Annotated in this window: 42 protein-coding genes and 1 pseudogene (2 of these 43 cut by a window edge); 23 read left to right on the top strand and 20 right to left on the bottom strand. The window is 71.1% G+C overall.

Translation table 11 applies throughout. From position 1 onward, the window contains the following. Positions 1 to 3,002, top strand: the 3' portion of a protein-coding gene (locus WMF27_RS21000) for a chemotaxis protein CheB (RefSeq protein ID WP_437767105.1). The gene continues 1,000 nt to the left of window position 1, outside the view; only the last 3,002 of its 4,002 coding nucleotides appear in the window; its start codon lies off the left edge, out of view; its stop codon occupies positions 3,000 to 3,002. A gap of 145 nt (positions 3,003 to 3,147) precedes the next feature. Here the strand turns inward: WMF27_RS21000 and WMF27_RS20995 are convergent, their stop codons facing one another. Both WMF27_RS20995 and WMF27_RS20990 read right to left on the bottom strand, forming a co-directional pair. Then, the gene (locus tag WMF27_RS20995) at positions 3,148 to 3,678 is read right to left on the bottom strand and encodes a hypothetical protein (protein WP_437944450.1); all 531 of its coding nucleotides are present in this window, start codon (positions 3,676 to 3,678) and stop codon (positions 3,148 to 3,150) included. 276 nt (positions 3,679 to 3,954) lie between these two features. Beyond that, positions 3,955 to 4,134: pseudogene (locus tag WMF27_RS20990) on the bottom strand (beta-propeller fold lactonase family protein); the annotation flags it as partial. 202 nt (positions 4,135 to 4,336) lie between these two features. On the opposite strand from WMF27_RS20990, the gene WMF27_RS20985 reads away from it, so the two are divergent. Next, complete coding sequence (locus WMF27_RS20985; protein ID WP_437767107.1) at positions 4,337 to 4,897, top strand: hypothetical protein; 561 nt, start codon at positions 4,337 to 4,339, stop codon at positions 4,895 to 4,897. Between the two features lie 181 nt (positions 4,898 to 5,078). On the opposite strand, the gene WMF27_RS20980 is transcribed toward WMF27_RS20985, so the two are convergent. Together WMF27_RS20980 and WMF27_RS20975 are read right to left on the bottom strand one after the other, a co-directional pair. After that, on the bottom strand, positions 5,079 to 5,843 hold the full coding sequence (locus tag WMF27_RS20980) for a CAP domain-containing protein (protein ID WP_437767108.1): 765 nt from the start codon (positions 5,841 to 5,843) through the stop codon (positions 5,079 to 5,081). Positions 5,844 to 6,516: 673 nt separating this feature from the next. Further along, positions 6,517 to 7,803 carry an extracellular catalytic domain type 1 short-chain-length polyhydroxyalkanoate depolymerase gene (locus WMF27_RS20975; protein WP_437767109.1) on the bottom strand — a complete coding sequence of 429 codons (1,287 nt, stop codon included), beginning with the start codon at positions 7,801 to 7,803 and terminating at the stop codon, positions 6,517 to 6,519. Positions 7,804 to 8,185: 382 nt separating this feature from the next. Here WMF27_RS20975 and WMF27_RS20970 point away from each other — a divergent pair, with 382 nt between their 5' ends. The 7 genes from WMF27_RS20970 (at position 8,186) to WMF27_RS20940 (ending at position 14,783) form a co-directional block, all read left to right on the top strand. Then, entirely contained in the window at positions 8,186 to 9,646 is a 1,461-nt protein-coding gene (locus tag WMF27_RS20970) for a protein kinase domain-containing protein (protein ID WP_437767110.1), read from the top strand. A gap of 971 nt (positions 9,647 to 10,617) precedes the next feature. Continuing rightward, positions 10,618 to 11,250, top strand: coding sequence for a hypothetical protein (locus WMF27_RS20965; protein ID WP_437767111.1), 633 nt, complete (start codon positions 10,618 to 10,620; stop codon positions 11,248 to 11,250). Further along, positions 11,232 to 11,855 carry an RNA polymerase sigma factor gene (locus WMF27_RS20960; RefSeq protein ID WP_437767112.1) on the top strand — a complete coding sequence of 208 codons (624 nt, stop codon included), beginning with the start codon at positions 11,232 to 11,234 and terminating at the stop codon, positions 11,853 to 11,855. Before WMF27_RS20965 ends, WMF27_RS20960 begins: the two co-directional genes overlap by 19 nt. Positions 11,856 to 11,887: 32 nt before the next feature. Continuing rightward, the gene (locus WMF27_RS20955; protein ID WP_437767113.1) at positions 11,888 to 12,154 is read left to right on the top strand and encodes a hypothetical protein; all 267 of its coding nucleotides are present in this window, start codon (positions 11,888 to 11,890) and stop codon (positions 12,152 to 12,154) included. Between the two features lie 77 nt (positions 12,155 to 12,231). Continuing rightward, positions 12,232 to 12,822: a Uma2 family endonuclease gene (locus tag WMF27_RS20950; RefSeq protein WP_437767114.1), complete on the top strand. Its 591-nt coding sequence runs from the start codon at positions 12,232 to 12,234 to the stop codon at positions 12,820 to 12,822. A 213-nt stretch (positions 12,823 to 13,035) separates the two neighbouring features. Then, on the top strand, positions 13,036 to 14,001 hold the full coding sequence (locus tag WMF27_RS20945; protein WP_437767115.1) for a hypothetical protein: 966 nt from the start codon (positions 13,036 to 13,038) through the stop codon (positions 13,999 to 14,001). Next, positions 14,001 to 14,783, top strand: coding sequence for a hypothetical protein (locus WMF27_RS20940; RefSeq protein ID WP_437767116.1), 783 nt, complete (start codon positions 14,001 to 14,003; stop codon positions 14,781 to 14,783). Before WMF27_RS20945 ends, WMF27_RS20940 begins: the two co-directional genes overlap by 1 nt. A 155-nt stretch (positions 14,784 to 14,938) precedes the next feature. On the opposite strand, the gene WMF27_RS20935 is transcribed toward WMF27_RS20940, so the two are convergent. The 6 genes from WMF27_RS20935 to WMF27_RS20910 form a co-directional block, all read right to left on the bottom strand. Beyond that, positions 14,939 to 15,589, bottom strand: coding sequence for a hypothetical protein (locus WMF27_RS20935; RefSeq protein WP_437767117.1), 651 nt, complete (start codon positions 15,587 to 15,589; stop codon positions 14,939 to 14,941). Between the two features lie 268 nt (positions 15,590 to 15,857). Then, positions 15,858 to 16,913: an alpha/beta hydrolase gene (locus tag WMF27_RS20930; protein ID WP_437767118.1), complete on the bottom strand. Its 1,056-nt coding sequence runs from the start codon at positions 16,911 to 16,913 to the stop codon at positions 15,858 to 15,860. A 609-nt stretch (positions 16,914 to 17,522) separates the two neighbouring features. After that, positions 17,523 to 20,135, bottom strand: a complete 2,613-nt coding sequence (rph, locus tag WMF27_RS20925) for a rifamycin-inactivating phosphotransferase (protein ID WP_437944449.1) — start codon at positions 20,133 to 20,135, stop codon at positions 17,523 to 17,525. Between the two features lie 439 nt (positions 20,136 to 20,574). After that, a complete protein-coding gene (locus WMF27_RS20920; RefSeq protein WP_437944448.1) occupies positions 20,575 to 21,240 on the bottom strand; it encodes a dihydrofolate reductase family protein in 666 nt (221 codons plus the stop codon). A 353-nt stretch (positions 21,241 to 21,593) separates the two neighbouring features. Continuing rightward, complete coding sequence (locus tag WMF27_RS20915) at positions 21,594 to 22,295, bottom strand: superoxide dismutase family protein (protein WP_437767121.1); 702 nt, start codon at positions 22,293 to 22,295, stop codon at positions 21,594 to 21,596. 307 nt (positions 22,296 to 22,602) lie between these two features. Further along, positions 22,603 to 23,034, bottom strand: coding sequence for a transposase (locus WMF27_RS20910; RefSeq protein ID WP_437944447.1), 432 nt, complete (start codon positions 23,032 to 23,034; stop codon positions 22,603 to 22,605). Positions 23,035 to 23,156: 122 nt separating this feature from the next. On the opposite strand from WMF27_RS20910, the gene WMF27_RS20905 reads away from it, so the two are divergent. From WMF27_RS20905 to WMF27_RS20895, 3 genes are all read left to right on the top strand, one after another. Next, complete coding sequence (locus WMF27_RS20905) at positions 23,157 to 24,461, top strand: hypothetical protein (RefSeq protein ID WP_437944446.1); 1,305 nt, start codon at positions 23,157 to 23,159, stop codon at positions 24,459 to 24,461. Positions 24,462 to 24,623: 162 nt separating this feature from the next. Further along, positions 24,624 to 24,989 (top strand): ArsR/SmtB family transcription factor, encoded by a 366-nt coding sequence (locus WMF27_RS20900; RefSeq protein WP_437944445.1) that lies wholly within the window; start codon positions 24,624 to 24,626, stop codon positions 24,987 to 24,989. Next, a complete protein-coding gene (locus WMF27_RS20895) occupies positions 24,986 to 25,483 on the top strand; it encodes an SRPBCC family protein (protein WP_437944444.1) in 498 nt (165 codons plus the stop codon). Before WMF27_RS20900 ends, WMF27_RS20895 begins: the two co-directional genes overlap by 4 nt. Before the next feature lie 34 nt (positions 25,484 to 25,517). Here the strand turns inward: WMF27_RS20895 and WMF27_RS20890 are convergent, their stop codons facing one another. The 3 genes from WMF27_RS20890 to WMF27_RS20880 all read right to left on the bottom strand — a co-directional run bounded on the left by WMF27_RS20890 (position 25,518) and on the right by WMF27_RS20880 (position 28,795). Further along, complete coding sequence (locus WMF27_RS20890) at positions 25,518 to 26,330, bottom strand: phytanoyl-CoA dioxygenase family protein (RefSeq protein ID WP_437944443.1); 813 nt, start codon at positions 26,328 to 26,330, stop codon at positions 25,518 to 25,520. Positions 26,331 to 26,601: 271 nt separating this feature from the next. Then, on the bottom strand, positions 26,602 to 27,180 hold the full coding sequence (locus WMF27_RS20885) for a superoxide dismutase (RefSeq protein ID WP_437944442.1): 579 nt from the start codon (positions 27,178 to 27,180) through the stop codon (positions 26,602 to 26,604). Between the two features lie 361 nt (positions 27,181 to 27,541). Further along, the gene (locus WMF27_RS20880) at positions 27,542 to 28,795 is read right to left on the bottom strand and encodes an acyl-CoA dehydrogenase family protein (RefSeq protein ID WP_437944441.1); all 1,254 of its coding nucleotides are present in this window, start codon (positions 28,793 to 28,795) and stop codon (positions 27,542 to 27,544) included. A gap of 204 nt (positions 28,796 to 28,999) precedes the next feature. Here WMF27_RS20880 and WMF27_RS20875 point away from each other — a divergent pair, with 204 nt between their 5' ends. Continuing rightward, positions 29,000 to 30,406, top strand: a complete 1,407-nt coding sequence (locus WMF27_RS20875) for an MBL fold metallo-hydrolase RNA specificity domain-containing protein (RefSeq protein WP_437767128.1) — start codon at positions 29,000 to 29,002, stop codon at positions 30,404 to 30,406. A gap of 415 nt (positions 30,407 to 30,821) precedes the next feature. Further along, positions 30,822 to 31,718 (top strand): LysR family transcriptional regulator, encoded by an 897-nt coding sequence (locus WMF27_RS20870; protein ID WP_437767129.1) that lies wholly within the window; start codon positions 30,822 to 30,824, stop codon positions 31,716 to 31,718. Between the two features lie 99 nt (positions 31,719 to 31,817). Here WMF27_RS20870 and WMF27_RS20865 read toward each other — a convergent pair whose 3' ends face one another. After that, positions 31,818 to 33,050: a GNAT family N-acetyltransferase gene (locus tag WMF27_RS20865; RefSeq protein WP_437944440.1), complete on the bottom strand. Its 1,233-nt coding sequence runs from the start codon at positions 33,048 to 33,050 to the stop codon at positions 31,818 to 31,820. A gap of 292 nt (positions 33,051 to 33,342) precedes the next feature. On the opposite strand from WMF27_RS20865, the gene WMF27_RS20860 reads away from it, so the two are divergent. The 5 genes from WMF27_RS20860 to WMF27_RS20840 all read left to right on the top strand — a co-directional run bounded on the left by WMF27_RS20860 (position 33,343) and on the right by WMF27_RS20840 (position 42,743). Then, positions 33,343 to 37,770 carry a protein kinase domain-containing protein gene (locus tag WMF27_RS20860; protein ID WP_437944439.1) on the top strand — a complete coding sequence of 1,476 codons (4,428 nt, stop codon included), beginning with the start codon at positions 33,343 to 33,345 and terminating at the stop codon, positions 37,768 to 37,770. Positions 37,771 to 37,937: 167 nt separating this feature from the next. After that, positions 37,938 to 39,188: a hypothetical protein gene (locus WMF27_RS20855; protein WP_437944438.1), complete on the top strand. Its 1,251-nt coding sequence runs from the start codon at positions 37,938 to 37,940 to the stop codon at positions 39,186 to 39,188. A 242-nt stretch (positions 39,189 to 39,430) separates the two neighbouring features. Then, complete coding sequence (locus WMF27_RS20850) at positions 39,431 to 40,159, top strand: PAN domain-containing protein (RefSeq protein ID WP_437767133.1); 729 nt, start codon at positions 39,431 to 39,433, stop codon at positions 40,157 to 40,159. A gap of 225 nt (positions 40,160 to 40,384) precedes the next feature. After that, a complete protein-coding gene (locus WMF27_RS20845; protein ID WP_437767134.1) occupies positions 40,385 to 41,761 on the top strand; it encodes a serine/threonine-protein kinase in 1,377 nt (458 codons plus the stop codon). Positions 41,762 to 42,179: 418 nt separating this feature from the next. Further along, complete coding sequence (locus tag WMF27_RS20840) at positions 42,180 to 42,743, top strand: hypothetical protein (protein ID WP_437767135.1); 564 nt, start codon at positions 42,180 to 42,182, stop codon at positions 42,741 to 42,743. Between the two features lie 150 nt (positions 42,744 to 42,893). Here WMF27_RS20840 and WMF27_RS20835 read toward each other — a convergent pair whose 3' ends face one another. Both WMF27_RS20835 and WMF27_RS20830 read right to left on the bottom strand, forming a co-directional pair. Further along, on the bottom strand, positions 42,894 to 44,264 hold the full coding sequence (locus tag WMF27_RS20835) for a sigma 54-interacting transcriptional regulator (protein ID WP_437767136.1): 1,371 nt from the start codon (positions 44,262 to 44,264) through the stop codon (positions 42,894 to 42,896). 103 nt (positions 44,265 to 44,367) lie between these two features. Next, positions 44,368 to 46,155, bottom strand: coding sequence for a hypothetical protein (locus WMF27_RS20830; protein WP_437767137.1), 1,788 nt, complete (start codon positions 46,153 to 46,155; stop codon positions 44,368 to 44,370). 948 nt (positions 46,156 to 47,103) lie between these two features. On the opposite strand from WMF27_RS20830, the gene WMF27_RS20825 reads away from it, so the two are divergent. Both WMF27_RS20825 and WMF27_RS20820 read left to right on the top strand, forming a co-directional pair. Continuing rightward, on the top strand, positions 47,104 to 48,804 hold the full coding sequence (locus WMF27_RS20825) for a DUF1592 domain-containing protein (RefSeq protein WP_437767138.1): 1,701 nt from the start codon (positions 47,104 to 47,106) through the stop codon (positions 48,802 to 48,804). Then, positions 48,801 to 50,177 carry a DUF1552 domain-containing protein gene (locus WMF27_RS20820; protein ID WP_437767139.1) on the top strand — a complete coding sequence of 459 codons (1,377 nt, stop codon included), beginning with the start codon at positions 48,801 to 48,803 and terminating at the stop codon, positions 50,175 to 50,177. The genes WMF27_RS20825 and WMF27_RS20820 overlap by 4 nt, the downstream gene beginning before the upstream one ends. Positions 50,178 to 50,215: 38 nt before the next feature. Here WMF27_RS20820 and WMF27_RS20815 read toward each other — a convergent pair whose 3' ends face one another. Next, on the bottom strand, positions 50,216 to 51,382 hold the full coding sequence (locus tag WMF27_RS20815; RefSeq protein ID WP_437767140.1) for a S1C family serine protease: 1,167 nt from the start codon (positions 51,380 to 51,382) through the stop codon (positions 50,216 to 50,218). A 217-nt stretch (positions 51,383 to 51,599) separates the two neighbouring features. Between WMF27_RS20815 and serA the strand changes: the two genes are divergently transcribed. Then, on the top strand, positions 51,600 to 52,859 hold the full coding sequence (gene serA / locus WMF27_RS20810) for a phosphoglycerate dehydrogenase (RefSeq protein WP_437767141.1): 1,260 nt from the start codon (positions 51,600 to 51,602) through the stop codon (positions 52,857 to 52,859). Between the two features lie 66 nt (positions 52,860 to 52,925). Then, positions 52,926 to 53,951 carry a LacI family DNA-binding transcriptional regulator gene (locus tag WMF27_RS20805; RefSeq protein WP_437767142.1) on the top strand — a complete coding sequence of 342 codons (1,026 nt, stop codon included), beginning with the start codon at positions 52,926 to 52,928 and terminating at the stop codon, positions 53,949 to 53,951. 111 nt (positions 53,952 to 54,062) lie between these two features. Here the strand turns inward: WMF27_RS20805 and WMF27_RS20800 are convergent, their stop codons facing one another. The 3 genes from WMF27_RS20800 to WMF27_RS20790 form a co-directional block, all read right to left on the bottom strand. Continuing rightward, on the bottom strand, positions 54,063 to 55,298 hold the full coding sequence (locus WMF27_RS20800) for an MFS transporter (RefSeq protein WP_437767143.1): 1,236 nt from the start codon (positions 55,296 to 55,298) through the stop codon (positions 54,063 to 54,065). A 117-nt stretch (positions 55,299 to 55,415) separates the two neighbouring features. After that, entirely contained in the window at positions 55,416 to 56,288 is an 873-nt protein-coding gene (locus WMF27_RS20795; protein WP_437767144.1) for an alpha/beta fold hydrolase, read from the bottom strand. 131 nt (positions 56,289 to 56,419) lie between these two features. After that, on the bottom strand, positions 56,420 to 57,671 hold the 3' portion of the coding sequence (locus WMF27_RS20790; protein WP_437767145.1) for an FAD-binding oxidoreductase. It continues 155 nt past the right edge of the window; only the last 1,252 of its 1,407 coding nucleotides appear in the window; its start codon lies off the right edge, out of view; the stop codon is at positions 56,420 to 56,422.

Raw genomic sequence — 57,671 nt, 5'->3', positions numbered from 1 at the left:
CGACCGACGTGCACCATGGATCGCTCGAGGTCGCGACGCGCGGGCTCTACGAGGAAGAGGCGGTGGTGAACGTCTCGCCCGAGCGGCTCGAGCGGTATTTCATCCGGCGCGGACGCAGCTACCAGGTTGTCCCGGATCTCCGCCAGGCGGTGGTCTTCGCGCACCACAACGTGATCAAGGACGCGCCGTTCACGCGCGTCGACTTCATCAGCTGCCGCAACATGCTCATCTACCTTCAGCCGGCCGTGCAGCAGAAGGTCCTGAGCCTCTTTCACTTCGCGCTCAACCGCGGGGGCGTGGTTCTCCTCGGGCCCAGCGAGACGCCGGGGCACCTCGCGCACGACTTCGAGATCGTCGACAAGCAATGGCGGATCTACCGGAAGTACAGCGACCGGCGGATGCAGGTCGAGCCCCGCTTTCAGCCGGCATCGCCGAAGGCCCGGAGCGCCTCGCGCTCGGGGATCACCGCGCCCGTCGCGCGCCACCCGGCGTCGCACCTGCTCGGGACCTACGACGCGCTGCTCGACGAGTTCATGCCTCCGAGCCTCCTCGTCAACGAGACCGGGGAGCTCGTCCACGCGTTCGGCGGCGCGAGCCGGTTCCTCAAGGTCAAGGATGGCAGACAGGGGCTCGACGCCTTCGAGATGCTGGACTGCGAGCTCAAGACGGTGCTGACGGGGGGCCTCCGGCGCGTCGTCAAGGAGCGCACGGCGATCGTGTTCAAGGGGGTGCAAGCGGAGGGCGGCACCTACAAGATCACGATGCGCCGGGTCGAGAGCCGGCGCGGCACCTTACCCCACGTCCTCATCACGTTCGACGCGATCGACGCGATCGACGGGGCGCCGCGGCGGGCGGCGATGCCGGAGATCGAGATCGACCTCGACGACGTATCGCGCGAGCAGCTCGGCGCGCTCGAGGCGGAGCTCGGGCACACGAAGCAGACCTTGGAGGCGATGACCGAGCAGCTCGAGGCGAGCAACGAAGAGCTGCAGGCGGCGAACGAGGAGCTGCTCGCCTCCAACGAGGAGCTCCAGAGCACGAACGAGGAGCTCCAGAGCGTCAACGAGGAGCTCTACTCGGTGAACGCGGAGTACCAGCGGAAGATCGCCGATCTCACCGAGCTCGGAAACGACATGGAGAACCTCCTGTCGAGCACGGACATTGGCACGATCTTCCTCGACAGGGAGCTCAAGATCAGGAAATTCACGCCGCAGATCGCGGAGAGCTTCAACCTGCTCTTGCAGGACGTCGGCAGGCCGATCGAGACGTTCACGTACGCGGTCGACCACCCGGAGCTCAACGCCGATCTCAAGCGCGTGCTCGCGACGGGGGAGCGCGTGGAGCGCGAGCTGCGCGACCGGCATGCTCGCTCGTTCTTTCTTCGCATCCTCCCCTACCGTGCCAAGGGCACCATCGCCGGGGTCGTGCTCACGCTCATCGACGTGAGCGGCCTGAAGGCGGCGGAGGACGCGCTCTTCCACGAGCGCTATCTCCTGAATAGCCTGCTCCGCAGCGTGCCCGACGCGATTTACTTCAAGGACGCGCGCGGCCGGTTCATTCGCACGAACAACGCCATGGCGGAGCGCCTCGGCCTCTCCGATCCAGGCGAAGCAGCGGGCAAGACCGGCTTCGAGCTGCCTGGGTACGAGGCGGCGCTCGCCGTTCACCAGCAGGACGAGGTGGTGCTGCGGACCGGCGAGGCGCAGCATTACAAGCTCGAGAAGCGCGTGCGGCACGATGGCGTCGTGGAGTGGGACCTCGTCACGCGGCTCCCGCTCATCGATGCGGCGCGCCACATCGTGGGTATCATCGGGATCTTCCGGAGCGTCACCGCGCAAAAGCGATCGGAGGAGCAGATCAAGGACGCCGTGCGCAGGCGCGACGAGTTCCTCGCCATGCTGTCGCACGAGCTCCGCAACCCCCTTGGCGCGATCGTCCACGCCACGGCGCTGCTCAAGGAAGACTGCGCCGCGTCGGACGGCGCGTCCGGGATCGACGAGAAGGTCGTCCAGATCCTCGAGCGCCAGTCCGCGCAGATGGCGCGCCTGCTCGACGATCTGCTGGAGGCGAGCCGCGTCACGCAGAACAAGATCGAGCTTCGAAGGCGCGTGCTCGACCTCGGCACGGTGGTGAAGGACGCCGCCGACGCGGTCAAGAACCTCATGGACACGCGCGGCGTCGATTTCTCGGTCGTCGTCGATCCCGAGCCGATCTGGGTCGAGGGCGACCCCGCGCGGCTCCAGCAGGTTCACGTGAACCTGCTCAACAACGCTGCGAAGTACACCTCGCGAGGGGGTCATGTCACCCTGGAGGCCAAGCGCGTGGACGGACACGCGGTGGTCCGCGTGAAGGACGACGGCGTCGGGATCCCGAAGGAGATGCTCGACACGGTGTTCGAGCTCTTCGTGCAATCGAGCCGCACCCTGGACCGATCGGCGGGAGGGCTCGGCGTCGGGCTCACCCTCGTCCGAGGCCTCGTTGAAAAGCACGGCGGCACCGTGAGCGCGCGGAGCGACGGGGAGGGCAAGGGGTGCGAGTTCGAGGTGCGGCTGCCGATCTCCGAGCCGTCATCCGAGCAGGAGGCGGCGCGCGGCTCGCTCCTCGCGAACATCCCCAGGAGATCGCGGGTCGTGGTCGTGGAGGACAACGACGACGGCCGCGAGGCGCTCTGCGCGCTCCTGGCGCGCGCCGGGTTCGAGTGTCATTCGGCGTCTCACGGGATCTCGGGGATCGCGCTCATGGACCAGGTGCTCCCGCACGTGGCCATCGTGGACATCGGGCTGCCGGGGATCGACGGCCTCGAGTTCGCGCGCCGCGTCCGAGAGAAACCCCAGCACAAGAACGTCTATCTGATCGCGCTCACCGGCTACGGGCAGCAGGGCGACCGCGAGAGGGCGCGTGAAGCCGGGTTCGACGAGCACCTCGTGAAGCCCGTCGATCTCGCCACGCTCAGGCGGCTGCTCGCCGAAGGCGAGCCGGTGACGGGCGAGAGCAGCGCCTGAAGGGCTCGCCCGGCCGGCCCTTCCTGAGCGCCGTGCCTCCTCGCCCAGCGAACCAGCTCGCTTCGCCTGCGCGCTTCGGTCTGCGCTGGGGATCAGGCGCCGCCGGCGCGGCTCGACGGTCGCGCTGGCCGGCGCCGGCGGGCCGTCAGAGGCACTCGACGAGGCCGTCGTAGAGCGATCGGTCCGTTCCGGGGAGCTCCGCGTCGATCGCCCGACCTGCCGGCGCCGAGAGCGCCTCGACGAGGTCGGTCACGGCCGTGTCCGGCGCGACGGGCATCTCGCAGAGGAAGATCCTCGCGTCGACCTCGACGTCGCCCGTGGAAGCCACGATCTCCTCGTTGCTCGCGGCGAGCACCCACACACAGCGGCCTATCGTCCCGGCGTGCTCCTCGACGGAGCAACGGAATCGAAGCGGCTCGTAGTTGCTGAAATCGCCTTCGCAGAACGTGTCGCCGCACACGATATCGAAGTCGTCGTTCAGCTCGCGGAGCATCTCGTACCAGGCGTCGATCTCGGCCGAGCTCGTGAAGTACGACGCGGCGTCGACGAAGCTCTTCGCGCCCGTCGAGCCGGCCGTAGCCGCTGCGCCGTCGTGCTGCGGTGGGGTGCTCTCCGGCGGCTCCGGGGCGGCGCCTTGCGCGGCGGAGCAGGCGAGCGCGAGGACAGGGAGAAGCATGGACATGGCATGATGAACCGACATGGGTGCCTCCATCCGAGCGCGGCGCGTGACGCCGGCTCGGGCCAACACGCCGCTTCCGGGCCTCGCGCCGTCCCGCAACGGCGGGGACCAGCGCGAGGTCGGATCTCGCGGCGTTTCAATGGGCGCTTATTGCGAACGGTATGCCGCGGCCTTTTTGCGGGACTTTTGGCTTTCTCCGCGCTCCGGGACCTGGCGGCCGCCACCCGCGCCGCCAGTTTCGCCAGCTCGGGGCCGTCGCGCGCGGCGCTCGGATCAGGGGAAGGTCAGGATCTCCACCCAGTGGGGACCTCGGCCCACCGGGTACGACGTCGAGGAGGTGAGCCGGCCGCTTGCGCGGTCGATCGCGTGCACGCGCGCCGCATGCGAGAGCTGCCCGGCGGCGACGAGCCAGCGGCCGCCGGGGTCGATCTGGAAGCCGCGCGGCTGCCGTTCCGTGGCCGCGTGTCGGGGCCGCGGCGACGCGCGCCGTCGGGCAGGCCCCCGACCTCACAGCGGAAACCCCATGGACGAATCGTGCGAGGACCGGCACGATACCTCGCCATGGGACGAAAGAAGGCGCATGCTGCGGCGATGAGCCGCTCCCCGCGGGCGTGATGGTCTGTCCCGGCGCATGGGCGCGGAGGTGCAAGGTCCGATGCTGAAATGGCTGCTCGTCGGGCTCGTGGTGTTCCTGATTTACCGGTTCGCGATGAAGCGGCCGCGTTACGATCGGCTGTTCTCGCCGGACCACCTGATCGAGCTCTCGCGCGGGCTCGGCCGCGCCAAGGACACCGCGCTCAAGCGCCCCGGCGGGGGCCCGCCCGCGGACCCGTTCGCCGAGGGCAACGCGTTCATCACGTCCGCCGACATCGCCGTGGTGTATACCGTCGCCGAGGCCGGCGAGGCCGGACGAGAGCACCACGTCTCGCTCTCGTTTCGCGGCGGCGCTCTCGCGCGCGCCGCCGCGGGATTCCTTGCCGCGGCGCTCTGTCGATTGCTCGGCCTCGGGGAGACGCAGCGCGTGCTCGCGGTCTCGAACAGCGGCGTCTACCACCTGATCTTCCAGGTCCCCGCCGCGGACGAGGCACGATTCGCAGCGCGATCCGTCCCGAAGCTCGACGACGCGTCTGCGCGGAGGCTCGTCGGCGTGGCCATGGAGGATCGGGGTCCGCTGCTCGCGCGCCTCGGCAAGCTCGACGTCAAGGTCCCGAAATGATGTTGTTGCGCCGCCTCGTGATCAGCTGGAGATCGGGGGCGCGGCGCTCTCCGATCTCCCCGCCGCGCGCCGGTTGGCCGCGCCGTCAATTGCCGTCGGATTGACCCCACGAAAACCCCTGGGCCTCGATCGCGTCGAGCAGCGGCGCGGTGGCGGGCATCGAGGATCTCCTCAGAAGACGCTATTTGCAGTCGACGAACACGACGTCGTAGGCGATGCTCGCCGAGATTCCGGAGACGCTCACGGAGTAGGTGTTGCCGGCTTCAGGGTCCCAGCCGTCCGGCACGATGCGGATGGCGTTCGTTGAGCCGTAGCGCCCCTGGAGCGGCTCCACGTCGACGGCCAGAGGGGCTCCGCCGCTCGTGATCGTAACCTCGGCGCCCTCGAGCTCGATGTCCTCGCTCTGGATCGACCAGCCGGTGTCGCTGAGTGAGCTCCAGCGGTCGGCATACGCCTGCATCGGGAACACCCCGGGCGGAGGCCAGGCCGTCCACTCCTTGCCGGCGCGCCCCGTCCCTCCGATGTTCTGCATGCAGGAGGCGCCGTTCTTGCCGGTCGAGCCGAGGCCGATCGGGCCGAGATCGTTCGCAAGGATGATGCGCCGGTGGCCGAAGGTCGTCTCGTTTCCGGGGTCGATCAAATAACCCTGAACGCTCGCGACGCCGGGGCCACTCGAGATGTTGCTCGTCCTCGCGCCGTCCGCGCCTGCTTTCGAGTAGCACTTCCAGCTCTCCGGCGGCTCGTGCGAGAGGTCATTGTTCGCGTCCATCATGAGCGCGCAGGCCTGGGCCTGCACGTCGCGGGTGGGCTCGGTCACGACCGGGGGCAGGTCCGCCAGCCAGCGGTACAGGTTGAAGAGCCGGAGCGCGTTCGCTCGACCGTCGGCGGAGATGTCTCCCGGGTCGCACTCGGGATCCAGCGAGCCGCTCCACGTGCCCTCGCTCATGTCGGCGGTGTCGGCGTTGAAGCGCGCGCAGGTGCCCTCCGGCGAGCGATCGCCCGTCTCGGGTGTCGACCCTCCCGAACCCCCCGCTGCCGTGCCTGCCGAGCCACCGCCGCCTGCTCCTGTGCCGACCGCGGACGAACCTCCCGTAGAGCTGCCGCCAGCTCCTCCGGTGCTCGAGGCGTCCAAGCCTGAACCCCCGCCGCCGCTGCTCGCGGCCGCTCCACCCGTCCCGCCCGACCCGCCGGCAGGCGGCGAGCCGCCCGACGAACCTGACGCGCCAGGATCGGCATCTTCGCTGCTGCAGGACGCGGCGGCCGTGAGGAGGAGCGCCGCCGATGCGACGAGCCGAAAGCGAGTGAAAGCCGTCTTCATGATGGAAGGAAATCCAAACGCTTCGGAAACGTCAAGCCCCGAGGGCACGTTCCTCCAGATCGGCGCAGGCACGGATCACACCTGCGGACTGAGCACGGATGGCGCGGCCAATTGCCAAGGGAAGCTCGAATGCGGAAAATCTACGGATCCCGAGGGCCCCTTCGCCGCGATCAGCGTGGGTGTCACGTTCAACCGCGGGCTGAAGATGGATCGAAAGGTGTACTGCTGGGGGGATAACGACTCCCGCCAGCTCTGGCTGCCGCTGGCACCTTGGACCGAGCGCCTCGCCGGCGCTGCACGCTCACGCAGCAGAGCGGCGACGGCGGCGGACCACCGCGCCAAGCCCTGCCACGAGCAATCCGACGAGCGCGCCGCCGGGCAGCTGACCACTGGAGGCCACGCTGAAGCTGCACCCGCCGTCGTCCGACGCGCTGTCGCCGCCTGTCGTGGTCGGATCGCTGTCTCCGGAAGCGGTGCTTCCACCCGCGTTGCTCGTCGAGCCGCCCGTGGTGGCTCCGCCGGTGCCTTGCGCCGCGCCTCCGGTGGTCGCTCCGTTACCGGCGCCGCTGGTTGCGCTGCCACCTTCGCCGCCAGCGCCGCTGGCCGCGCTGCCGCCTGCGCCTGAGGCGCTGCCGTTTGCAGCGCCACCTCCGCCCGATGCGTCGCTGCCTCCGGTTCCATCACCGCCGCCCGCGCCTTCGCCCGTGGACGGAGGGTCCATATCCAGCCCGAAGAAGCGCACGGCGTCGCCCCACAAGCCTCGCCCGGAGAGATCGTGCGGGGCGCCTTGCGCGTAGTTCGACTCGAGGACGAGCGTTCCCGCAGCATTCGTGAAGGAGGCCCGATTCCAGGTATCCTGGGAACCCTTGAAGGTGCTCGTCTTGCTGTCGGAGTGACCCAGACCCAAGACGTCCGACCACTGGCTGACCTCGGCAGCGAAGTTCGGCTCGTAGTTGAGGGTGGTGTCAGCCGTTCCGTGCCAGAGCTGCACCCGAGGCCGCGCGCCCGTGAAGTTCGGGCTCGCCTTGCGCACGATGTCACCCCACTGGGCAGCGGTCCTGTTGCCAGGGGTCGTCCAGCCATAGGCGTTGCCTCCGGTCCAGGCGCCGGCGGGAACACCAGCCAGCACCGAACCCCCGGCGAACACGTCGGGGTAGGCCGCGAGGAGCGCATTCGTCATGCAAGCGCCGGAGGAGGCCCCCGCAGCGAAGACCCGGGTCGGATCGGCGTGGTGCTGTGTGACGGCGTACTGGACCATCTTGGTGATGGCCTCTCGCTCACCGCTGCGCGCGGGCGTTGCGTCAAAGCAGTTGCCGCCTGCTTGCGGAGTGATGATGAGGAAGCCGTGCTGATCCGCCAGACCCTGGAACCAGCCATGAGCGTTTCCTGCATTCCCGCTGCAGTAGTGCAGCGAGACCACGATCCCCGGCGAAGCGTCGACCTTGTCCGGGACGTAGAGGTCCATGGGCGTGTTCCCGCCGTAGTTGACCCGGGTCTGCCACGAAGCCGCCAATGACGGCGAGATCGCGAGCAACACGGTTGCGAGGGAAGCGGCGGCGGGCGCGACGAATCGAAGGGTGGTGGTCATTGGCTACCTCGCTATCGCTATATCAATGACAGTCGACGAGTAGAACAGAAATCGCGACTCGCCGAGGTGCGTAGTCGAGGAAAGCCCGATCGCTGGGCGAGGAGGTGTGTCGTTTCGTAACAATCCGTGGGGGTGTGGCGTTTCGTAACAATCGGTGGAAGGAATGGAAGGGCCCGTCAGCGCCGCGGCCATCGCTGAAGATTCGGTTGTCGTCGCTCTGCTCCCGGCGGGTCGCGACGAGTCAGGCAGGAGCGATCGCGACAGGACAGGATAGGCCAATCCATGGCAGCGCTGCCCGGCTGAGGCCGGCGCAGCGGAAAATTGCATGAGCCTCTGACCGTGACGTGGCATAGTGGATGCCCTTCTTCCGCCCTGGCATGCCATGTCGAGCCCTGACGAGACCACGATTGCCCCCGGGGATGTCCTCCTCGGCAAGTATCGCGTGGAGAGCGTCCTCGGACGGGGCGCCATGGGGCTCGTCGTCGCTGCGCGCCACCTCGCCCTCGACGAGCGCGTCGCGATCAAGGTGCTGTTGCCGAAGTACGTGCGGGATCCGGAGATCCTCCAGCGCTTTCTGAGGGAGGGGCGCGCCGCCGTGCGCGTCCGCAGCCAGCACGTCGTGCGCGTCGCCGACGTCGGCACGCTCGAGAGCGGCGCGCCGTACATGGTGATGGAACACCTCGAGGGGAGGGACCTCGCCGCCGTGCTCGCCGAGAGCGGGCGCCTCGCGGTGCCCGTGGCCGTCGAGCTGGTGCTCCAGGTCTGCGAGGCGCTCGCGGAGGCGCACGCGCAAGGCATCGTCCACCGGGACGTGAAGCCGAGCAACCTGTTCGTCACGCGGAACGCGGACGGCTCGCCGTGCGTCAAGGTGCTCGACTTCGGGATCTCCAAGATGACGCACGCGGAGGACCACGCGTTGACGCGGGTGGGGGGAGTGCTCGGCTCGCCCCTCTACATGTCCCCCGAGCAGCTCCGCTCCTCGAGCGACGTCGACGGCCGCGCGGACATCTATTCGCTGGGCGTCGTCCTCTTCGAGCTGCTCACGGGGCGAACGCCGTTCTTCGCGCGCGAGCTCGCGCAGCTGGTCTACCTGGTCACGCAGGGCGAGCCGCAGCGGCCGCGCGCCCTCCGCCCGGAGCTCCCGGAGCCGCTGGAGCAGGTGATCCTCGCGGCGATCGCGCGCGATCGCGATCGCCGGTTCCCGACCGTCGCGGATCTCGCGCTCGCGCTGGTGCCGTTCGCGCCGCCGCACGCGCGCGCGGCGGCCGAGCGCCTGTTCGGCGCGCTGCGCGGCGCGCTCCCGGCCGGGGCGCTGCCGCCCGGCGCTGCTCGCACGGCCACGGCGATCACCGCGGCCGGGGCGACGCTCCCCGCGTCGACCGTGCCCCTCGGCGGGGGAGCGCTCACCATGGCGCCGCTCGGTACGACGAACCGCAAGCCAGCGTCGCGCGAGAAGCGCGCCGCCGCGCTCGGGCTCGGCCTTGCGCTCGTGAGCGGCGGCCTGCTCCTCTGGCGCCTGTCGGACCGGGCCCCGAGCGACATCGAGCGCGAGACGGCGTCGCCGGCGGGCCCTCGGGGCGCGGTCCCGGAGCCGCGCGCCGCGCAGCCGAGCGCCGGGCCGGACGCGGCCGTCGAGCCGGCCGCCAGCGCCGTGCCGCCGCCCGGCGCCGCTCCCGGCGCGTCGGCCGTGGGGCCGCCGCCCGGGGCGCGTGCCGCCGCCCCCGGCGCCCCCGCCGCGCAGAAGCCCGCGAGGCCGGGCGGCTCGGCGCAGCCGGCGAAGCGCGGCGCGCCGCCGGGGAAGCGGCCCTCCAGCGCCGACCCGTTCTCGCGCGACGTCTTCTGATTCCAACGCAGAGAGCCCCGAGGGCTCGCGTCCGCCATCGCGCATCGTGCGGTGAGCACCGCTGTTTCGTGTCGAGCCCCCCGAGGGCCCCTCTCCCTCTCCGCCCTTTCCCGCGCCTTTTCCCCCCGGGTCGGGGGAGAGCTCTGGAATCGCCACGTCCAGCGGAGCGAGCTCCCCGAGGCCGAGCTCAGAGAACGTGCGCGCAGCACGCCTGTACCGCTGAATCATAATTGAATTCGTATGCCCGGTTCGGTCGCCGATCCATGTCTCGGAGCGGCCGTTGGCCAGGTTCACGGTGATCATCGTCGACCGGAGATCGTGCACGCGGATCGGCTGTCGGGCGTCGCTGCGTTCGAAGAGTTCGCGAGACCTAGGCGGAACCACTCGCCCTGGCACGGCAAGACGCGGCGGCGGGTGGCAGGCCACCGTGAGGGCGAGCCCTCCGCCAGGTGACGGCCGGCTCCGCCATCGCCGGCCCCGGGCACCGCTTACGGATGCCCACGATCTTCTCTCACGAAATCGACACCCACCGGGCGGAAGCCCTGGTAGCCTTCGCGCGCTGCTCAGCCGGCTGGCGGCCGGCGGCGCCGTCGAGGCGGTCGCGCGGCGAAGGTCGTCGCTCGGACGCGATCTCCCGCTTGACACTGCACCGTCGCCTCGCGCGCGTGCGCGCGTGCCACAGGTCGACCCGCCCGGCCAAGAAAGCGGACGACGTCCACGGGCGGCCGCTGGTAGCCTCCCGGCCATGCCGATCACCCCTCCCGACCCCGGATTCGTAGGCAGGCTGCTCCAGTTCTTCGCCCTCTTCGGCCTGGGGGCCGCCCTTTCTTGGCCCTCCTGGATGCGCCGCGTACCGTCGGCGCCGTGCTTGCCGCCTCGCCCGCCGAAGCCCTGACAGCGCGGCGCGAGGGCCCCGCCCGCGCGCCTGGCCCTGAGCACGACCTTTCCCACCGCCAGGCCCGGACAGCGCCATGATTCCGGCGCTGTGGGCCTTCTCCGTCGTCGTGACGGTGCTCGCCTGGATCGTCGCGCGGCATCGCCCCGAGCACCGCCCGATCGCGTGGCTCCTCGGGTACGGGCTCGCGACCGATGCCGTGCGGGAGATCATCGGCGCCAGGGTGCTCCGGCCCGCGCGCGTCGAGCTCGCCGGCGCGCCGTTCACCGGCTGGGTTCGGGTCGCCTTCCACCTCGAGTCAGCCCTCTTCGTCGGCTGGATGGCCGGGGTGGCGGCGCTCGCCGTGTGGATCTTCGGCCGGCGGCGCCCGTGGGGTGTGCTCATCGCGTGGGCGGTCGCCGTGGCCGTTCTCGCCATCGGGTATCCGGCGCTCCGCGGCGCGCTGCTCGCGAAGGTCTACACCGCCTGTGAGCTCGCGGCGCTCTGCGTGTCGGTCGGGTTCCTCCTTCGATGGTACTTCGGACGCGAGCCCGCGCAGTCTCACCACTTCGTCGGCGGCCTCATCGTCGTTGCTGAGCTGACGATGCTCGCCGGCCCGTACCGGGTGGGCATCTTCGGAGCGTGGGATCTCGCGCGCTCGATCCTCTTCGCGCTTTACCTCGCCCTCACTCCAACACAGGGAGTCCTCGCTTGGCGCCGGACTTCGTAGCGCTCACGCTCTGGCACTTCGTCTTCTTCGCGATCGCGGTCGTCTACCGCAAGCATCGCGAGCTCGCAGCGAAGCGGCTCACCCCGGCGGAGCTCCTCGGGCAGGTGCGGCTCGTGCGCGCCGCCATCGCGCGCGGCCTTCGCGGTACCCAGGCGACACGCGAGGACGTCAATGACCTCTCGCAAGACGTGATGCTCGCCGCATGGCAAGCCAGCGAGGAGGGTCGCTATCGCCCCGACCCGGATATGGAGCCCGCGCGGGCGCTCGCCGTCTGGATGCGGACGCTGGCCTATCATCGCGTCAGGCATCACCTGGCGTCCGCCCGCGTGCGACGCGAGGAGGTCGTTGCGGAGCCGCCGCGCGCCGTGCACGAGACGCCGAACCCTGATGAGGCGCTCGAGCGCCAGGAGCAGCGCCTCGCGTTCCTCGAGGCCTTGCACCAGCTGCCAGAGCACGAGGCTGACGTCATCATCTCCCACGACATCTTCGAGACGCTGATGGAGGATGTTGCCGAGCAGCAGGACGCGCCGGTCAGCACGGCCTACAAGTGGCGCGCTCGCGGGATCGCAGCGCTGACTCGGGCGCTTCGCCCGCGGCGAGGGTGAAGACCGCCGCTGCGTCGTGCTAGCTTCGCCGCATGCTCCTCCCGCCCCAGGACGCAGAGATCGTCGATCCGCCGTTCCCCCGCGTGACCGCGAGCGTCGAACTGCCGGATTCCGGCGTCGCCTGGATCGTCGATCCGCCGAACCCCAACGTCACCGCGTTCACCAGCCCTCCGAACCCCGGCGTCGAAATGACCGTCTCCGATCCGCGCCCCGACGTCGCCAGCATCGAGCCGCCGGACCCGCACGCGCATGCGCTCGGGCTCGCGCTGGCGATCGCCGTCGTGGCCCTGCGTCGCTGAGCGCCCCGGCCGGCGCGTCGACCTGGCCCGCTCCTCGCCGCCTTGCCCCGCCGCCCGCCCGCAGGCAGGCTTCGTCCATGGGCCAGCCCGCCGGGAAGCAGCGCCGCGCGACGTACGCCGACCTCGAAGCCGTCCCGCCGAACAAGGTGGCGGAGCTCATCGGGGGCGTGCTCCACGTCATGCCCCGGCCGGCGCCGCGGCATTCCAGGGCGGAGAGCGCGCTGCAGGGGGAGCTCTTCGGCCCGTTCGACCGCGGCCGTGGCGGGCCCGGCGGCTGGACCCTCTTGGTCGAGCCCGAACTGCACTTCCCCGACCCGAACGCGGCTGGTGAGTTCGACGCGCTCGTGCCCGACCTCGCCGGCTGGCGTCGCGAGCGCATGCCCGAGCTGCCCGAGACGGCCTTCTTCCCGCTCGCTCCGGACTGGATCTGCGAAGTCCTGAGCCCGTCGACCGAGGACGTCGACCGGGACGAGAAGATGCCCATCTACGCGCGCGAGGGCGTGCGGCACGCGTGGCTCGTCGACCCGAACGCGCGGACGTTGGAGGTGTGCGTGCTCGGCGCGGATGGCCGCTGGGGGCCCGCGGTCGTCCACCGCGATGCCGCCCGCGTCCGCGCCGAGCCCTTCGAGGCCATCGAGCTCGATCGCTCGGTGCTCTGGGCGAAGTAGCGGAGGGGAGCCCGCCGGCTGTGACGACGAGCAGCGCCTCGAGGCCTACGGGTGGCGCGCCCGCGGGCTCGGACGCCAGGTATTTCATCGACAGGAAGCCTCGACTGCGACCTTCCGGCAAAGGTTGACGAGTCATGTCAAGAGTCCATTAGGTGCCAATCACCGACGTGCGCCGCTGCTGCACGTCCGGTTTCTGATACCTTCGCCGACACGATGACGCCGCCGCAGACGAAAAGCCGACCGAAGCGCGGGCGCGCCGCGCGTCTCTGCGCGATCGGCATCGGCCTGGCCGCGGCGATCGCCGGCGGGCGCGCGGCGAGGGCCGAGGACAAGGCGGGCGCCGTGGCGCTGTTCCGGGAGGCGGGAGCGCTCGTCGACGCTGGCCAGGCGTCGCGCGCCTGCCCCAAGTACGAGGAGAGCCTGCGCCTCTACGACAGCGTCAACACCCGCTATTTCCTCGCCGATTGCTACGAGCGCACCGGCAAGATGGCCTCCGCGTGGGCGCACTTCCTCGAGGTCGCCGCGCGGGTGCACGCGAGCGGCGACCGGGCGAAGGAGGCGAAGGCGCGTGAGCGCGCGGCGGCCGTCCAGCCGAAGGTCTCGCGCCTCTCGGTGGTCGTCGAGGCCGCGGGCACGCCGGGCCTCGAGGTGAAGCGCGACGGCACGCCGGTCGGCCCCGGCCAGTGGGGCGTGCCCATGCCGGTCGACGCGGGGACCCACGTGATCCAGGCCAGCGCGCCGGGCAAGCGGGCGTGGACGGCGCAGGTCGAGGTGAAGCCGGGCGGCGTGACCTCGACCCTCGTCGTGCGCGCGCTGGAGGACGACCCCGCGTCGAGCGACGCGGGCGGCGCGGGGGATGGCCGCCGCGCGATCGCGCTCGTCACGGCGGGCGCGGGGGTCGTCGCCGTCGGCGTCGGGGCGGCGCTCGGCCTCGCGGCGAAGTCGAGGTTCGACGAGTCGCGCCCGTTCTGCAACGGCGACCGCTGCGATCGGCGCGGCATGGACATCCGCGGCAGCGCCGTGGCGCGCGCGAACGTCGCGACCGTGGTCTTCGGCGTCGGCCTCGCGGCCGTCGCCGGCGGCGGCGTGCTGTGGCTCACCGCGAGGAGCTCGGCCCAGGGCGCGTCGCTGGCGATTTCGCCCGCGGTGGGCGGAGCGCTCGTGCAAGGCAGCTTCTGATGCGCTTCCTGGTGCTCACGGTCGCCCTCTGCGCGTCGGTGTCGCTGAGCGGATGCGGCCTCGTCCTCGGCATCTCGCCCGGCGAATACGACCCGGATCCGTTCGGCCTCGATGACGGCGCCGGGGGAGCCGGCGGCTCGGACGCGGGTGCGGGCGGCTCGGGCGGCTCGGACGCGGGGCCCGAGCTCCCTGCCTGCACCGCGCTCCTCGACGACCTGGAGGACGGCGACGGCGCGATCCTCCGGTGCAAGGACCGTGTCGGCAGCTGGTACACGTACAACGACGGCACCCGGGGCGGCGCGCAGACCCCTCTGCCCGGCCGCCCGTTCGTGCCGGTCTCGCCCGGGCACGACTCGAGCGAGTACGCCGCTCACGTCGCGGGGAGCGGCTTCCTCTCGAGGGGGGCCGGCATGGGGTTCGACCTGAACTTCGCCCCGGGGGGCGCGAAGCTCACCTACGACGCTTCTGCCTACTCGGGCCTGACCTTCTGGGCCAAGGCGGCGGCGCCGACGCACATCTACGTGAACTTCCCCGACCGCAACACCGATCGCGAGGGCGGCGTGTGTGAAGGCACCGGCTGCGGCGACCACTTCGGCGAGGGGATCGACATCACGACCGAGTGGGCGCAGTACACGGTCATGTTCGATATCCTCAGCACGGACGGCTGGGGCGTGCCTGCGCCCCCGGCGTTCGACGCTGCGCACGCCTACTCGATCGAGTTCCACACGGCGAAGTCGACCGTGTTCGACATGCTCGTGGACGACATCGCGTTCGTCCCGTGAGGTGATCCGACACGGCCGTATCCAGGTGTGTCATCGCGGCTAACCAGGCCTCCCGTCGCCAGGCGGTCGAGGCCTCAGGGCATGAAGCCCGCCCCTCACCATCGTGGAGGCTCGCGCGGGCCACAGAGGTGCAGGCGGGCGTCGCCGGCGTCGCGTCACATCGCGGTGATCGCGATGTTGTCGACGAGGACCGGATCGCCGGTCGAGACGCGGATCTGCAGGTTGTTGTCGTCCGACGGCGGGGTGAAGGCGAGGCCGCCGTTCTGCTGGTTGTTCGCCGAGATGCTGTAGATCTGCTGTCCGACGACGGGCGGCGACACGTCGAAATCGACGTCGCCATACGTGTCGCCCGGGTTCTCGCCGGCGGCGTTCGGCCAGCAGAAGAAGAGCACGCCGTCCGTGTCGTTGAACGTCTGCGCCATCGCGTCGCACGTGAAGCCCTCCGTGTCCGACACGGCCGTGCTGCCGTTCCGGTACGTGCGGAAGGTGATGGTCGTCGGCCCACCCCCGCAGTGGGCCGCGCTGAAGAAGACGTTCGGGCCGATCATCACGCCGTTGCAGTAGCCGCCCGGCGACGCCTCGGCGAACTGGCTCACCGCGACGTCCGGGTTCGCGGTGTAAAGGCAGGCGGCGTTGACGATCCGCTGGTTCGGGCTGAGCGTCATCTCGGCGGCGAGCGCGCTCTCGGCCTCTCCGACCGGCTCGTCGTCGAGCTCATCGACGCCGGCCGTCGCGGCGCAGCCGGTGGTGACAAGGATTCCGAGGAGCGGTGCGGTGCGGAAGAAGTGCTTCGACATGGTCGTCACCGTGGGCTCCTGCGCTCTCGCGCGGCGCCGCGGCGCTGGCTGGCTGACACGCAGCGACGCGCCTGGATCGCTGTGCGTTCGACGCCCGGCCAAGCAACCGATATGCCGCCCGCGAACCGTGGAATCCGCGTTGCTGTCGGCGAGTTTGTCGCGTGCCCGTCGCACCGCGACGCGCGGGTGTGGCCTGCGCGACCTCGGATTTTAACGCAAAGGCGCAAAGGCGCAAAGGCGCAAAGGCGCAAAAAAGCGGAGAGAATGACCGAGGAGGTTATTCCCAGTTCTTGCGCTGGGGATTCTCCCAAGGCGCCTTGCACAACACGCAATTATCGCCGAAGAAATGGCCCCGCGCGCCCATGTCGTTGTAGATCCAGTAGCGCATCCATGCGACGATCGCGGGCCGCTCTTCGCCGCCGCCGTCGCTCTCGATGTATTGATGAGGCGCGCCCGTCAGCGTTGCCAGGAATGTGGGCACTTCGGACATGTCGTAGGTGTCCTGCTGGAGGGGCATGCCGACAGTATCCCGGGTGCCAGTCGTCTGCAGCATCGTGCCGTGGAGGTCGGTCGAGGCCCTGTGGCCGTGGATCGAGACGACAGTGGCCACCGCCTCGTGACCGCCGAGTTGCACGGCCGAGGTGCCGCCGACCGAGAAGCCCATCGAGACCGCGTGATCGACGTAGAGCTTGCCCTGGTATTTGCCTGGCGCGTCGTTCTGCTCCAGGATCCAATTGAGACCATCCTCCATCTTCATGAGATTGCCTGCGTCGCCGGGGCCGCCACTGAGGACGGGGCACCCGACGACCACGAAACCGTGAGAAGCAAAGTTCGTCAGCATGGTCGTGTGCACCGCCACCTGCTGGCCGATGCCGGGGCCGAAAACGATCGGAGCGTGCAAGAAGCCGTCCACACCCAAGGGTTCGGGCCTAAACACCGTATAGGCTCCGTTCGGCCCCACGTTTCGCTCCACGGTCGTCGCGAACGGACCCTCGGCAGAGTAATCCGTGATGGGCGGGAGCGCCGAACCACCGGCTCCGCCGGCTCCAGCGCCGCCGTCACCTGCTCCGCCCGCGCCCGCGCCTGCTCCGCCCGCGCCCGCGCCTGCTCCGCCCATTCCACCGGCGCTGGTGTCGGCACCGCTGCTGGCCGCGCCACCCGACCCAGCGGTTCCGCCGGTCGACGCCCCGCTGGTGGTGGCTGACACGCTCGAACTGCCCGCACCGGCAGCTTGTGCCGCGCCGCCGTTGTCTTCGCCGCACGCCAGCAGCGCGACGCTCGAGAGCAAGCAGAAGACATTGAAGCGCCTGACGGTTTTCTTTTTGTTGTACATGAGGCCTCTCTGGTTACGTCACGCCAGCGCCAAGCGCCTGCTTCAGGCCGACGATGACGAAGTTGGCAGACAGGTGGTTGCCAGGCGTTCCGCCTTGGAACCGTTGCAACGCTCCCCTGCATGCTGCTCATCTGGAGCGAGAGCCGACCGTCAGGGTTAACGCGCATGAAGGAGAAGGGCCCGATGCGCATGACAGTCTATCCAGGGTTAAGCGGAAGAATATCCAGAAAGCCAATGTGAACGCTCACATTGCCGGCGTCAATCAAAAACCGCCGCGCGGCGATCCTCGATGATCCGATGGGTGCGCAGCGGTGGCCGGCCTCGTGAGATGCAGCGGCGCTCCGGGCCGTACGGCGGACGTGGCTTCGGTGGGTAGGGGGTCCAAACGCCTTTCGCTACTCTGCGGCGCCGCCCATCAGGAGGCCGGGTCGTCCGGGTCGCGGGTCCGGGATCGCGGCGAGGTCGGATCGGCGGGCAGGCCGAGGTGTTCCAGGATCTTCCTGGCGGTCGCCTTCTCGGTGATGGCGGCGATGGTGCGCGGCCCCGCGCCGACCGGACGATCGAAGGCGCCCAGCGCGGCCCCGACGAGGAGCGCGAGCGCCGCGGATCTCAGGTCAGGATCTCGACATACCCGTCCGTTCCATGCACGCGGATGCGCTGTCCATCCCGGATCAGCCTGGTCGCGTTGTCCACGCCGACGACGGCCGGTAAGCCGTATTCCCGGGCGATCACCGCGCCATGGGTCATCAGGCCCCCCACCTCGGTCACCAGGCCCTTGACGGACACGAACAAGGGCGTCCAGCTGGGATCGGTGAAGGGGGTGACCAGGATGTCCCCCGCCTCCAGCTCCGCGTCGGCCATGTCCAGGAGGACGCGGGCTCGTCCCTCGACGACGCCGGAGGAGACCGCCAGGCCGACGAGGGCCCCGGCGGGGAGATCGGCTCGTCTGTGCGCGCCTGTCACGATCTCCCCATCGGACGTGATGACGAGCGGCGGCGACAGCTTCTTGTGGAGCTCGTGTTCCGCTCTCCGCTGGCCGACGATCCGGTCGTCCAGCCGGTGGGAGCGCACGACCTCGCGGAGCTCGTCGAACGTGAGATAGTAGATGTCTTCGGCCTCGTGGATCACGCCGGCCTGCACGAGCCGCTCGGCTTCCTGCAGCAAGGCCTGCTTGTAAATGAAGTAGCGATTGACGAGGCCGTACTTCGGATACTCGCGATAGCCGATGAAGCTCCGGAGCCGGTCGATCATCCGCTGGGCCTCGCCGGCCTTCTGCTCCCCGTCCGGCAGCTGCCTCAACCGCTCGAGCAGCGCTCGCGCCCGCTGCGAGGCCTCCTGCCGCCCCTGCTCGAACCTCCGCGCGCCGGCGCGAGGCTCGAAATTCTTGATGTTGCTCAGGATCAAGGGGACCAGGGTCGCCGGCTCCTCGCTCCAGCGGGCCCTCGTGACGTCGATCTCCCCCACGCATCGCATACCGTATTTGTCGAGGTAAGCCCGGATGGCGTCCCGGGCTTCCTTGCCGCCGTCGAGCGCGACCAGCTCCTCCAGGAAGCCATCGTGCTTCACGCTCTGCAGATAAGCGACCACGTCCGGATAAGGACGGATCACGTCGGCGACATCCAGCAACGCCAGGCCCATCTCCGACGTGATGTTGTTCGACACGGACTGGGAGAGCGTGTCCGCGACGCTCTTCTCGCCGAGCCACTCCATCATCTTCTCGTTGATCCACGAGGTGGCGTTCATGCCCGCCATGATCGCGCCCATGCTCCGCGGACCGAACATGGACTTGCTCAGCCCCTCGATGTCCTCCCGGATGAAGTCGAGCAACGCCGTTCCGGCCCTGGTCCGGATGTCGCGCTTCAGCTCCGCGAGCGAGGCCTGGGTGCGCTCGATCAGCTCCGCGACGAGCGCCGGGTCGTCCTCGGCCTGCGCGTCGAAGCGCCCGGGCGCCTGCTTGCCCTGCCCGGGGCGCGGGGCCGTCGGATCGTCGGGCAACGGCTCGATGAAGTCTCCCCGCTCGATGATCGTCGAGAGGGCGTCCTTGAGGAGCGGATGGGAGCGCCCCAGGAGCGCCAGGAGGGCGTCCCGGCTGGCCGGTGAGGCCAGCTGCTTCGTGGGATCGACGAACAACCTGCCGCCCGCCGCGAGCATGCGGCCGCCAGAGGTCAGCTGGAACAACGACAGCCCAAGGGGCTTCATCGCGTCGGTCATCATCTGTTGATGGCCGACGGAGATGTAGACGTGGTTGCCCCGATCACCCGCTTCGGGGATGGGGTACAGGGTCGTGATCGGCCGGCTCTGGACGACGTGGAGCTCCTCCTCGACCAGGCACCACTCGATGTCCTGGGGGTGGCCGAAATGCCCTTCGATCTGCCGGCCCAGGCGCTCCAGCCGCAGGATCTGCGCGTCGGTCAGCGCCTGCCCGTCCTGCCGCTCGGGCTCGATCGCCCGCTCTTCGGTGCCGCCCTCCTCCAGGGCACGCGTGGCCAGCGTCTTCCTGGCGATCGCCTTCTCGATGACCTGGCCGCTGCGCACCTTGTAGCGATCGGCGCTCGCCAGGCCGGCGACCAGGGCCTCCCCCAGCCCGAAGCCAGCCTCGATCGACGACACCTTCCGGTTCGACGTGACGGGATCGGCCGTGAAGACGATCCCGGCGGCCTGCGGGAAGACCATCTTCTGCACCACCACCGCCATGTGGACCTTGCGGTGATCGAAGCCGTGCTGGATCCGGTAGGTCACCGCCCGCTCGGTGAAGAGCGATGCCCAGCACCGGCGGACGTGCTGCAGGATCGCCTGCGTCCCGAGAACGTTCAGGTACGTATCCTGCTGGCCCGCGAAGGAAGCCCCCGGCAGATCCTCCGCCGTCGCGCTGGACCGCACGGCATAGGCGTCGCCCGCGCCGTGCGTGGAAAGAGCTTGAGTGAGCGCCTCTCGTAAGTCCTCGGGGATGGCCGTCTCTTCGATGATCCGGCGCAGCTCGGCGCTGAGCTCCCGGATCCCGTCCCGGTCCTCCGCCGCGAGCGACGACAGCCGATCGAGCAACCCGCCGACCGCCGGCGCTTCTCCCATGATCCGCTGGAAGGCCTCGGTCGTCACGCAGAAGCCAGCGGGCACGCGGATCCCCTCGATCCTGGAGAGCTCCCCCAGGTTGGCGCCCTTCCCGCCGACCACCCTGGCCTTTGTTCGATCGACCTCCTGGAGAGCAAGCACATAGGTCCGCATCCGTTCACCTCCATCAGGGCGTCGGCGGCTCGTTCGCGTCGACGGATCGTCACGCCCCCCTCGTCGAAGGGCGCCACTATAACGCGAACCAGGCGGGGCTCCACCGAGCGAAACCCCAGCATGGCGACCTCGTCAGGTCGACGGGAGGCACCCATGCTTCCGGTGGCTCGACGCGCGCAGCAGCCTCGCCCCGGAGGCAACACCGCAGATGCGCTGCACCCTCTGTCGCCTGCGGGAAGTTGCCCCGGAGCGGCAGCAAAACCGCCATGGCGCCAAGGTCGCCAAGGGGAGATGAGGAAGTGCCGTCCCGGCATTCCCTTGCACGCCGGCGGAGCCCTTGGGTCGAAACGGTCGAATCCGGACACCAACCCGGGTCCGCGCGGGCTGCCTCGCCTTCAGGCTCTCCGCTGCCGCTCGATCTCGGCGCGCAGGCGTTAAGCTACTTCGTCAGGACGACGTGGGTGGCGTGGTCCGTGGAGGCGCGCTCCGTGCACCTGTAGCCGAGGCTCACCGTATCGATGCCGGCGAGGAGGTGCTCGCCCCGGCCGAGGAGCACGGGGGAGATCACGAGGTGGAGCTCGTCGATGAGCCCCGCGGTGAGGTACTGCCGAACGGTGGCGACGCCGCCGCCGAGCCGGATGTCCTTGCCCTGGGCCGCCTCCTTCGCGCGCTCCAACGCGGCGTGGATGCCCTCGGTCACGAAGTGGAAGGTCGTTCCGCCCTCCATGGTGAAGGACTCACGGGCATGGTGCGTGAGCACGAAGACGGGCACGTGGTAGGGCGGGTTCTTGCCCCACCATCCCTTCCAGCCGTCGTCGGGCCAGGGGCCCCGCTGCGGCCCGAACATGTTGCGGCCCATGATCCAGGCGCCGAGGTTCTCGAAGCCGCGCGCGGCGAAGTCGTCGTCGACGCCCGCTCGGCCGACCGTGTCGCCGATCAGCGATCCAGCGAAATCGGCGGACATTCTCTGGAATGTCCTCGTGCCGAGGACCCACTGGTGCAGCGCCATCCCTCCGACGCCCATCGGATTGGCCAGATCCTGGCCGGGACCGGCGCCATGACCGTCGATCGAGATCCCAAACGCGTGTACCCGAAGCCTCGACATGCGCGCAACTCCTTCCGGCGCAGGCGTCGCCTGCGACCCTTCTTCTGAAGTGACGACGAACGAGCCGGGGCCGGATCGACACGCCGACGAAGTTTTTTTTGGCTCCTCCGCAGGATCTGTGGGCGCATGAGCCGAGCAAGGGCAGAACGACTTGCGGGCATCCGCGGGATGCGTCGGCTGCTCGCAGGCCGTGGTCGCGGAGGCGGTGCATGGGCGTGTCTACTCGTGGCGGGAGACCGGAGAATTTAACGCCAAGGCACAAAAAGCGTGCCGCGGGCACACGTCGCCCTCCGGGCGTTGGGTCGGAGGGGGATGCGCCCCTGGAGGCCCGGGCGGAAGCGCTTCGCGGAGGGTTACTCCAGCTCGATGAGCCCGCAGCCGATGCGGCTGCCGGCTTGCGGGTCTGCGGCGGCGTGCACCACGATCGCGTACTTCGTCACGTCGGTGGCCTCGTCGTCACCGACGGTCCAAATATCGGTCCCGCGCTTGACCCTATGCGTGCCCTGGCCCGCCTCATTGCACGTGAAGCTGCCGAGCCCTTCGCCGTTGGGGATCCAGTGGGCGCCCGCAGCATCACCGTTGTTCTCGCAACTCTTGTTCTGGTGGATGTGAGCGGAGTGCTCGCCGGCAGGGCAGCCGGACACCGTGATGGTGAGCGTCACATCCTCTCCGGCCTGCGTGAACGTCGCAGTCCCGGTCAGACCGCTCGAGTTCGTCCCCTGGAGCTCCGCCTCGGCCCGCAGGGACTCACCGCCGCCGCTCCCGCCGTCACCGCCGCCGCTCCCGCCGTCACCGCCGCCGCTTCCGCCGTCACCGCCGCCGCTTCCGCCGTCACCGCCGCCGCTTCCGCCGTCACCGCCGCCGCTCCCGCCGTCACCGCCGCCGCTTCCGGACGCGGAGGTGCTCGTCGAGGCGTCGCCGCCGCCCGAGCCGGTCGCGGCCGACGTGCTCGCGCCGCTGCCGGAGCCGGCGGACGACTCACCGTCATCCCCGCACGCGGCCAAGAGAGCGCCGGCACCAAGGGCGAGCAACGAGAGCTTCAACCATCGTGACATAAGTCTCCTTTCCTCAGCGCGATCCGAGCGGGCAGGCAATTGCCTCCGGATGCGGCCAAGCCATCGAGGGAACCAGTATGTCCCAACACGGCGAGCGTCCAAGCAGCTTCAGCTATAAAAATCACGCATCGGTCGAATTTTCGGCGGGGGAGCTGCGCTGATAGCGGAAAAATGTGGTCCTGCTTCCCGCGCTCAGCGCTTGAGCTCGCCGTGAGCGCTGTCCAGCCTCGAGCGCCCCGGTGAAGGAGGCTGTCCTGGCAGCGAGGCGATCGTATTCGCGACCGAGCCAGTCAAGAGAATCCTGATTTCACCCCAGCGTTGCATAAAATAGACGCTCTTCCCGCAAAAAGAACGAGCGAAAGTGCCATTTCAAGTGTTGCTTTATCGCACGGCCGACCTTCTTGAAGGGATCGAGCTGCGACCGAGCAGCCCAGCCAGTCCAATCTACCAGCTTTTCGCGCGCGACGTTCGCCTGGCAACCGTCGAGAATGCCAGCGAGCGTCTCTTCGAGCAGGTGAGCCCGGTAGAGTTCTCGATTGCGCCTCTGCACCTCCGCCAGCCGCTCGGTTTCGGGCTGCATCAGGTTCCATGGATTCTTCTGGAGAGCGAAGCGGGTCTTCTTCATGGCTTTGGCCTCGGGCGTTCCCGAAAGGGTGAAATCGAAGGACGTGACAAGGGTATTGCTCAACCCGAGCAGGGCACGGAGTAGACCGTCCGGCTCACGCACCCACGAAGGCATCAGGACACCCCGAAAATGGGGGCTCCCTCGGGTGGGGGATGCGAAGGCTTCGTGCCGCTTGATGCTTCGATCAAGCTCGTGGCAAACTCCCCATGGCTCTCGTTTGGCGAGGTTCAACGCACATGAGACGCAGGAACAAGCTCGTCGCGATCGAGGTCGCCGGTGCGGTCGCGCTCCTGGTGCCGGCGCAGGCCCTGGCGTCGTCCGTGCCCGAGGGGTCGTTCAACCCCGGCTTCTTGCTGTCCGCCGGCAGCGGCGAATGCCCGGTGGGGGTCGGCACGGAAATCAGCGGCATGGTTTTCCCGAAGGGCGACCCGGGCTCGATCGGTTACGGTGGTTTCTTCCAGGCGCAGACCTATGCCGGCGACTATGCGCGCCTGGCGTTCGGGTTTCAGCTCGGAAACGTCGTCGGTGGAGAGCTCGGCCTCGCGGGTCTGACCCGCAGCGATCTCCACACGTCGACGTTCGCATTGCACACGGGCGTCTTCGCCTCGGCCGCCGTGCTGGGGACGGGGCTGCGCGTGACGATCCCGATGAGCGGCGCCGATCACGGCCTCCCGGCTCACGGCGTCGAGGTGTCGTGGGTCTTGACCCTCAAGGTTCCGATCTACAGCGGCAAGGTCTTCAACTCGTTCGGCCGGCCGCTGCGAGACGAGCAGGGCCCCATCACGGCCGCGGCGCGCGAAGCGAGCGGCTGGGCGGACATCAGCGACCCCGCGCTGGTCGCTCACCTCTCGCCCCGGGAGCGCGAAGAGCTCGCCTCCCTCTGGCTCGAGGCCGCGCTCGCCGAGCACGCATCGATCGCGACGTTCGCCGCGCTCGCGCTGGAGCTCCTGGCGCTCGGAGCACCCGCAGACTTGCTCGCGGCTTGCCAGCAGGCGGCGCAAGACGAGATCGAACACGCACGCCTCTCGTTCGGTCTCGCGAGCACGTACGCGGGGCTACCGCTCGGGCCGGGCACGTTGCCGTTGCCGGCCACCGCGCTCTCGGGCGACGCCGCCGCCGTCGCGTACCTGAGCTTCACGGACGGCTGCATCGGTGAGACGTTCGCCGCGGCGCTCGCGCGACGAGCGCTGCGCCACGCGACCGATCCGGCCGTCGCGCGGGCGCTCGCGCGCATCGCGACGGACGAAGCGCGGCACGCCGCGCTCGCCTGGAGCATCGTCGCGTGGTGCCTGACGCTCGACCCCGCGCGCGTCCGCGCCGCGCTCGGCGCTGCGCTGGCGGAGCCGGAGATCGAAGCGCCCGCCGCCCCGCTCACGGATGTCCTGGGGCTGCCGATCGTGCCGGCGGCTCGCCACGGAGCGGTGCCCGTCGACGAGCAGAAGCCCCTGCGACGCCGCGCCGAGCGGACCGCGCGGGCGCGCCTGAAGCGCATGCTGCGGGCGCCGCGCGAAGCGCGGGTCGAGGGAGGCCTCGTGCCCTGACCGGGGCGCGCTGCGCGAGCCCTCGCGCCTGACACACAGGTGAGCCGCCGCGGAGCCGCGCTGCGCCGCGCTGCACGCGGGCCGACAAGGTCCGGCCGCGCGTGCAGCCCCGCGCGCCGTGGCGCTTGACCGAAGTATGCATCGTGGTGTATATGCATACTCATGCAACTGGATGTCTTCCAGGCCCTGGCCGATCCCACGCGCCGCCGCATCGTCGAGGCTCTCCTTTCCGGCGAGCAACAGGTGGCCGAGGTCGTGGAGAAGGCCGGCATCCACCAGTCGGGCGTGTCGCGGCACCTGCGCATCCTCTCGGAGTCAGGTTTCGTCTCGATGCGACCCGATGGGCAGCGGCGCCTCTACTCCCTTCGTCCCGAGCCTTTCCGCGAGATCGAGGACTGGCTCGGCCGCTACCGGCAGCTCTGGGAGGAGCGCCTGGATCGTTTTGGCGCCGCGCTCGAGGAGAAGCGCGCGCTGGCTCAGAAGAACCCGGCCGCTCAAGGCGGCCCAACCACGAGGAAGCGACCATGAACAGCGCAGTCAAAGCCCACGCCCGATCCAAGGTCAGAATCGAGCGCACCTATCGCGCCACGTTGCAGGAGGTCTGGGACCTCTGGACCACCCGAGAGGGCTTCGAGTCCTGGTGGGGGCCGCGGAACTTCCGGGCCGCCGTGGCGGAGCTCGACGCGAGGCCGGGCGGCGCCCTGCGTTACGAGATGATCGCCGCCACGCCCGAGATGGTCCGCTCCATGGCGGAGATCGGCCAGCCACCCTCGCACGCCGTCACCTCCACCTTCGCCGAGCTCAGGCCCATGACACGGCTCGTGCTCCGCAATGTGATCGACTTCTTGCCCGGCGTACCGCCCTACGAGGCCGACATCGAGGTCGAGCTCACGGCGCTCGGCGACCGCGTGAAGATGGTGGTGCTGCTCGACACCATGCATAGCCCCGAGTTCACCGAGATGCAGAAGGAAGGCTTCACCAGCCAGCTCAGCAAGCTGGACGAGAAGTTCGGGGCGGCGTGAGGAGCTGCCGCGCCCGGGCGAGCGGCGTCGCGCGTCAGTAGGCGAAGGCCTGGTAGACCTCGGTCTCCTCCGTCTCCTCGCGCGCGTCGAGCGATTCGACGATGGGATTGAAGCGGAGCATGCGCTTCGCCCGCTCCGACAGGTGGGCAAGGGTCTCGCGGGGCACCCGGATCGAGACCTCCGGGCGCAAGAGCCAGCGGCGGCTGTAGCCGATGACGACCATGGGCCGCGGCGCGCGCGAGCGGTTCGGGGTCCCGCGGTGGAGGCCGCGAACGTCGCGGACCATGACGTCGCCGAGCTCCATGGCGATCGGCTCGAGCGCGACCTCGCCCTGCTCGAGGCGCCGCATCCCCTCGGCCTTGGAGAGCAGGTGCGTGCCGCAGGCGATCTCGATCGGGCCGTTCTCGACGGTGACGTCGACCAGGGGGAAGTTGACGGCGAGCTGGAACGCAGGCGTCTCTCTCCCGGTCTCGGGGAAGAGCGGCGGCGCGTCGCGGTGGACGTCCTGGTAGTCGGACCCGAGGAGCGGTGTGTCGGTCGCGAGCTGGACCATGGTCATGTCGGCCCCGACGAGGCGCTCCACCACGCCCAGGATCGTCTCGTCCTCGTAGATGCGCGGCTCCGCGAAGGGGGCCTTGAACGGGAGCGTCACGTAATAGCGACCCGGCCCCCGGTTCTTGAGGTGCCCCTCACGCGCGATGTGGGCGTCGAGGAGCGGCGCGAAGGCCTCTCGCCACGAGCGCAGCAGGCTCTTCGGAATGAGGTTCTTTATCAGGCAGAACCCATCGCGCCGCGCTGCGCGGGCGAGCTCATCCATCTCGGCGCTGGTGTGGCGGGCGTGGCTCATGGCTCGGGCCGAGCTTGGTGGATCGGGCGGAGTCGTCAAGCTCAGCGCTCGCTCTCCGCCGGTTCATCCCCATCCCACCGCTGCCGGAATCATCTTCGTCGGAGGAGAATGCGGCGCTCCAGGCGCCCGGCCCACGCGCGCGGGACGGGCAAGTGATCTCAGCCTCGCGAGGCCGACGCCCGCGCGGCCCCGCTCTGCGTCAGCTGAGGCTGGTCGCCCTCGTGCCTGGACAGGGAGCGTCCTCGACGCCGCCTTCGCGGGCGCGCGCGGGTCACAGCTTCGAGGCGGCGTGGTCCCAGTTCACCAGGTTCCACCAGGCCTCGACGTACTTCGCCCGGGCATTGCGGTAGTCGATGTAATACGCGTGCTCCCACACGTCGCACGTGAGCAGCGGCGTCTTGCCCTCCGTGAGCGGGCTCCCGGCGTTGCTCGTCTGCACGATTTCCAGCTTGCCTGAGCCGTTCTTCACCAGCCAGGCCCAGCCAGAGCCGAACTGACCGATGGCCGCGGCGGTGAACTTCTCCTTGAACGTCGACACGCTTCCGAACGCCTCGTCGATCGCCGCACGGAGCGCGGCCGGGGGCTCACCGCCGCCCTGCGGCTTCATGCTGTGCCAGTAGAACGTGTGATTCCACACCTGAGCTGCCTGGTTGAAGACCGCGCCGGACGTCGTGCGGACGAGATCCTCGAGGCTCTTTCCCGCGAGCGCCGCGTCCGCTGCCACGAGCTCGTTCAGCTTCGTGACGTAGGCGTTGTGGTGCTTGCCGTGGTGGAAATCGAGCGTCTCGGCCGAGATGTGGGGGACCAGCGCGTCTCTGGAGTAGGGGAGCTCGGGAAGAGTGAAGGTCATGGTTCTGTTCCTCGTGTTGCGTATCGGCGGCAACGCGCTCGTCGCAGCCCGTTGTGAGTAGCTCGGCGAAGACCTTCGGGTGGCGCTCCGGCCACGGATCGAACGTCCGCGCTTCGCGGCCAGACAGCCGCTCCACGTCGCCGGGTCCGGCGGCAGCGTAGCAGCCCCGGCGGGCGCGCGTGGCGCCTTGCCAATGAGTTGGCAGTTTTCCATCCATTTGGAGAGATGGCCTCCCGGCCGGCGGCTCAGCGGCTCCGCAAACCTGCCAGAGCGGACGGCGCGCGGCGCGCGGCGCGGCCGGCGCGTCTCCGAGAGCACCAGCGCGAGCGACCCGAGCTCGAGGGCGCGGGCGACGTCGCTCTCAGTAGGCCCCCTTCGGCTCGAGGCCCAGCATGTGCTGGCCGACCATCGTGGACACGGCGTCCCAGTTGAGGGTGATGTGCTGGGCGATCGCGTTGCCGTCCCGCCACATGCGCTGGATGGGTTGACCGAGCGCCAAGCTGCTGCCTCCGACGCACGAGAACAACGCCTCGATGGCGGAGTGCGACAGCTTCGCCGCGTAGGCGTGGCCTCGCCGGTTGCGGATGCGCTTCTCGACGCTCACGGACCTCCCCTGGGCTGCTGTCAGCTCCACCTCGGTGATGTCGCGGTCGAGGACGAGCCTCGCCGCGTCCACGGCGGCCGCCGCGTCGGCCAGGCGCGACTGCACGTGAGCGAACTGGCAGAGGCGCGCTCCCGCGCCGCCGATGCCGCCGCGCGTGACGCGGCCCTCGCAGAGATCGAGGAAGGCATCGATGGCGCCTTGGGCCGTGCCCAGGAGCGGGGCCACGAGGCAGACGGGGATCGCCGACAGGAAGGAGATGCTGTAGATGCGGTTGGGGTTCACCGCGGCCCCAGGAGGCGCACCGGACGCAGCCTCCGCGAAGGTGAGCTTCCGGTGACCCGGGACGAAGGTCGGCTTGTTGAGCACCACGGTCTTGGACCCGGTGCCAGCTTGACCCGCGACGTGCCAGTCGTCCTCGATCGACCAGTCGGAGCGGGGCACGAGCAAGAAGCCGGCGTCGGGGGTGGCGTCGTTCTCCCGCGGAAACTGGACGCCCAGCACGGCCCATTGCGAGTTGTCGACGTTGGACGCGAAGCGCCACTTGCCCTGGATCAGGTACCCGCCGTCCACCGGACGCGCCGCGGCGACGGGCGAGTAGGAGCCGCACAGGATGGCCCGGGGATTTTCCCTCCACACGTCGTCCTGCGCCTGCGCCGGGAACAATCCGAGCAGCCACTGGTGGATCGCCCCGAGCGAGCATGCCCAGGCGGATGAGGTGCAGCCTCGCCCGATCTCGCTGATCACGTCGAGGAGCGCGGTGAAGCCGTACTCGTAGCCGCCGTAGCGGGCGGGCTGCATCAGCCGGAAGAAGCCGGCGCGATGGAAGAGCTGGTTCGTTTCCTCCGAGACGCGGCGCTCGATCTCCGTTCGCTGGGCTTGCTCGCGGAGGCGGGGGATGAGCTCGCGCGCCGTGGAGACCAGACTCTCGAGCGACGGCGCGTCGGCGGTGGGGCTGACCCGACCGGGGGCCTTCGTGACCACGGTTCTGATCGACGAACGTTCGAGACTCATGGATCATCCCTCGCGTGGCGAAGATTCGCTGGCTGGCGCGACGTCGCGTCCAGGCGCCGCGAGGCTCTGGATCACGTCCAGAGTATGCGAAGATGCCCGCGACGGCGCCAGACGGCGCCCTGGAACGGCCGCGTTCGAGGAGTGGAACGTCGAGGAGCTCGACGATCTGTCCAGTCTGTCGGTGCGGTTGCTATCATCGAGCCCGTGCACCTCGAGTTCATCGGCGCCGCCCGGACCGTCACCGGATCCATGCACCTCCTGAGGACGCGTGACGCGACCGTCCTGCTCGACTGCGGCCTCTACCAGGGCCGCCGCGCCGAGTCGTTCGAGCGCAACCGCCACCTCCCTCTCCCCATCCACGAGATCGACGCCGTCGTCCTCTCCCACGCGCACATCGATCACTCCGGCGCCCTGCCGATCCTCGTGAAGAACGGCTATGAAGGCCCGATCTACGCGACCCCGGCGACGCGCGATCTCGCGGCCGTGATGCTGCGCGACGCCGCCGCGATCCAGGTCTCCGACGCGCGCTACCTCAACCGCCGCGCCGAGAAGCAGGGGAGCGACGAGCCGCGCGTCGAGCCGCTCTACGAGGACGACGACGCGGTCGAGGCGATCTCCCGCTTGATCGCCGCGCCCTACCACCGCCCGATCGAGATCGCGCCGGGCGTGCGGCTCACCTTCCTCGACGCGGGCCACGTGCTCGGCAGCGCCGTCTCGCTGCTCGACGTCGTGGAGGGCGAGGCCCACAGGCGCGTCGCCTACACGGGCGATCTCGGCCGCTACGGGCGCCCGATCCTGCGCGATCCCGAGGTCGCCGAGCGCGCGGACGTGCTCGTCTGCGAGAGCACCTACGGCGATCGCCTGCACGAGGGGACCGACGAGCTCGACGAGGATCTCGCGCGCGTCGTCCGGCGGACCTCCGAGCGGGGCGGCAAGCTCTACATCCCCACGTTCGCGCTCGAGCGCGCGCAGGAGGTGATCTTCGCGCTCAAGCAGCTCCGCCGGCACGGCCGCATCCCGCCGCTGCCGGTCTACGTCGACTCGCCGCTCACGGTGAAGCTCACCGACGTCTTCCGGCTCCACCCCGAGTGCTTCGACGTCGAGACGCGCGCGCTCCTCCGCGGCTCAGGATCGCCCTTCGATTTCGAGGATCTTCGCTACGTCGAGGACGTCGCGGGCTCGAAGGCGATCGACGCCGAGCCCGAGCCCTCGATCGTCATCGCGGCGAGCGGCATGTGCGAGGCGGGGAGGATCCTCCACCACCTGAAGGCCGGGATCGAGGACCCGAAGAACACGATCCTCATCGTCGGCTATCAGGCGCAGCACACGCTCGGGCGGCGGCTCGTGGAGGGACGATCGCGGGTGAGGATCTTCGGCGTGGAGCGGGATCGTCGGGCCGAGGTCGTGGTCCTGAACGGCTTCAGCGCGCACGCCGATCAGGGCGACCTGCTCCGCTACGCGGACCGCTGCCGCGAGCGCGGCCCGCTCGGCAAGATCGCGCTCGTCCACGGCGAGCCGCGGGCGCAGGAGGTCCTCGCGAGGATGCTCCGTACGCGCGGGCACGGCGAGGTCGTGATCCCGGCGCCCGGTGATCTCCTGGAGATCGCCTGACCGGTCGTGGCTGCCGATCGTGGCCCTGCTGCGCGCCGCGCGCGCCCGGGTCGCCACTTCGCCAGGCCGGGGACGAAGGGCAAGGCGTTCTCCGCCTTCATGACGAGGCCTCTCCAGATCTCGCCTCTGCTGAGCCTCGGCTGGGTCGGGGCGAGATCCCGGTTCACGGCGACCTCTCTGAACACGTAGATCATGCTGTCTCCTGGTCGATCTTCCCCAGGCTGCGCGCGCTGGGCCTTCGGGGTCCTCCGGGAGACCGGCATCGCCGGCAGCGGCCCGCGCATCGGCGCGGATCGCCGCGAGGCGGGACGCCGCGCCGGCGCCGCCACGCTTAGGATCGCGTCTGGAGTATGCGAGGATGCCCACGACGGCGCCAGAGGGCGCCCTGGAACGGCCGCGTTCGAGGAGTGGAACGTTGAGGGAGCCCGATGATCTGTCCGGTCTGTCGATGTTCGTGCGCATCGTCGAGGAAGGCTCGCTCAGCGCGGCCGGCCGGGCGCTCGGGCTGCCCAAGGCGACCCTCAGCCGCAACCTCGCGCTGCTGGAGCAGCGGCTCGGCGCGCCGCTGCTGATCCGCTCCACGCGCGCGCTCAGCCTGACGGATACGGGCAGGCGCTTCTTCGACAAGGTCCAGCCCATCGTCCGAGAGGCGCAGCAGGCGACCGCCGAGGTCAAGATCCTCCACGCGGCTCCCTCGGGGCTGCTGCGCATCACCGCGCCCGTCGCGTACGGCCAGGCGGCGATCGCGCCCCGCCTGCTCTCGTTCATGAGGCGCTATCCGGCGGTTCGCATCGACCTGCATCTCCATGATGGGCGCGTCAACCTGGTCAACGGCGGCTACGACCTGGCCATCCGGATGGGGGCGATCGAGGACAGCGAGCTGATCAGCCACAAGCTGGCCGACGTCACCATGGTCATCGTCGCCTCGCCGACCTGGCTGGAGCAGCACGGCATGCCCCAAAGGCCCGTCGAGCTCGCCCAGCATGCCGCCGTCGTCACGCGGCCCGATATCGTCCAGTGGAAGGTCGGCGGGGAGACCGTGCGCGTCTCCTGGCGCATGAGCACCGGCAACATGATCGTCACGCGGGACGCCGCGAGGGCCGGGCTGGGCATCGCTTTCGTGCCCGAATTCCTTGTGTTGCGCGACCTGGAACAAGGAACGCTGGTACGCCTGCTCCCCGACGTCGAGCTGCCGGTGATTCAAGCGACCGCGCTGTATACCCGCGCCGCCGGCCAATCGGTGGCGCTGCGCACCTTGCTCGACGACCTCCTCGCCAGCCGACCCATCGAGGCCGACGCCGCGCCGTCGTGACCCTGCCCGGGCGCGGGTGGTACCCCCGCTCCTGCGACATGCGATGTCGGTGCACCGGCCTTTCATCAGGTGGGGTGAAGATGAACGAGCCGGCGGCCTTCAGAACCTGTCTGCCAGCGTGAGCTGCGGGTGCTGCGCCGGGAAGAGCGCCGGGACGAGCCGGGCGGCGTCTCCGGTAAGCCGGAGCTTCCCCGCGTCGCACACCTCCAGCGGCGCGTCCGAGCCGAGGAGGAGCCGCGCCACCGCCCAGCCGCCGCGGACCGCGCTGCGCGCCCCCGCGGCGCTGCGCCCGTGGACGACCTCGACGCGGCCGCGGTCGAGGCGGAGCGTCGCCGTCTCCTCCGGGCTGGCGAGGGTGAGCGCGCCGCGGTAGCCCGCGAGCTCGGACGCGGCGAGCCGGGCCGAGAGCTCCGGCGCCATCGCCGCGAGGCATCCCGGGAGGTCGACGACCCGGACCATCGCGGCGCCGTTGGCCGCATACCGCTGCTCGTGGCGGCTGTTCAGCGTCCGGAGCCGCACGGCGAGCGCCGAGCGGTAGGGGAGCGTGTCGAAGCGGAGCTCGGGGAGCGCCTTCCGCCGGCAGAGGGCCCCGAGCGCCGAGAGCGCCGCTTCAGGCGCGCCGGTCGCCTCGGCGCACACGAGCCGGCTCCCGCTCGCCTGGACGATGACATGCCCTTCAGGGCGCTCTCGATCGGCGCCCCAGCACCAGGCCTCGACGTCCTTGCGCATGCCGCTCCACGAGCGGAGATAGGTCGGCCGCACCGCCGTGCCGGTGAGGCCGGCGTTCCACCGGTTGTGCAGCCGCACCAGCCCCGGCGTGGGCGCCGCGGGGATCTTGCGCAGCCCGCGCAGCGGAGGCAGCGTGGCCGGGAGGTCGGCGAGCTTCACGCGCCACCGCGACTCGGGCCAGGCCGGCGCATAGCCGAACCGGTGGTAGAAGTCGTCGATCCCGAACAGGATCGAGAGGTGATAGCCGCGGGCGCGCATGCGGTCGAGGCTGTGCGGGGCCGTGCGGGCCATGAGCCCTTTCCCGCGGTGGGCCGCCTCGGTGGCCACCGCGCCGATGCCGCCGCAGCGCACCTCCGCCCGGCCGATCCGCATCCGGTAACCCCACACGCCCCAGTGGGTGACCATCGCGTCACCGAGGAATCCGACGGCCGAGGCGTCCCAGTCGTAGTGGCTGTGGTTCACGTACCAGGCGGCGCATTCGGCGCGGAAGCTCGCGTAATTGCCAAAGGTGCGCGCCGCGATCTCGATCACCGCCGTCGCGTCGGCGACCGGAGCGGGGGAGCGGACGGCGAGGGACGGAGTCTTCAGGAGCGTACCCGCCATCGGTAATAGAAGCGGTTCGCCCACGGCTCGGGATCGAGCATGCGCCCCTCGTACCCGGACCCCGCCAACCCTGTCCAAATTCCTGACGTGCGGACCGGCGATCGCGTCGCAGGCGGCGCCTCGGGCCGCCCAGCCAGGCCTGGCGCCGCCCGAGCGCCTCGCGGAAAGCGCGCGCAACGCGGCCAGAAACGCGCGCAAGCGGGAGCGGAGAGCCCGCCGGCACGGCCGGCGCCGACCGGCTTCCGGTGGCTCGGCGCGCGCAGTAGCATCGCCCCGGAGGCAACCCCAGCGGATGCGCTGCACCCTCTGTCACCGCAGGATCGGCGTCGTCGCGGGTTGCCCGCTGCACGGCGGCGACCCCGTGAGCGCCGCGAAGGAAGAGCCCGGGGCGGCGGAGGTCGCGCCCCGGGTCCCGGGGTTCGATGGGCTCCGCCTCCTCGACGAGGGCGGCTTCGCCCGCGTGTTCGCGGCCTCGCGGCGCGAGGACGGCCTGGCGGTGGCGCTCAAGATCGCGCGCCATCGAGGCGATCCACGGTTCTCGCGCGAGGCGGCCGCGCTCCGCCGGGTCGGCCCGCCGGCGGTGCCGCGGCTGCTCGGCGAGGGCGAGATGGAAGGAGGTTTTCCTTATCTGGTCCTCGAGCTCATCGACGGCGAGACGCTGGCGCGCTGGATGGAGGCGCTCCCCGGGGCGGGCGCCGCCGCGCCAGGGGAAGCCATGCGGCTCATCGACGGGATCGGCGCCGCGGTCGACAGGGTACACGCGGCCGGCGTCGTGCACCGGGATCTGAAGCCGGAGAACGTGATGCTGCGGCGGGCGGGGAGGCCGGCGCCGGAGGTCGCCCTCCTCGATCTCGGGCTCGCACGGCCGGGGGAGGCGAGCGGCGCGGCGGAGGAGGGGAACGTGGTCACGCGCACGGGGCTCCGGCTCGGCAGCGCGCTGTACATGGCCCCGGAGCAGTGCCTCGACGCGCGCGACGTCGACGCCCGCGCGGACCTGTACGCGCTCGGGGTCGTCGCCTTCGAGCTGCTCACCGGGCGGCCACCCTTCGTGGGGGAGCCCTCGGCCGTCGTCCGCGCGCACGTCTCCCGTCGCCCGCCGCGGCCGTCCGAGATCACGCCCGTCCCGCGCGGCGTGGACGAGGTCCTGCTGCGCGCCCTGGCCAAGGCCCGGGAGGAGCGATTCGGGTCAGCGCGCGCCTTCTCCGAGGCGGTGCGGGCGGCGCTCGCGGGCGCCATCGCGAGCCCGCCGGCCCAGAGGGGCGGTGAACCGCCTCCTCGTGCCGATGGACCGTCCCGACGGGTCGGCGAGCCGCCCAAGGGGGTCGATGAACCAGAGAATCAGCTCAGAGAACCACCTGATTCGAGCCTTGAACCAGAGAATCAGCTCAGAGAACCACCTGATTCGAGCCTTGAACCAGAGAATCAGCTCAGAGAACCACCTGATTCGAGCCTTGAACCAGAGAATCAGCTCAGAGAACCACCTGATTCAGGCGCTGATCCAGAAAAAAGTGCCAGAAAACCGCTTAAGCTTCGCGACGAGCCCTCCGGGACAGCGGGCGAGCCACCCACGATGGCCGGCGAACCGCCTCCGTGGGCCGGCCAGGTGCCCCAGATGGCCGGCCAGCCGGCCTCCGACGCCGCGCCGGGCAGGCCCGACCCGCCCCGGCGAAGTTCCGTGGCGCTCCTCGCGGTCCGCGGCGGCGCGCCGGTGCAGGAGGTCGTCGGCATCGCCGCCACGCTCGGCGGGCGGCTCGCCAGGGTGCAGGACGGGCTCTATGTCATCGCCTTTCCCGCCTTTCCCGGGACCGCCGCCCAGGGCGCTCGTGCGGCCCTCCAGGCGGCCCGGCAGCTCGTGAGCGCGCTGGGCCAGGGCGCCTCGGCGGCGGTGCACGTCGCCGAGCTCCAGGTGCGCGAGGGCGCCGCCGGGACGGTCTTCGCAGGGCCCGCGCTCGCGCGACCCGCGAGCTTCTGGCCCCCCGGCGCGCCGGAGGCGGTCGCGATCACCCCGGAGGCGGCCGCCCTCCTCGGCGAGCCGACCGGACCGGCCGGCGACGACGACGCGAGCGCAGGCGCCGCCCCCCCGGGAGCCCCGGCGGTCGAGCCGCCGATCCGCGGGCGAGATGGGCTGCTCGACGAGATCGTCGCGCAGGTGCGCGCCGCATGGCGCGACAGCACGCCGCTCCTGCTCACGCTGCTCGGCGAGGTCGGGCACGGCAAGACGCGCCTCTGGAGAGCGGTCGCCGCGGCGCTCTCGGCCGAGCCCGGCGCGCAGGTGATCGCCCTCGCGGCGAGGCCGCCCGACGTCGCAGAGCCGGCAGGGCTCGTCCGCGCGCTGCTCCGCGCCGCCCTGGCCCTCGGCGACGGCGCGCGCGCCGACGCGATCCGCGCGGCGTGCGTCGCGCGGATCGGCGCCGAGCTCGGCCCCGCGTCGTGGCCGGCGGTCGCGTTCGCGCTCGACGCCCTGCCGGAGACCGAGCCCGCGGTCGCCGCGGTGCTCGCGGCGCCCGGCGCGCTCCGCCAGACGCTGGCCCGGGCCGCCGGAGAGGCGCTCCGGCGCGCGTGCGCGCCGGAGGGACGCCCGCTCGCGCTGGTCGTCGACGACGCGCAGTGGGGCGACCAGGCCGGCCTCGACGCGATCGAGATCGCGACCCTCGCGGGGGCCCGCGCGCCGCTCGCGATCCTCGTGGCGGCGCACCCCACGCTGGCCGCGGTGCGCCCGCTCCACGGCGAGCGGGCGGCGCGCTCCGCCCAGCGGGCGCTCCCGCCGCTCGACCCGGGCGCCGCGCGCGCGGCGCTGCTCGATCGGCTGCGCCCGGTCGAGTTCGTCCCGGAGCCGGTCGTCGCGGGCCTGCTCGAGGCGGCGCAGGGGGTCCCGCTCTTCCTTGTCGAGCTCGCGGCCGCCCTCTGGCAGGCGGGCGCCGTCCGGAAGGTCCGCGGCGGGCCAGGGTGGTACCTCGCGGCCGACGAGAGCGCGCGCGGCGAGGCGGCGCCGGTCATGGACCGCCTCGCGCGGCGGGCCCTCGCGGGCCTGCCGCCGCCGCTCGCCGAGCTCGCGCAGGTGTGCGCCGTGGCGGGCGACGAGCTCGCGGTCGACGACCTCGGGAGCCTCCTGGACGAGGCGGTGCGCGCGCGGGCCGTCAGCGCGTGCGGGGACCTGGATCCCGGCGTCGGCCTGTCGCGCCTCGTGCGCCGCGGCGTGCTGCGCGCCGTGGACGCCGCCGGCGCGAGCCGCCTCGCGTTCGCGCACCCGCTCCTGCGCGAGGCGATCGAGGCGGAGGCGCCGCCCTCGCTGCGGCGGCGGCTGCACGGGATCGCGCTCCGCCGCCTGCTCGCGGCGCCCGCGGAGCGAGGCGCCCGGCTCGCGCGGCTCGCGCGCCACGCCGCGGCGGCGGGCGCGCACGCCGAGGCGGCCGCGGCCTGCTTCGAGCTCGCGGAGGAGGCGCGGCGGCGGCACCTCTACGTCGACGCGGAGCAGCGCTACACCGCGGTGCTGGCGGCGCTCTCGCAGATCGAGCCGGCGCTCTCGCAGATCGAGCCGGCGCGGCCGGAGGTCGAGCCGGCGCGGCCGGAGGTCGAGCCGGCGCCGGCGCTCCTCGTGAGCCGGGCCGCCGTGCTGGCGGGCCGGGGCAAGGTCCGTTACCGGAACCAGCGCTTCGACGACGCGGCCAGCGACCTCCGCGCCGCGCGGGCGCTCGCGGAGGCCGGGGAGGACGGCGCCCGGGTCGCCGACCTGCTCCTCGACGAGGCCACGGTCCTCGACTGGTGCGGCGACTACGCGGGCTCGCAGGCGCTCGTGGACCGGGCGGCGCCCCTCGCGGCGCGCCTCGGGGACGCCGGTCTCGCGGTGCGCTGCGACGTCGCGGTGGGGCGCGGCCATTTCCGCCGGCAGGAGACCGAGGAGGCCATCGCGCGCCTCGCGGAGGCGGCCCCGCGCGCCGAGGCGCTCGGCGACCACGAGAGCCACGTGATCGCCCTGCTCCTGCTGGCGCCCGCGCTCGTCTACGCCCGCCGCATCGACGAGGCCGAGGCGCGGTTCGAGGAGGTCATCGCGCGCTGTTCGAGCGCGGGGGATCGCCTGCACCTCGGCGTCGCCTACATGAATCGCCTCTTCGTCCGGCTGATGCGCGAGGATCCGGAGGGCGCCGTGGGCGACCTGCGGACCGCGGTCGCGCTCGCGCGCGAGCTCGGCAGCGCGTTCCTCGAGCGCGGCCCGACGCACAACCTCGCCGAGCTGCTCTACTGGAGCGGCGAGCTCTCCGAGGCGCTGCCCCTCGCGGTCCGCGCCTGGGAGCTCCAGCAGCGGTTCTTCGAGGCGAGCCTCGTGCCCGACTACGCGCTCCTCGTCGCGCGGATCCACTGCGCGCGCGGCGAGCTCGACGACGCCCGGCGCCACCTCGACTGGGTGCTCGGCCACGCCGATCTCGACGCCGTGCCGCCGGTCACGCGGGCGCTGATCCGCCTCTGCGCGCAGGTGGTGCAGGGCGGCGACGCGCCGGACGCGCTGTGGGACGCGCTCGTGAACGAGGTGCGGGGGGCCGCGCTCCTGAGCGAGCACATCGAGGTGCTGTGCTTCGCCGCGGAAGCCGCGTTCCGCGGCGGCCGGATGGATGCGGCGCGCCGCTGGCTCGGCGAGGCGGCGGCGCAGACCTCGGGCTCGCGCTTCTGGAGCGGGCGGCTCTCCCGGCTGGCCCGGGAGCTCGAGCGGCGGTCGCTCCCGTGAGCCCCTGGGCCGCCGCTGTCGCCGCCGCGGCGACAGCCGCCCTCCTCGTGTCGCCGCGCGGGCCACGGCGCGGCTGGCGGCGCCCCGGCGCTCTCGCGGTCTGCTCGGGCCACCATCGTGGCACGCCCGCTGCTTGACCCCCTGCACCCCATGCGAAAGGCACGATCATGACCCGACGAACCGCCTGCCTTGGCCTCTCCACGCTGTCCGTGACCGCGGGCCTCACGCTCGCGGCGAGCGTCTCCGCCGCGCCCCTCGCGCCCTCGATCCCGCTGATGCAAGCCGGCAATCACCTCACGCTCGAGCAGCTGGGCTTCAACCTGCTCACGACCAACCGGCAGAGCCTCACGGCGCTCTCCAGCAACCCGCTCAACGAGGCGTCGTTTCGCGCGGGAGCGCCCCTCGCCGGCAGGCCCGGGACGCCCGTCCCCGCGGGGACGCTCCACCGGGCGTTGCTCGACCCCTCGGCGCGCGAGGTGATGAAGGACCTGGTCGCGTGCGCGCTCGGGGGCGGTCAGAGCGTCTCGTGGACGCCGGGGGCCGGCGAGGCGTGGCGCCCGACCGCCGCGGAGTCCAAGGAGGCCGGCGACACCGGCCAGCTCACGTGGCCGGGCGCCGGCACGGGGCTCTGCCCCGCGTGGGCCGGCGGCGCGCCCGACGCGGCCTGTCAGGAGCGCGTGTCGGCCTGCCTCCTGACGAGGAACAACGCCTACGGTAGACCTCAGCAGATCTCGATCCGCGGCGGATTCGCCGCGCTCGCGACGAGCCCGGAAGAGCTCACGAAGTTCACCGACCGCGAGGGCGCCTACTTCGGCAACATCCTGAGCCCGGACGGGCTGAACCCGGCCGCGGAGAAGACCTCTGTCGACCAGCCCCGGCCCGCGGTGGACCTGATCTACAAGAACGCCTTCGTGTGCGCTCCGCCCGACACGCGCGCCCTCATGGCGATCGGGTGTCAGAACATGACGATTCGCTTCTGGATGTCGACGCGTGTCTGCGCCGTGCCGGACCGGCAGGGAGGGACGCACCATCAGGGGTGCGTCGCGAGCTATGCCGGCTATTGCGGCGAACCGGCGCCCAATGCCACGCCCGGTGAGGCCCATCACGTGTGCGCCCCAGAGAGCTCCGCAAGGACGTACCCGACCTGCACGGCGGGCGGTCGCCCGTGGGCGCACCCGATCACCGTGTTCCTTCCTCACGAGAAGCCCGAGCTGCACAGCTGCCGGGGGTGGATGGAGATCCAGGACCCGCTCCGCGATCACAACCGGCCCAGCCCGGATCCCGTCCCGGACCAGCGTATCCGCGCGCGAAAGCCGGGCTCGCCGGACGACCGCGCGTCGATCGTTCGCCAGCAGCCCCGAGCGCCGGCGACGCTCCCCGCCGTCCGCCAGCAGCCCCGGGCGCCTGTGCAGCGCTGAGGCGACCGCTGACCGCCCGGCGACCTCGCGGGGCGTGGACCCCGCCGTCGGCTGCTGCGCTCTGCCCCTCGCAGTGACAGCGACCCCCGATCCCCCGGACGGCTGCTATTGCGACGCCGAGCGCGCGCGCTTCGGCGACCGCTGCCCGAGCTGCGGCGCTGCCTGCTACGGCTGCTCGGCCCACCGTCGTTCCCGCAACAATCCCCAAAGGGGAAATATGAATGATGTCAGGAGGCGATACAATGAAGGTAATTGCATGTGTTTCGACGTCGGTAGTACTGGCGACCGTCGCGGCCTGCGCTGACCCGCCAGGCTCCTTCGAGGAGGGGTCCGTCGAAGAGTCGGAGGCGGCGCTCTACGGTGGGAAACCCGTGCCGCCCGGGCCAGACATCCTTACTGGGCCCGATTGGGACACGGATCGGCCGGGGCTCGATTACTGGAGCATCAAGACCGATTCTGCTTATAGTTGTCGAGATGCCTGCGCACAGGATTCCGGCTGTGCAGCTTGGTCGTATTATCTGGGGTTCTGCAACTTCAAGCACGGTATTGCGTTCCAGCAGCGCAAAGCGGGTGTGGCTTCGGGTACCGTCGCTCCCAGGTATGAATGGAGCATCGTTCACGAAGGTGGCGAGACGTTCCAGACGCTTCAGGTCAGCAGCCTCGACGCCTGCCGGCTGGCCTGCCTTAACACGCCCTACTGCACGAATTTTACGATGGACCTCGGGAGTCCCAACGGCTTGTCGGGAGTCGGGGCGCCCGCGTCGACAGCAGGCGCTTGCTGGCTGAAGCACGGCTATGGCTCTGCGAGGTGGGCCGAGCGCGAAAATTGCGTGTCGCTGCCGAGCGGCTATGGCAACGGCCAAGGGGCGAACGGGGGGTATTTTGTCTCGTGGACCACCTATTGCGCAGAACGATTCCTCGTTTCCGGACTCCTGGGATTCACTTTTTTCGATGCTGGGCGACCTTGGTAGGCGCCGGGAGTGACGGCTATCAGCACGGGCCGAGCCTGTCGGCGCGACGCGTGCGTCAGGGCGTATTCAGCCCATCGCGACTGGCCCTGCGGCTCGCGCCGGCCTGAGGTCGCGCCGGCGCGGCGGGCGGTCCCGATCCGTACCACCACACCTCCGCCCGCCACGTGATCGCGGCGGCATCGCGCGCTTGCATTCCGCCGCGAGCTCGGGCGAACTCACCCGAGCATGGCGGCGACCACGAGGCCTCATGATCCCCCTGGCACCCTCGTCGACGAGGAGCCGGTCGCCTCCGACGAGCTCGCCCCCGGCACCCTCGCCGGGGAATTCTTGATCGAGGAGGCGCGGAGCCACGGCGGCTTCGCCGTGGTCTACCTGGCCACGCAGCTCGGCACGGGGCGGCCCGTGGCGCTCAAGGTCCTGCGGCGTCGGCTCGCCGCACGCGCGCGGATTTTATCGAGGTTTCAGCAAGAGGCCGCGGCCCTCCGGGGCCTCGCGCACCCGCACATCGTCGAGATCGTCGGCGTGGGCGACCTGCCGGACGGCCGGCCTTACATCGCGATGGAGTGGATCGAGGGCCGGACGCTCAACCAGGAGCTCCGCGGCCGCGGCGCGCTGTCGCCCGCCGAGGCGCTCGCCGTGCTCGAGGAGATCGGCGGCGCGCTCTCCGCCGCGCACGCGCTCGGGATCGTCCACCGCGACGTCAAGGCGCAGAACATCATGGCGATCCCGCGGGACGGGTGGTTCACGACGCGGCTCGTCGACTTCGGGATCGCCAAGCTGCTCGATCCCGGGCGGCTCGGCCGCGAGGCCATCGTCACGCAGGGCAGCGTGCTCGGGACGCCGGGCAGCATGGCCCCCGAGCAGATCGCCGGCCTCGCCGTCGACGCGCGGACCGACGTCTACGCGCTCGGGCTCCTGCTCTACGAGATGCTCACCGGGCAGCCCGCGTTCCGCGCCGACAACCCCGTCGAGCTGGAGGAGCTCCACCTGTTCGCGCCGCCGCCCCGGGCGAGCGATCTCGTCCCCGCGCCGCCGGCCGTCGACGCCCTCATCGCGCGCTGCCTGGCGAAATCGCCGGACCGGCGCTGCCAGGGCGTCGCCGAGCTCCTCGCCGAGCTGCGCGCCGCGCTGGCGGGGGCCGAGGCCGGCGTCCGGGCCGCGGCGGCGCTGTTCGCCGGCGTGCAGATCGAGGGCGAGGGCGAGATCGACGAGGCGGCCTTCGACGACGCCGAGGCGGTCCTCGCGGCGGTCCGGTGCGCCGCGGCCGACGCGGGGCTCGCCACGGTCGTGGACGGCGGCGGCGTGCTGGTCGGGGCGGTGGCGCTCCCCGGCGAGCCGGAGGGCAGCCGCGCGGCGCGGGGCCGCCTCGTCGGCGCGGCGCGCGCGCTCTCGGCCGCGATCGCGGCGCGCTCCCGCCCGAGCCCTGCGGTGCACGTCACGCTGATCGTGCACGCCGCGCCCGCGATGGTCGTCCACGGCGCGCCGGGGCGGGAGCGGTTCGGCGGGGGGGAGCTCTTGCGTCTGCACGAGTGGACGGCGGGCCACCGCTCGGGCGGCCTCGTGATCACCCCCGCGGCGCGCGCCGGGCTCGACGAGGGCTAGCGACCTCCGGATCGCGCGACCCGCCTCGTGCGCCGGTCGCGACCGGGCGCGCTGTCGCCTCCGCGTCGCAGCCGGCGACCGTCGTGTCGCCGCGCAGGCCACACGACGCCGGGGCTGACGCTGCGCCCTGCGCGTTCCGGCGCCTGGATTCCACGACATGGCTCCGGCGGAGAGGCTGGCACGTGCTGTGCTGAGGTGACGCGATGTGCAGAGGTGATGTGCTGACGTGACGTGCTGAGTGCCAGAGGCGCCGAGGGGCACCGCCGGACGCCAGGGCTGACGAGGTCGATGAAATGACCCCCGCGCCCGTGGACCCGGGGCGAACGCGCGCCCGCTGCGTCGTCTGGGCCGCGGGGGAGCTTCGACCCAGCGCGCCGGCTGCCGCGCCTTCTTTGTGGGTAGAGATAAGGAGACAACTATGAAGTATAGCGCCATCGTCTTGTTTCTTGGTTCGTTGCCGCTCGCGGCATGCGCCGTCGAGCCGCCCGAGGACACCGGCATCGAGGCCGACGGCCCGGTCGCGCCGGAGGCGGCGGGAGATCCGGAGATCGGGGTTGCCGAGAGCGCGCTGGGCAGCGGCGAGCGGCTCTATTATCACGAGGAGTTCAAGGTTCGCGGCTGGGTCGTGGAGGAGGTCCACTACGAGGTGCTCCCGCGAACGAGCAACCGGAAGTGCACCCCCGGCTATCAGCGGGATCATATCGAGGTGATCCACCGCGGAAACGGAGATTGCTCGTTCGACAAGTGGTTGAGCCCGGGCGATCCGACCGACTGCGGCGCGAGCATCAGGGTCAAGCGCAGCGCCGGAGGGGACAACATCTGGAACGGCACGTGCGAGGTGTCGATCTTCGAGAAGCCGATCCTGACCCGCAACAACAGCTGCGTGAACCATTGCGGGGGGAGCGCCGCCGAATGTCATTGCGACCCGCTGTGCCTCTACTATGACGACTGCTGCTCGGACTTCCAGCTCGCCTGCAGGTAGAGCGGCCGTCCCCGACGCGATCCCGAGGGGCGCCGAGGCGGCTCGTTTCACGAGCACGCTCCGGCGCCTCGCCGCGGGGTTCAGGCCCTGAGCGCGGCGGAACGAGCCTGGTTGGCCCCGACGGGGGTGGGGGACGGGCCGATGGCTGAACTACCCCTCTGGGTCCCGCTCCGGCCCCAGCCCGTGCCGGTGCAGCAGCCGGTACAGGTACCGTCGATCCAGCCCCGCCGCCGCCGCCGCCCGCGAGACCCTGCCGTCGTGCGCCCGCAGCAGCGCCTCGAAGTACCGCCGCTCGAAATCCGCGAGCACCCGGTCCCTCGCCTCGGCGTACGGCACGCTCGCGTCGACCGGCGGTGGCGCGCTCACCGGCGCGAGCTCGCTCACGGGCGGCGGCGCGCGGAACACGAGGTACTGCTCCACGTAGTTCCTGAGCTCGCGCACGTTGCCCGGCCACGCCGCGCGCTTCATGCGGGCGATGATCCTCGGCTCCCGCAGCGCCGCGGCCTCCTCCGGCGTCGCGTGGAGCGCGGCGAGGAGATCGTCGAGCAACGCCGGGATGTCCTCCGGCCGCTGCCGGAGGGGCGGCATCGGGATCCGCACGACCGCGATCCGGAAGTAGAGATCGGCCCGGAAGCGGCCCGCGTTCACCTCGGAGCGCAGGTCCCGGTGCGTGGCCGCGACGACGCGCACGTCGACCGGCCGCGCCGTGTTCGTCCCGACGCGGCGGATCTCGCGCGCCTCGAGCGCCCGCAGGAGCTTCGGCTGGAGGTCGAGCGGCAGCTCGCCGATCTCGTCGAGGAAGATCGTCCCGCCCGACGCCTCCTCGAAGGCGCCCACGCGCGGCTCCGCCGCGCCCGTGAACGCGCCCTTCGCGTGCCCGAAGAGCTCGCTCTCGATCAGGTTGCCGTGGATGGCCCCGCAGTCGACGACCACGAACGACCCCTCCCGCCGCGCGCTCCGCTCGTGGATCGAGCGGGCCGCCTGGCTCTTGCCGGTGCCGGTCTCGCCCTCGAGCAGCACGGTGACGTCGCGCTCCGCGGCCCGGGCCAGGAGCGCGAACACCCCGCGCATGGCCACCGACGCGCCCGAGAGCGCGCCGAACCGCGCCTCGTCCCACAGCGGCAGGCGGTTGTGCTCCGCGCCGAACTCGAAGCGCGCCACGGTCTTGCCGACGCGGATGAGGCTGCCCGTGCGCAGGAACGCCTCGACGACGGCGACGCCATCGACGTTCGTGCCGTTGCGGCTCTTCAGGTCGCGGACGCGCGCGCCGGCCTCGTCGATGCGGATCTCGCAGTGGAAGCGCGAGACGGTGGGGTCCGCGACGACGAGGTCGTTGCCTTCGCCCGAGCCGAGCGAGCACCGATCGGCGGAGGAGTCCCACACGGCGCCTCGGGCCGGCCCCTCGACGAGCTCCAGACGGAAGCGGCGCACCGCGCCCGCGCTGTCATCCGCAGGCGAGCCCGTGTGCGTCAGCGTCTCGGGGCCGCCTTCGGGCGCCTTGCTCGGAGGTCTGCTGGGCACGCGGCCACGGTATCACAGCGGGCGGGCGAGCCATCGAGCCGCGCTCGGGCGCAGGGGCAGGCGGATCGAGCGCGGCCGGGTGTCCCTGGGGGCGGCTCCGCGCTCAGAAGAACCCGATCGGCCCCGGCGACCACCGGAACTCCACCGCGACGCCGGCCGCGGGCGGCGCGACGCGGCGGAGCCTCCCGTCGCGCCACGCCAGGAGGACGAGCCCCGGATCCTCGAGCGGCGCGCCCAGGTCGACCTCGAGCCGCACGGGCCTCCCGTCCGCGACCTCGGCGACCCGGATCGTGGCGCCGCACTGGCCGACCTCGTAGCCCGCGGCGATCGGCGAGGACGGCGCGCGGTAGAGGGTCTCGAACGCCCCGGTCAGCATCGTCCCGTCGATGCGCTCCAGGGAGAACGAGGACGGGCCTGTGCGCGTGAGGCGGTGCGTGCCCTTGTTCATCGAGAGGATCGTCCAGCAGGAGAACGAGTCGGGCGACTCCAGGGCGCGGATCGCCTGAGGGTACATGGCTGCCATGGGATCCGAGGCGGCCGCGATGAAGACCCGCTTGCGGGGCGGCGCGTCGATCTCCGCGCTGCGGGCGATGTCCTCGAGCTTGCGCGCGATATCGATGCTCGATGCGGTGGCGGCGAGGAACAGGAGCGGCGCGATGCCGAGGTGCACGGCGGCGAGGAACCCGGCGCCGGCGCGGCGGGGCCATGACGCGACGCCAGGCGAGGGCGCGCGGCGCAGCCCGCGCAGGACGACGACGGCGAGGAGCGGCGCGATCCCGAGGCCCGGCACCAGCAGCAGGCGCGACCCCGGGAAGCCCCCGAGGCTCGTGAAGAACGCGAGGAGCGCCCCGGGGACGAGCCAGCGCAAGGCGGCCCGCTCGCGCTCGGGGACCGCGGGGAGGCAAGCGCGGTAGAGGAGGGCGACGCCGGCGGCCGCCGCGAGCCCGACCGCGATGAAGGGGAGCTTGGGGAGCGGGACGGAGAGATCCGCGGGCACGGCCACGAGGGCGCCGCCGATCAGGATGGGCAGCCGCTCCGCCGCGGCGGCCACGAAGGCGAGCGGGCTGCTGAGCGGGTCGATATACCCGCCGGTGTGCGCGGCGCCGCCGCCGAACGCCTTGTACGCGGCGAAGTACGCGAGGAGGCCGAGCGCCGGGAGCACGCCGGCCGCCCGGGCGCGAAAGCCGTCCGCGCGGCCCGGCGGCACGGGGCCGGCGAGCTGATAGGCGATCCAGTACGCCGCGCCGCCGAGCGCCGCCTCGCCGCCGAGGAGCCCGATCCCGAGCCCGAGCGGGCCCAGGTACAGCCCGGGCCGCCACCCTTCCTCGCGGTAGCGCAGATGCGCAAGGAGCCCGAGCACCGCCGGGAGCGCCGCGAGCAGCATGTGCTGGCACGCGATCCAGCCGACCGGATGAACGTGGTTCCCGCTGATCGCGAAGATCAGCGTGGCGAGCGCCGCGGTCGCGCCCGGGAGCACCCGCAGGAACAGCCTGCCCGCGGCCGCGACGAGGGCGACGTAGAGCCCTATCGAGACAAGGTGGTACCCGAGCGGGGCGTCGCCGAAGACCGCGCGCTCCAGCGTGAGCAGCGCGCTCGCCAGGGGGCGGACAAGGTGGATCCTGAGCTCCGGATCGGTCCACCACGGCAGCCCGGAGATGGAGACGGCAGCCCGCGTCTCCTCCGGGGCGCCGGGGAAGAAGTTGTAGAGATCGTACCAGGGAGGCGAGGCAGGGATCAGCTTCGCGAGGTAGCAGAACAGGATGTAGTCATCGGCATAGAAGGCGATCGCCACCGTGGGCAGCGCCAGGGCGAGCGCGAGGAGCAAGACAGCCGTGAAGAAGCGAGGGTGGTTGAGCCACCGCGCGAGGCGATCGGAAGGATCCGGTTTCATTCGGGCCCACAGCGTAGGGTACGCTGCGCGCGCCGTGTAGATGGCCCCGAGCGCCCGCGCGGCGCCGCCGCACCCCCCGGCGCGCGCGCTGCCTCGCGGCGCGGCCCGGACGACGTCCGCCGCGCGTGCTCGAGGGGGTCGACGAGGAACTTCCGCGCCTGCTGCGCGGGCGGGAGCTCATCCATGTCGAGATCGTAATTGCCTGTCTCGTTCAGGTTGCTGCGGCCAATCAGGTAGCGATCGCGTCGCGCGTCGGGCCGATAGGGACGCGCCGGTCGTCCTCGCCGTGGAGCGCGACGGGCAGCGCCGCCCCCGGGCGGGGCTGCCCGTCGCTCACACGCGGCGAGCGAGACGAGCGACGCGAGCGGCAGCGCAGACCAGGCGTAGCAGCGGCGGAGGCGAGAGGGGCGCATCGCGCCGATGCTTGTTGAGCCCGCCGCTCGGCAGCAACAGCGAACTTCCCGGCGGCAACACCGCATCGCCTCGGCAGGATTGTCCAGCCATCGAGATCTCCCGCCATGGCCGGCATGCATGGGAGATCACACACACGAGTAAGCAGAGTTTTGGGTGCCGTTGGATTTGTCTGCTCCAGGGCGATCATCGCGCACCTGCCCATGGACCAAGATTTTTTTTGGTTGTTAGTAAAGGGTATTTCCTACATAACTGGATCTCGCTGCTTGGCTTAGAGCGAACGAGACCTCTTGTCGCCAGGCAGCCGATGGTCGGCGCGTCGCGTCGTTGCTCCGCGTCGCCCTGCTTCAGCAGGGCGCCTCGTGGCACCCGGCGCTGCGCCTACCGTCGGCTGCCTGGTGCAGTCCGGATTGGTTCGGAGCCTTTCTTCAGGAGAGGTCGGCGACCCCACTGGCTTATCGATTGACCACCTCGTCGCGGTGGCGGCCGAGGTGTGTCTCCTGCGTACACAATCGGTCTGCTCATCAGGAGAGCTCGATGATCTCACCGGCTTGTCGATTGACCGCCTTCCCGCGGTGGCGGCGGCTGCTCGGCGCGCAGCTGAGCGTCGCAGCGCTCCTGATCTCGGGGTGTACGGGCGCCGTGGGTGATCCGCGGGGAGGCGACGGGGATGGCGTCATTCCCGGCGGGCCGGCCGGGCCCGAGGTCGCCGAGCGCAGCATGTTTCCGCGGCTGACCCACGCGCAGTGGGAGAACACGGTGCGCGACCTCCTGCGCCTCGACGACCGGCCCGGCCTCTCGGCGTCGTTCACGAGCGACCCGCTCGGCGGCGTGTTCGACAACAACGAGGCGGCGCTCCTGGTGACGCCGGGCCTCTGGGGCGATTACCAGCGCGCCGCGGAGGAGCTCGCGGCGATGGTGACCGCCGACCAGGGCAAGCTCGGTCGGATCGCGCCTGCGGACCTGCCGGACGCGCCGGACGCGCGGGCGCAGGCGTTCGTCGAGCGGTTCGGCGAGCGGGCGTTCCGGCGCCCGCTCACGGACGAGGAGCGGGACACGTACGTCGCGCTGTTCCACCGCGGCGAGGAGCTCTTCGAGGGCGAAGACCCGTTCGCCGCGGGCGTCCGTGCGGCGCTCGAGGCGTTTCTGCAGTCCCCCCATTTCATCTACCGCGTCGAGATCGGCGCCGGGCCGGCGGAGGGCGGGCTCATCCCGCTCGGCGGACACGAGATCGCGAGCAAGCTCGCCTACACCCTGTGGAACACGATGCCCTCCGACGCGCTCCTCGAGGCGGCGAAGGCGGGCGAGCTCTCGACCCGCGAGGCCGTCCGCGCCTACGCCGGGGGGATGCTCGAGGACCAGCGCGCCCGCGAGGTCGTCGGCGCGTTCCACCGGCAGCTCTACGACTACGAGCAGTACCACGACCTCAACAAGGACCAGGCGCTCTACCCCGAGTTCGTCCCCGAGATGGGCGACGACATGCAGCGCGAGGCGGAGCTCTTCGTGGATCACGTCGTCTTCGACGAGGAGGGCGGGCTCACCGACCTGCTCACCGCGCGCACCGCGTTCGTGAACGATCACCTCGCCGCGGTCTACGGCGTCGAGGGGGACTTCTCGGACGAGTTCAAGCGGGTGGAGCTCGACGAGGGGGAGCGCTCGGGGCTGCTCACGCGCCTCGGCTTCCTCGCGGCCAAGGCGACGGCGCGGCAGCCGGACTCGATCCACCGCGGCGTCTTCGTGAACCTCAGGATCCTCTGCGCCACGCTGCCGCCGCCGCCCGACGACGCGACCTCGCTGCCGCCGGGCGAGCTCGCGACCAACCGAGAGCGCGTCGAGGCGCACACGGGCAAGGGGACGTGCGGCGCGTCGTGCCACGGGCTGCTCATCAACCCCGCCGGGTTCGCCTTCGAGCACTACGACGCGATCGGCAAGTACCGCACGACCGACAACGGCGCGCCGGTCAACGCCGCGGACGCCTACACGCTCGGCGGCCAGCCGAGGAGCTACGCGGATGCGATCGAGTTCAGCCAGCTCCTCGCCGAGAGCGGCGAGGCGCACAAGTGCTACGCGGAGCGCTGGCTCGAGTTCACCCACGGCCGCGGCGCGCGCGCGGAGGACCGGGCGCTCGTCGAGGAGCTCGGCGAGGCGTCGCGCGGCGGCGCCTCGACCAAGGAGCTCATCGTCCGGATCGTCTCCTCCACTCCCTTCCTCGCTCGCGTTCCCGCGGAGGCGCCATGATCACCCGACGACGTGTGCTTCGAGGCCTGTTCGGCGTCACGGTGGCGCTCCCGTTCCTGGAGACGTTCGCGCCGCGCCGCGCCGCGGCCGGCGCGGGGGACGCGCCGCCCTTCGCGATCTTCATGCGCCAGGCCAACGGCGTCGCGCAGCAGGTCGGCGACGAGCCGGAGATGTTCTGGCCCAGCGCGCCGGGCCCGCTGACCGCCGAGTCGATGGCCGCGGACGCCGATCGGGCGGTCAGCGAGCTCAAGGACTACGCGAGCCGGCTGATCCTGGTGCGCGGCGTCCGCTTCGCGTTCCCGGGCAACGGGTGCGGCCACTCCGGCGGCGGCAACCAGTGCCTGACGGCCGCGCAGGTGTCGGAGGATCCGGCGGGCAACGAGTCGCTGGCGATGGGCGAGTCGATCGACAACCGCATCGCGACCGAGCTCAACCCGGCGGGCGTCGAGCCGCTGACGCTCTACGCGGGCAGGAAGGCCGGTTACATCAACGAGGTGCTCTCGTACCGCGGGCCGAAGCAGCTGCGCGCCGCCGAGCGCGACCCGTACAAGGCGTACCAGAAGCTCTTCGGGCTCGCCGAGGTGGACGCCGCGGCCGCGAAGGCGCTGGCCGCGCGCCGCGCCAGCGTGAACGACCTGGTCCGGGAGCAGATGCAGGCGCTCATGCGCCGGAAGGACCTCAGCCAGGGCGACCGCGAGCGGCTGGAGCTCCACTTCGACAGCATCCGCGACCTCGAGGTCGGGCTCGCCTGCGCGCTCCCGCCGGAGCGGGTCGCGGAGATGGAGGCGATCTCCTCGAACGTCGGCAGCTACGACAACATGGAGACCGTCGCCCGCATGCAGATGGACATCATCGCGCTCGCGATGGCGTGCGGCGCGACGCGCGTGGCGACGCTGCAGGTCGGCGACGGCAACGACGGGACCGAGTACACGATCCACGGCGTGCGGCAGAAGAGCTACCACAAGATCTCTCACCGCATCGACGGCGACGGCGAGGTCGGCCCGCCGATCGAGGGCGCGCAGGAGCTGCACCACCAGATCGACCGCATCCACGCGCGGATGTTCAAGCACCTGCTCGACAGGCTCTCGTCGTACGATCTCGGCTCGGGGACGCTCCTCGACCGCGGCGTGGCCGTGTGGCTCAACGACAACGCCGACAAGTACCACTCCTACTCGAGGGTCCCGTACATCCTCGCCGGCGGCGCCGCGGGTTACCTGAAGACCGGCCAGTTCATCGACCAGCGGGTCACCAACAACAAGCTGCTCAACACGATCGGCGCGGCCGTCGGCTGCACGAACGGCCAGGGCGGTCCGCTCGACGACTTCGGCGACGAGAGCCTTGAAGGCGGGCTCGTCGACGCAATCGTTGCCTGAGAGAGGAGCTCGGGGAACCCGGGGCGGGGGAGGGCGGGTCAGCCGAGGAGCTCGACCGCGACCTCGACGGTGGTCTTCTCGCCGCTCGGGCCGCGGAGCACGTCGACCTTCACCTTCTCGCCCGGCTTCTTGCCGTCGAGCGCGTTGTACAGCCCGTCATAGTCCTGGACGGGCGTTCCGTCGATCCCGACGATCACGTCGCCCAGCACGAGCCCGCGATCGCCCTCGGAGAGGCCGCGCAGGCCCGCCTTGTCGGCGGGGCCACCCGGGACGATGGCCATGATGATGACGCCGCGGATGCCGTTGCGCCGCTCCAGGCGGCGGGACTGATCGAGCTGGATGCCGAGGCCGACCGTCTCGGCCTTCCCGGTCTTGACGATCTGCGGGACGATCCGCGCGATCGTCGTCGACGGCACGGCGAAGCCGATGCCGGCGGAGCTGCCGCTCTTCGAGAAGATCATCGTGTTCATCCCGATGAGGTGCCCGCTCGAGTCGAGCAGCGGGCCGCCGGAGTTGCCCGGGTTGATCGCGGCGTCCGTCTGGATCATGTCGCGGATGGTCACCTCGCCCACGCCCTGGACCTGGCGGCCGAGCGCGCTGATGATGCCGGTCGTCAGCGTGTGATCGAGGCCGAACGGGTTGCCGATCGCGATCGCCTTCTGCCCGACCTCGAGCGGCTCGCGCAGGGGCGCGACCTGGATCGGCCTCAGCATGTCCTTGGGGGCGTCGATCTTGATGACCGCGATGTCCTTGCGCGGCTCGACGCCGACGAGCTTCGCCGGGAACGTCTTCTCCCCCTGGAGCCGGACGACGAGCGACTGCGCGCCGGCCACGACGTGGTAGTTCGTGACGACGTGCCCGTCGGTGTCCCAGACGAAGCCGGAGCCCGAGCCCGCGGGCACCTCGACGGCGGTCCCCCAGAAGCGGTCCACGACGAGCCGCTGCTGCGTCACGAACACCGTCGAGGGCGCGACGTCGCGGAACACGGCGATCGAGTTGCGCTCGTCCTCGATGAGCGCGCCCTTCGAGGGCGGGACGGGCGGCGGCGTCGTGTCGATCGTCGCCGACGTCGCCGGCGCGTCGGGGACCTTCGTCGCGTCGGGCGACGGGCCGCTGGGGCCGGGCTTCCCCTTGCATCCAGCGGAGGCGGCGAGCGCGGCGACGACGAGGACGACAGGGAGTCGAGCGTGGCTGCGGTGGCGCATGCGGCGCAATCTAGCTTGCTATCGGCGAGGCGTCTCCCCTGCGGCGCGCCGTCGGCCTGCGCGGCGGCGCGGCAGTCTGCCGCGCGCAACGAATGCGCGGAACCGACGCGCGGAACCGATGCGCAGGACGGTCGCGCTCCGGCATCGGCGCGCGTCGGCGTCGGATCGGATCCTGGGATGCAAAAGGGCGAAGTTGCGGTAGAGGTGGCCTTGACGGATGAAGCCCATGACGCCCTCACCAACGAAATTTCAGACGACCCCCCCTGTCGCGAAGGAGCCCGTCAAGGTGCTCCTGCTCGAGAACATCCACCAGAGCGCGCACGAGCTGTTCCGGTCGCGATCATTTGAGATCGAGACGCGGAGCTCTGCGCTGAAGGAAGACGAGCTCATCGCCGCGCTCGCGGGCGTGGACATGCTCGGCATCCGGAGCAAGACGCACGTCACCGCGCGCGTGCTGGAGAAGGCGGACAAGCTGCTCTCCGTCGGGTGCTTCTGCATCGGCACGAACCAGGTCGACCTCGATGCGGCGAACCGGCGCGGGGTGCCGGTGTTCAACGCGCCGTTCAGCAACACGCGCAGCGTCGCCGAGATGATCATCGCCGAGTCCATCATGCTGGCCCGGCAGCTCGGGGACAGGTCGCGCGAGGTGCACGCGGGGACATGGAAGAAGGTCTCGAAGGCCTGCTACGAGATCCGCGGCAAGACGATCGGCCTCATCGGCTACGGCCACATCGGCCAGCAGCTCGGCGTGCTCGCCGAGGCGATGGGGATGCGCGTGGTCTACTACGACATCGCCCAGAAGCTCCCGATGGGCAACAACCGCGCGCTGCCGACGCTGCAGGCGCTGCTCGAGGAGTCCGATTTCGTCTCGCTCCACGTGCCGGCCACGCCGGAGACGCGGAACATGATCGGCGCCGCCGAGCTCGCGCACATGCGCAAGGGCGCGTACCTGCTCAACGCGAGCCGCGGCTCGGTCGTCGTGATCCCGGAGCTGGCCGAGGCGCTGAAGAGCGGCCACCTCGCGGGCGCGGCGATCGACGTCTACCCGGAGGAGCCGGAGTCGAACTCCGACGGCTTCCTGACCGAGCTGCAGAAGCTCCCGAACGTGATCCTGACGCCGCACATCGGCGGCTCGACCGAGGAGGCGCAGGAGGCGATCGGCCGCGAGGTGTCGCGCGCGCTGACGCAGTTCGTGACCACCGGGGCGACGACGGGCGCGGTGAACTTCCCGAACGTCGAGCTCCCGCCGCTCAAGGCCACGCACCGCATCCTCAACGTCCACCGCAACGTGCCTGGCGTGCTCCGCGACGTGAACCGCATCGTGTCGGACGTGAACGCCAACATCGACAGCCAGGTCCTGTCGACCGACGCCAACATCGGTTACCTGATCATGGACCTGTCGCAGGACGTGTCCGCCGAGGTGGGCCGGCGCATCGGGGCCCTGGAGACGAGCCTCCGCACCCGCGTGCTCTACTGAAGCCGCGTCGGGCCGGGGCGCCGCCGCGCCCCGGCCGGCGTCCCCGGCCCCGGGAGGTGCCCCGCCTTGTCGCCGCCGTTCACGATCCAGCCGGGGCCGCGGCCGCAGATCCGGATCGAGGAGGTCGCCAAGCGCGCTCGCGTCTCGCCCGCGACCGTCAGCCGCGTGGTGAACGGCAGGGGCAAGTACAGCGCGGAGACCCGGGAGCGCGTGCTGGCCGTGATCGACGAGCTCGGTTACGTGCCGAACACCGCCGCCAGGAGCCTCGCGCAGGGGAAGACGGGTGTCCTCGGCCTGCTCCTGCCGAACGTCAGCACCGAGTTCATCTCCAGCCTCGTGCGGGCCATCGCCGCCTCGGCGGCCGAGGCCGGCTATGACGTGCTGCTCTCCGTGAGGCCGGAGGCGCCGGCGCGGCGCCTCGTCGGGCGGCACAACACGGACGGGGTGCTCATCTTCGGCCACTACGTCCACGAGGCCGATCTCCAGCAGCTGGTCCACCAGGAGTGCCCGGCGGTGCTCATGTACCAGTCGTCGCCCGTGGACGTCCCGCTGCCCAGCGTGATCATCAAGAACGCCTCCGGCGCGCGCGCCATCGTGGGGCACCTGATCGAGGCGCACGCCCGGCGCCGGATCGCCTTCCTCCACGGCGTCTCGGAGAGCGAGGACTCGACGACGCGCGCGGAGGGGTACCGGGAGGCGCTCGCCGAGCACGGCATCGCCGTGGATCCGCGCCTGATGCGCCGCGGCTTCGACGCGCGGGAGGCGCGGGCCGCGACGCTCGCGTGGGTGCGCGAGGGGGTCGACTTCGACGCGATCTTCGCGTGGTGCGACCACGCCGCGGCCGGCGCGATGGAGGCGCTGCGCGCCGCGGGCAAGCGCGTGCCCGCGGAGATCTCGGTCGTCGGCTTCGACGACGCGCCGTCGGCGCGCCACCTCGAGCCCGCGCTCACGACGGTGCGCGCGCCGACGGAGGGGGTGGGCTACCGCGCGGTGCAGGCGCTGGTGGACCTCATCCAGACGGGCAAGGCCGAGCGGAGGATCGAGCTGCCGACGGAGCTGATCGTCCGGCGGTCGTGCGGCTGCGATCTCTGAACCCGGCGAGGATCCGCGATCGGGCGCCTCGTCGTGTGCCGCCGCGAGCTGGCGAGTCTGCGCGGCGAGCGGGGCGATTTCTACGTCGAACGCCGCGCGGTGGGGACAGCGCTATTCATTCCAGACCGGGACGCTGGCGCGCTCTCCGGCGCTGGGCCGCGCGGCCGGGTCGTCGCCCGCGAAGACGACGGTGAACACGACGAACGCGGCCCACAGGACCGCGAGGTGGTAGATCATCGCGATGCCGCCCGCGGCCTGGTAAATGGCGCTCGACGCCGGAGGGCCGAGGAGCATCCCGGCGGCGTAGAAGACGTTGTAGATCGAGTTCGCGCGGCTGTAGTCGCGCCGCGCGGTGACGACGCCCTGGAGCGCCAGGCTGAGCGGCGATATCGACGCGAGCGTCGCCCCCGCGACGAACACGGCCACGCACATCGCGTCGTAGCGATCGAGGTACACGAAGCCGAGGATCATCAGCGTGCCGATCGTGCCGAGCGCGCGCATGAGCAGGAGGTGGCCGCGGCGGTCGCCGATCCGGCCAAAGACGTTGGTGAAGAGGAGCATGCCCACCGCGAAGTAGGCGGGGATCTGGATCGTCTGATCGCGCGTGACCCCCTTTTCCGCCATCAGGTAGAGCGGGAGGAACAGCACGACCGACGCCTGGAAATAGCCGTAGGCGAAGGTCGCGAAGCACGCGGTCTTGATGCGCCAGAGGATCGAGGCGGAGGACGCCGAGGGCTCCGCCCCGCTCGCCGCGCCGGCCTTCCCGTGGGCCTCGGACATGCCCGGCAGGTCGCGGTCGAGGCGCGCGAGCACGAGGACGGCCGAGATCAGCGAGATCACGCACGAGAGGAGGAACGCCGCGGGCATCGAGGAGAGCGCGACGATGTGCGGCGCGCAGAGCGGCCCGAGGACGTAGCCGAGCGCCATCGACACGGCGTAGAGGCTCGTGACGAACGCCTTGTTGTCCCTGTCCGACCGGGCGAGCAGGATCGTCTCGCAGCTCACCCAGATGCCGACCGAGCAGGCCCCGTCGAGGAAACGCACCGCGGCGATGGCGACGAAGCTCGGCAAGAAGGGGAAGGCGCCGACCGCCGCCGCGTACCCGACCAGCGCGAGCACCAGCGTGGCCTTCGCCGAGAACCGGCGGATGAGCGTGTCCATCGGCAGCGAGAGCAGGACGATGCCGAGCGCGAAGCACGACGCGAGCAGGCCGATGTCGGTCTTGGTGAACCCGCGCGCATCGAGGAAGACCGCCGTGAGCGAGATGGCGATGCCGTACGCGAGACCGAGGAGGAAGATCGCGCCAAAGACGAGCCAGATGTTGCGATCAGGGATGCGGCGGAGCATGAGCGCCCGCCAGGTTCGATCGGTCGCTCCGCCGTGTCAAACGGGTACGTGCGTCAGGAAACGCGCCTCGCCGGCGGTCGCGCCGCGCACGCCCGCGAGCGCTGCCCCGCGAGGGCGTCAGCGCAGGAACTCGAGGAGGAGCTGATTGACCTTCTCCGGCCTGTCGTAGTGCACGAAGTGGCTCGCGTCGGGGATGCGGGCGACTCGGGCGTTCGGGACCAGCGCCGGATCCGGCGCGGCGAGCTCGGAGCCGAGATAGCGATCGTGCTCGCCCCAGATCACCTGCACCGGGATGTCGATGCGGGGCGGCCCGCCGAGCTCGCGAAGGCTGCCCGGGCGGAAGAGGGCCCGGTAGTAGTTGATCATCGCCGTGAGCGCGCCGGGCTGCGACCACGCCTCGACGTAATGGGCGAGATCCTCGTCGCTCACCGCGCCCGGGCGCCGCGGGTCGTCCTTCACCGCCGCGCGGAGCCACGCAAAACCGTCCTTCTGCGCGGCGAGCTCCGGGAGCTTCGGGAGCTGGAAGAAGAACATGTACCAGCTCTTGCGGAGCTGCCGCGCCGTGCGGAACCCGGCGAACAGCCGCCCGGGGTGCGGGCAGTTGAGGACGACCAGCCGCTCGAGGAGCGCCGGATACCGCGCCGCGAACCCCCAGGCGACGCCGCCGCCCCAGTCGTGGCCGACCACCGCGGCGGCGCGCTCCGCGCCGGAAGCCTGGATCAGCGCGGCCACGTCCGCGGTGAGCTCGGCGATCGCGTACGCGGCGACGCCCTCGGGCTTGTCCGAGAGGTTGTAGCCGCGCATGTCGGGCGCGATCACGCGGTAACCCGCCTCGACCAGCGCGGGTATCTGGTGGCGCCACGAGTACCAGATCTCGGGAAAGCCGTGGAGGAGCACGACGAGCGGCCCGTCGCCCGCCTCGACGTAGTGGAGGCGCACGCCGCCGTGCTCGGTGAACCGGTGCGAGAGCTTGGATTCGTCGAGGGTCATCGTCTCTCCTTGCGCAGATTCCGTCGAGCGGCCGCCGGCGCTCTGCCGCGCGGTCACGGGGTGAATCGATGGTTGCTACATGGGGGTCCGGGGTCGTGGCGAGCGGAGCGGAGGGGGCGAGCGGGAGACGCTCAGACGTCGATGATCTTGCCCGGGTTCATGAGGTTCAGCGGATCGAGCGCCCGCTTGATCGACCGCATGATCGCGAGCTCCTCGGCCGAGCGCGAGTAGGGCAGGTAATCCTTCTTGAGCAGGCCGATGCCGTGCTCGGCGGAGATGCTGCCGTGGTACTTCTTCACGAGCGAGAAGATGGCGTGATCCGCCTCGTGGGTGCGCTTCAGGAACTCCTCGCGCGTGAGGTCGTCGGGCTTCATCACGTTGATGTGGAGGTTGCCGTCGCCGATGTGGCCGAAGAGCGCGATCTCCCACCCTGGATAGCGGGCCTCGAAGAGGCTCTCGAGCTCGGAGCAGAAGCCCTCGAGCTCCTGGATGGGGAGGGACACGTCGTTCTTGTGCGGCAGCCCGGTCGCCGACAGGCTCTCGCTGATCCCTTCGCGGAGCGCCCAGAGCTCGGCGGCCTGCGCGCCGTGCTGCGCGAGCGTGCCGTCGGTGACCAGCCCGCGCTCGAACAGCGAGGTGATCCACGCCTCGAGCGCCTCGGGCTCGCCGCGCTCGACCTCGATGAGCACGTAGTAGTCCGACGGCGCGGAGAGCGGCACACGCACGTTCCGGTGGCGGCGCAGGCGCGCCTGGCACTTCTCGGTGAAGAACTCGTAGGCCATCACCACGAACGGCCCCGTCCGGGCCTCGCGGAACAGCGCGAGCACGCCGGCGAGGTCGGGCACCGCGAAAAGGAACACGTTGAGCGCCTCGGGCACCCGCGTGAGCTTGAGCGTCGCCTCGGTGATGATGCCGAGCGTGCCCTCGCTGCCGATGAACAGCTGGCGCAGGTCGATCCCCGTGTTGTTCTTCTCGAGCGCGCCGTTCAGCTCGAGCACGGTTCCGCTCGCGGTGACGACGGTGAGCCCGAGCACCCACTGGCGCGTGAGGCCATAGCGGATGACCTTCACGCCGCCGGCGTTCGTGGCGATGTTGCCGCCGACCTGGCTCGACCCCTTCGAGGCGAAGTCGACAGGCCAGGTGAGGCCGTGCGGCGCGACGTGCTGGTGCACCGCCTCGGTCACCGCGCCGGCCTCGACCCGCACGGTCGCGCCGAGGACGTCGACCGGGCCCATCTTGCGCATCCGATCGAGCGACACGACGAGCTCGCCCCTGGCCGCCACGGCGCCGGCGGCGAGGCCCGTGCGGCCGCCGGAGGGCACGACCGGGACGCGGTGCTCGGAGCAGAGGCGGAGCAGCCGCGAGACCTCGTCGGTCGACCGC

Source organism: Sorangium sp. So ce281, assembly GCF_051527395.1.
Lineage (GTDB): Bacteria > Myxococcota_A > Polyangia > Polyangiales > Polyangiaceae > Sorangium > Sorangium cellulosum_B.
The sequence above is the reverse complement of the archived record's forward strand: the minus strand, read 5'-3'. Positions and strand labels throughout refer to the sequence as shown.

What these genes read in the sequence shown, in the direction of transcription:
- WMF27_RS20795 (WP_437767144.1), bottom strand. Translation starts at nt 56,288, where the DNA reads ATGACCCTCGACGAATCCAAGCTCTCGCACCGGTTCACCGAGCACGGC.
- WMF27_RS20855 (WP_437944438.1), top strand. Translation starts at nt 37,938, where the DNA reads ATGACCCGACGAACCGCCTGCCTTGGCCTCTCCACGCTGTCCGTGACC.
- WMF27_RS20800 (WP_437767143.1), bottom strand. Translation starts at nt 55,298, where the DNA reads ATGCTCCGCCGCATCCCTGATCGCAACATCTGGCTCGTCTTTGGCGCG.
- WMF27_RS20915 (WP_437767121.1), bottom strand. Translation starts at nt 22,295, where the DNA reads ATGTCACGATGGTTGAAGCTCTCGTTGCTCGCCCTTGGTGCCGGCGCT.
- WMF27_RS20865 (WP_437944440.1), bottom strand. Translation starts at nt 33,050, where the DNA reads ATGGCGGGTACGCTCCTGAAGACTCCGTCCCTCGCCGTCCGCTCCCCC.
- WMF27_RS20975 (WP_437767109.1), bottom strand. Translation starts at nt 7,803, where the DNA reads ATGACCACCACCCTTCGATTCGTCGCGCCCGCCGCCGCTTCCCTCGCA.
- WMF27_RS20850 (WP_437767133.1), top strand. Translation starts at nt 39,431, where the DNA reads ATGAAGGTAATTGCATGTGTTTCGACGTCGGTAGTACTGGCGACCGTC.
- WMF27_RS20930 (WP_437767118.1), bottom strand. Translation starts at nt 16,913, where the DNA reads ATGTACAACAAAAAGAAAACCGTCAGGCGCTTCAATGTCTTCTGCTTG.
- WMF27_RS20945 (WP_437767115.1), top strand. Translation starts at nt 13,036, where the DNA reads ATGACGCCGCCGCAGACGAAAAGCCGACCGAAGCGCGGGCGCGCCGCG.
- WMF27_RS20920 (WP_437944448.1), bottom strand. Translation starts at nt 21,240, where the DNA reads ATGTCGAGGCTTCGGGTACACGCGTTTGGGATCTCGATCGACGGTCAT.
- WMF27_RS20965 (WP_437767111.1), top strand. Translation starts at nt 10,618, where the DNA reads ATGATTCCGGCGCTGTGGGCCTTCTCCGTCGTCGTGACGGTGCTCGCC.
- WMF27_RS20995 (WP_437944450.1), bottom strand. Translation starts at nt 3,678, where the DNA reads ATGCTTCTCCCTGTCCTCGCGCTCGCCTGCTCCGCCGCGCAAGGCGCC.
- WMF27_RS20860 (WP_437944439.1), top strand. Translation starts at nt 33,343, where the DNA reads ATGCGCTGCACCCTCTGTCACCGCAGGATCGGCGTCGTCGCGGGTTGC.
- WMF27_RS20970 (WP_437767110.1), top strand. Translation starts at nt 8,186, where the DNA reads ATGTCGAGCCCTGACGAGACCACGATTGCCCCCGGGGATGTCCTCCTC.
- WMF27_RS20955 (WP_437767113.1), top strand. Translation starts at nt 11,888, where the DNA reads ATGCTCCTCCCGCCCCAGGACGCAGAGATCGTCGATCCGCCGTTCCCC.
- WMF27_RS20905 (WP_437944446.1), top strand. Translation starts at nt 23,157, where the DNA reads ATGAGACGCAGGAACAAGCTCGTCGCGATCGAGGTCGCCGGTGCGGTC.
- WMF27_RS20830 (WP_437767137.1), bottom strand. Translation starts at nt 46,155, where the DNA reads ATGAAACCGGATCCTTCCGATCGCCTCGCGCGGTGGCTCAACCACCCT.
- WMF27_RS20820 (WP_437767139.1), top strand. Translation starts at nt 48,801, where the DNA reads ATGATCACCCGACGACGTGTGCTTCGAGGCCTGTTCGGCGTCACGGTG.
- rph (WP_437944449.1), bottom strand. Translation starts at nt 20,135, where the DNA reads ATGCGGACCTATGTGCTTGCTCTCCAGGAGGTCGATCGAACAAAGGCC.
- WMF27_RS20895 (WP_437944444.1), top strand. Translation starts at nt 24,986, where the DNA reads ATGAACAGCGCAGTCAAAGCCCACGCCCGATCCAAGGTCAGAATCGAG.
- serA (WP_437767141.1), top strand. Translation starts at nt 51,600, where the DNA reads ATGAAGCCCATGACGCCCTCACCAACGAAATTTCAGACGACCCCCCCT.
- WMF27_RS20815 (WP_437767140.1), bottom strand. Translation starts at nt 51,382, where the DNA reads ATGCGCCACCGCAGCCACGCTCGACTCCCTGTCGTCCTCGTCGTCGCC.
- WMF27_RS20980 (WP_437767108.1), bottom strand. Translation starts at nt 5,843, where the DNA reads ATGAGCGAGGGCACGTGGAGCGGCTCGCTGGATCCCGAGTGCGACCCG.
- WMF27_RS20900 (WP_437944445.1), top strand. Translation starts at nt 24,624, where the DNA reads ATGCAACTGGATGTCTTCCAGGCCCTGGCCGATCCCACGCGCCGCCGC.
- WMF27_RS20885 (WP_437944442.1), bottom strand. Translation starts at nt 27,180, where the DNA reads ATGACCTTCACTCTTCCCGAGCTCCCCTACTCCAGAGACGCGCTGGTC.
- WMF27_RS20840 (WP_437767135.1), top strand. Translation starts at nt 42,180, where the DNA reads ATGAAGTATAGCGCCATCGTCTTGTTTCTTGGTTCGTTGCCGCTCGCG.
- WMF27_RS20825 (WP_437767138.1), top strand. Translation starts at nt 47,104, where the DNA reads ATGATCTCACCGGCTTGTCGATTGACCGCCTTCCCGCGGTGGCGGCGG.
- WMF27_RS20940 (WP_437767116.1), top strand. Translation starts at nt 14,001, where the DNA reads ATGCGCTTCCTGGTGCTCACGGTCGCCCTCTGCGCGTCGGTGTCGCTG.
- WMF27_RS20845 (WP_437767134.1), top strand. Translation starts at nt 40,385, where the DNA reads ATGGCGGCGACCACGAGGCCTCATGATCCCCCTGGCACCCTCGTCGAC.
- WMF27_RS20950 (WP_437767114.1), top strand. Translation starts at nt 12,232, where the DNA reads ATGGGCCAGCCCGCCGGGAAGCAGCGCCGCGCGACGTACGCCGACCTC.
- WMF27_RS20985 (WP_437767107.1), top strand. Translation starts at nt 4,337, where the DNA reads ATGCTGAAATGGCTGCTCGTCGGGCTCGTGGTGTTCCTGATTTACCGG.
- WMF27_RS20910 (WP_437944447.1), bottom strand. Translation starts at nt 23,034, where the DNA reads ATGCCTTCGTGGGTGCGTGAGCCGGACGGTCTACTCCGTGCCCTGCTC.
- WMF27_RS20890 (WP_437944443.1), bottom strand. Translation starts at nt 26,330, where the DNA reads ATGAGCCACGCCCGCCACACCAGCGCCGAGATGGATGAGCTCGCCCGC.
- WMF27_RS20880 (WP_437944441.1), bottom strand. Translation starts at nt 28,795, where the DNA reads ATGAGTCTCGAACGTTCGTCGATCAGAACCGTGGTCACGAAGGCCCCC.